Origin of the sequence: Pelagerythrobacter marinus, from assembly GCF_034375205.1 — a bacterium.
Taxonomy (GTDB): Bacteria; Pseudomonadota; Alphaproteobacteria; order Sphingomonadales; family Sphingomonadaceae; genus Pelagerythrobacter; species Pelagerythrobacter marinus.
The window spans coordinates 113,076-168,308 of record NZ_CP139719.1 but is presented as its reverse complement, the minus strand read 5'-3'; the positions used below and the strand labels follow the sequence as shown (position 1 = coordinate 168,308).

57 protein-coding genes (2 of these 57 running past the window's edge) are annotated in these 55,233 nt (G+C 66.3%); 24 read left to right on the top strand and 33 right to left on the bottom strand.

What is annotated here, in order from left to right:
- The 3 genes from polA to T8T98_RS00825 form a co-directional block, all read left to right on the top strand.
- On the top strand, positions 1-1,229 hold the 3' portion of the coding sequence (gene polA, locus T8T98_RS00835; protein WP_251104332.1) for a DNA polymerase I. 1,630 nt of this gene lie to the left of the window's left edge; 1,229 of the gene's 2,859 nt are visible here — the last part of the coding sequence; the start codon falls outside the window, past its left edge; it ends in the stop codon at positions 1,227-1,229.
- 8 nt (positions 1,230-1,237) lie between these two features.
- Positions 1,238-2,497 carry a sensor histidine kinase gene (locus T8T98_RS00830; protein WP_251104333.1) on the top strand — a complete coding sequence of 420 codons (1,260 nt, stop codon included), beginning with the start codon at positions 1,238-1,240 and terminating at the stop codon, positions 2,495-2,497.
- A 66-nt stretch (positions 2,498-2,563) separates the two neighbouring features.
- Entirely contained in the window at positions 2,564-3,655 is a 1,092-nt protein-coding gene (locus T8T98_RS00825) for a mechanosensitive ion channel family protein (protein WP_251104334.1), read from the top strand.
- A 78-nt stretch (positions 3,656-3,733) separates the two neighbouring features.
- On the opposite strand, the gene T8T98_RS00820 is transcribed toward T8T98_RS00825, so the two are convergent.
- Positions 3,734-6,040: a CDC48 family AAA ATPase gene (locus tag T8T98_RS00820; RefSeq protein WP_251104335.1), complete on the bottom strand. Its 2,307-nt coding sequence runs from the start codon at positions 6,038-6,040 to the stop codon at positions 3,734-3,736.
- Between the two features lie 414 nt (positions 6,041-6,454).
- On the opposite strand from T8T98_RS00820, the gene T8T98_RS00815 reads away from it, so the two are divergent.
- The 4 genes from T8T98_RS00815 (at position 6,455) to T8T98_RS00800 (ending at position 9,718) form a co-directional block, all read left to right on the top strand.
- Positions 6,455-7,177, top strand: coding sequence for a CoA transferase subunit A (locus T8T98_RS00815; RefSeq protein ID WP_160734417.1), 723 nt, complete (start codon positions 6,455-6,457; stop codon positions 7,175-7,177).
- Positions 7,178-7,275: 98 nt separating this feature from the next.
- The gene (locus T8T98_RS00810; RefSeq protein WP_251104336.1) at positions 7,276-7,920 is read left to right on the top strand and encodes a hypothetical protein; all 645 of its coding nucleotides are present in this window, start codon (positions 7,276-7,278) and stop codon (positions 7,918-7,920) included.
- Between the two features lie 3 nt (positions 7,921-7,923).
- The gene (locus tag T8T98_RS00805; protein WP_251104337.1) at positions 7,924-8,559 is read left to right on the top strand and encodes a CoA transferase subunit B; all 636 of its coding nucleotides are present in this window, start codon (positions 7,924-7,926) and stop codon (positions 8,557-8,559) included.
- Between the two features lie 4 nt (positions 8,560-8,563).
- Positions 8,564-9,718, top strand: a complete 1,155-nt coding sequence (locus T8T98_RS00800) for a CaiB/BaiF CoA transferase family protein (RefSeq protein WP_251104338.1) — start codon at positions 8,564-8,566, stop codon at positions 9,716-9,718.
- A 1-nt stretch (position 9,719) separates the two neighbouring features.
- Here T8T98_RS00800 and metK read toward each other — a convergent pair whose 3' ends face one another.
- From metK to hisS, 6 genes are all read right to left on the bottom strand, one after another.
- The gene (metK, locus tag T8T98_RS00795; RefSeq protein WP_251104339.1) at positions 9,720-10,928 is read right to left on the bottom strand and encodes a methionine adenosyltransferase; all 1,209 of its coding nucleotides are present in this window, start codon (positions 10,926-10,928) and stop codon (positions 9,720-9,722) included.
- A gap of 44 nt (positions 10,929-10,972) precedes the next feature.
- Positions 10,973-12,559 (bottom strand): apolipoprotein N-acyltransferase, encoded by a 1,587-nt coding sequence (gene lnt, locus T8T98_RS00790; RefSeq protein WP_251104340.1) that lies wholly within the window; start codon positions 12,557-12,559, stop codon positions 10,973-10,975.
- Between the two features lie 40 nt (positions 12,560-12,599).
- Positions 12,600-13,328, bottom strand: coding sequence for a DUF4167 domain-containing protein (locus T8T98_RS00785; RefSeq protein ID WP_251104341.1), 729 nt, complete (start codon positions 13,326-13,328; stop codon positions 12,600-12,602).
- A gap of 234 nt (positions 13,329-13,562) precedes the next feature.
- On the bottom strand, positions 13,563-14,405 hold the full coding sequence (gene prmC / locus T8T98_RS00780; RefSeq protein ID WP_251104342.1) for a peptide chain release factor N(5)-glutamine methyltransferase: 843 nt from the start codon (positions 14,403-14,405) through the stop codon (positions 13,563-13,565).
- Positions 14,398-15,468, bottom strand: coding sequence for a peptide chain release factor 1 (prfA, locus tag T8T98_RS00775; protein ID WP_251104343.1), 1,071 nt, complete (start codon positions 15,466-15,468; stop codon positions 14,398-14,400). Before prfA ends, prmC begins: the two co-directional genes overlap by 8 nt.
- A 139-nt stretch (positions 15,469-15,607) precedes the next feature.
- Entirely contained in the window at positions 15,608-16,873 is a 1,266-nt protein-coding gene (hisS, locus tag T8T98_RS00770) for a histidine--tRNA ligase (protein ID WP_251104344.1), read from the bottom strand.
- Between the two features lie 106 nt (positions 16,874-16,979).
- Here hisS and ppa point away from each other — a divergent pair, with 106 nt between their 5' ends.
- Positions 16,980-17,507, top strand: coding sequence for an inorganic diphosphatase (gene ppa, locus T8T98_RS00765; RefSeq protein ID WP_251104345.1), 528 nt, complete (start codon positions 16,980-16,982; stop codon positions 17,505-17,507).
- 42 nt (positions 17,508-17,549) lie between these two features.
- On the opposite strand, the gene T8T98_RS00760 is transcribed toward ppa, so the two are convergent.
- From T8T98_RS00760 to T8T98_RS00750, 3 genes are all read right to left on the bottom strand, one after another.
- Positions 17,550-18,974 carry a mechanosensitive ion channel family protein gene (locus T8T98_RS00760; RefSeq protein WP_251104346.1) on the bottom strand — a complete coding sequence of 475 codons (1,425 nt, stop codon included), beginning with the start codon at positions 18,972-18,974 and terminating at the stop codon, positions 17,550-17,552.
- Positions 18,971-20,314 (bottom strand): TldD/PmbA family protein, encoded by a 1,344-nt coding sequence (locus T8T98_RS00755; RefSeq protein ID WP_251104347.1) that lies wholly within the window; start codon positions 20,312-20,314, stop codon positions 18,971-18,973. The genes T8T98_RS00760 and T8T98_RS00755 overlap by 4 nt, the downstream gene beginning before the upstream one ends.
- Positions 20,315-20,381: 67 nt before the next feature.
- Positions 20,382-20,771, bottom strand: a complete 390-nt coding sequence (locus T8T98_RS00750; RefSeq protein WP_160734404.1) for a hypothetical protein — start codon at positions 20,769-20,771, stop codon at positions 20,382-20,384.
- 168 nt (positions 20,772-20,939) lie between these two features.
- Between T8T98_RS00750 and lptB the strand changes: the two genes are divergently transcribed.
- The 6 genes from lptB (at position 20,940) to T8T98_RS00720 (ending at position 27,148) form a co-directional block, all read left to right on the top strand.
- Positions 20,940-21,725 (top strand): LPS export ABC transporter ATP-binding protein, encoded by a 786-nt coding sequence (lptB, locus tag T8T98_RS00745; protein ID WP_160734403.1) that lies wholly within the window; start codon positions 20,940-20,942, stop codon positions 21,723-21,725.
- 75 nt (positions 21,726-21,800) lie between these two features.
- Entirely contained in the window at positions 21,801-23,249 is a 1,449-nt protein-coding gene (gene rpoN, locus T8T98_RS00740) for an RNA polymerase factor sigma-54 (protein ID WP_251104348.1), read from the top strand.
- 185 nt (positions 23,250-23,434) lie between these two features.
- Positions 23,435-24,130, top strand: coding sequence for a response regulator transcription factor CtrA (gene ctrA / locus T8T98_RS00735; RefSeq protein ID WP_160734401.1), 696 nt, complete (start codon positions 23,435-23,437; stop codon positions 24,128-24,130).
- A 133-nt stretch (positions 24,131-24,263) separates the two neighbouring features.
- Entirely contained in the window at positions 24,264-25,028 is a 765-nt protein-coding gene (locus tag T8T98_RS00730) for a sulfite exporter TauE/SafE family protein (protein ID WP_251104349.1), read from the top strand.
- Between the two features lie 61 nt (positions 25,029-25,089).
- Positions 25,090-25,791 (top strand): tRNA (guanine(46)-N(7))-methyltransferase TrmB, encoded by a 702-nt coding sequence (gene trmB, locus T8T98_RS00725; RefSeq protein ID WP_251104350.1) that lies wholly within the window; start codon positions 25,090-25,092, stop codon positions 25,789-25,791.
- 127 nt (positions 25,792-25,918) lie between these two features.
- Positions 25,919-27,148, top strand: coding sequence for a tyrosine-type recombinase/integrase (locus tag T8T98_RS00720; protein ID WP_066558389.1), 1,230 nt, complete (start codon positions 25,919-25,921; stop codon positions 27,146-27,148).
- Here T8T98_RS00720 and T8T98_RS00715 read toward each other — a convergent pair.
- Positions 27,126-27,296, bottom strand: coding sequence for a GDCCVxC domain-containing (seleno)protein (locus T8T98_RS00715; protein WP_322295909.1), 171 nt, complete (start codon positions 27,294-27,296; stop codon positions 27,126-27,128). The genes T8T98_RS00720 and T8T98_RS00715 overlap by 23 nt on opposite strands.
- A 56-nt stretch (positions 27,297-27,352) precedes the next feature.
- Complete coding sequence (locus T8T98_RS00710; protein ID WP_066558392.1) at positions 27,353-27,748, bottom strand: hypothetical protein; 396 nt, start codon at positions 27,746-27,748, stop codon at positions 27,353-27,355.
- A gap of 67 nt (positions 27,749-27,815) precedes the next feature.
- Here T8T98_RS00710 and T8T98_RS00705 point away from each other — a divergent pair, with 67 nt between their 5' ends.
- Positions 27,816-28,220, top strand: coding sequence for a MerR family transcriptional regulator (locus T8T98_RS00705; protein ID WP_066558394.1), 405 nt, complete (start codon positions 27,816-27,818; stop codon positions 28,218-28,220).
- On the opposite strand, the gene T8T98_RS00700 is transcribed toward T8T98_RS00705, so the two are convergent.
- Complete coding sequence (locus T8T98_RS00700; protein ID WP_322295771.1) at positions 28,217-29,557, bottom strand: dihydrolipoyl dehydrogenase family protein; 1,341 nt, start codon at positions 29,555-29,557, stop codon at positions 28,217-28,219. The genes T8T98_RS00705 and T8T98_RS00700 overlap by 4 nt on opposite strands.
- A gap of 204 nt (positions 29,558-29,761) precedes the next feature.
- On the opposite strand from T8T98_RS00700, the gene T8T98_RS00695 reads away from it, so the two are divergent.
- From T8T98_RS00695 to T8T98_RS00680, 4 genes are read left to right on the top strand one after another with little or no spacing between them, the layout of a single operon-like run.
- The gene (locus T8T98_RS00695) at positions 29,762-30,121 is read left to right on the top strand and encodes an ArsR/SmtB family transcription factor (RefSeq protein ID WP_251104351.1); all 360 of its coding nucleotides are present in this window, start codon (positions 29,762-29,764) and stop codon (positions 30,119-30,121) included.
- The gene (locus tag T8T98_RS00690; RefSeq protein WP_251104352.1) at positions 30,118-31,047 is read left to right on the top strand and encodes an MBL fold metallo-hydrolase; all 930 of its coding nucleotides are present in this window, start codon (positions 30,118-30,120) and stop codon (positions 31,045-31,047) included. The genes T8T98_RS00695 and T8T98_RS00690 overlap by 4 nt, the downstream gene beginning before the upstream one ends.
- Complete coding sequence (locus T8T98_RS00685; protein WP_066558405.1) at positions 31,047-31,493, top strand: YeeE/YedE family protein; 447 nt, start codon at positions 31,047-31,049, stop codon at positions 31,491-31,493. Before T8T98_RS00690 ends, T8T98_RS00685 begins: the two co-directional genes overlap by 1 nt.
- Complete coding sequence (locus T8T98_RS00680; RefSeq protein WP_119082086.1) at positions 31,490-31,909, top strand: DUF6691 family protein; 420 nt, start codon at positions 31,490-31,492, stop codon at positions 31,907-31,909. The genes T8T98_RS00685 and T8T98_RS00680 overlap by 4 nt, the downstream gene beginning before the upstream one ends.
- A 175-nt stretch (positions 31,910-32,084) precedes the next feature.
- Here the strand turns inward: T8T98_RS00680 and T8T98_RS00675 are convergent, their stop codons facing one another.
- From T8T98_RS00675 to T8T98_RS00650, 6 genes are all read right to left on the bottom strand, one after another.
- A complete protein-coding gene (locus tag T8T98_RS00675; RefSeq protein ID WP_251104353.1) occupies positions 32,085-32,624 on the bottom strand; it encodes a GntR family transcriptional regulator in 540 nt (179 codons plus the stop codon).
- A 50-nt stretch (positions 32,625-32,674) separates the two neighbouring features.
- The gene (locus T8T98_RS00670; protein WP_251104354.1) at positions 32,675-33,541 is read right to left on the bottom strand and encodes a phytanoyl-CoA dioxygenase family protein; all 867 of its coding nucleotides are present in this window, start codon (positions 33,539-33,541) and stop codon (positions 32,675-32,677) included.
- Positions 33,538-34,149 (bottom strand): acyl-homoserine-lactone synthase, encoded by a 612-nt coding sequence (locus T8T98_RS00665; RefSeq protein ID WP_251104355.1) that lies wholly within the window; start codon positions 34,147-34,149, stop codon positions 33,538-33,540. Before T8T98_RS00665 ends, T8T98_RS00670 begins: the two co-directional genes overlap by 4 nt.
- A 124-nt stretch (positions 34,150-34,273) precedes the next feature.
- The gene (locus T8T98_RS00660; RefSeq protein WP_251104356.1) at positions 34,274-35,026 is read right to left on the bottom strand and encodes a LuxR family transcriptional regulator; all 753 of its coding nucleotides are present in this window, start codon (positions 35,024-35,026) and stop codon (positions 34,274-34,276) included.
- A 244-nt stretch (positions 35,027-35,270) separates the two neighbouring features.
- Positions 35,271-35,786, bottom strand: coding sequence for a DNA -binding domain-containing protein (locus T8T98_RS00655; protein ID WP_251104357.1), 516 nt, complete (start codon positions 35,784-35,786; stop codon positions 35,271-35,273).
- On the bottom strand, positions 35,767-36,093 hold the full coding sequence (locus T8T98_RS00650; protein WP_228766219.1) for a transcriptional regulator domain-containing protein: 327 nt from the start codon (positions 36,091-36,093) through the stop codon (positions 35,767-35,769). The genes T8T98_RS00655 and T8T98_RS00650 overlap by 20 nt, the downstream gene beginning before the upstream one ends.
- Before the next feature lie 391 nt (positions 36,094-36,484).
- Here T8T98_RS00650 and T8T98_RS00645 point away from each other — a divergent pair, with 391 nt between their 5' ends.
- Genes T8T98_RS00645 through T8T98_RS00635 form a run of 3 tightly spaced genes read left to right on the top strand, consistent with a single transcriptional unit; the run spans position 36,485 to position 41,654 of the window.
- On the top strand, positions 36,485-37,069 hold the full coding sequence (locus T8T98_RS00645) for a sigma-70 family RNA polymerase sigma factor (protein ID WP_082836098.1): 585 nt from the start codon (positions 36,485-36,487) through the stop codon (positions 37,067-37,069).
- A gap of 47 nt (positions 37,070-37,116) precedes the next feature.
- A complete protein-coding gene (locus tag T8T98_RS00640) occupies positions 37,117-39,528 on the top strand; it encodes a TonB-dependent receptor plug domain-containing protein (protein ID WP_251104358.1) in 2,412 nt (803 codons plus the stop codon).
- Positions 39,528-41,654 (top strand): Atxe2 family lasso peptide isopeptidase, encoded by a 2,127-nt coding sequence (locus T8T98_RS00635; protein WP_251104359.1) that lies wholly within the window; start codon positions 39,528-39,530, stop codon positions 41,652-41,654. Before T8T98_RS00640 ends, T8T98_RS00635 begins: the two co-directional genes overlap by 1 nt.
- Here T8T98_RS00635 and T8T98_RS00630 read toward each other — a convergent pair.
- The 14 genes from T8T98_RS00630 to trbB form a co-directional block, all read right to left on the bottom strand.
- Entirely contained in the window at positions 41,651-43,243 is a 1,593-nt protein-coding gene (locus T8T98_RS00630; protein WP_251106011.1) for an asparagine synthase-related protein, read from the bottom strand. The two genes, T8T98_RS00635 and T8T98_RS00630, sit on opposite strands and share 4 nt — an antisense overlap.
- 140 nt (positions 43,244-43,383) lie before the next feature.
- A complete protein-coding gene (locus T8T98_RS00625) occupies positions 43,384-44,004 on the bottom strand; it encodes a lasso peptide biosynthesis B2 protein (RefSeq protein WP_066558430.1) in 621 nt (206 codons plus the stop codon).
- Between the two features lie 47 nt (positions 44,005-44,051).
- Complete coding sequence (locus T8T98_RS00620; RefSeq protein ID WP_160734390.1) at positions 44,052-44,189, bottom strand: hypothetical protein; 138 nt, start codon at positions 44,187-44,189, stop codon at positions 44,052-44,054.
- Between the two features lie 317 nt (positions 44,190-44,506).
- Entirely contained in the window at positions 44,507-44,743 is a 237-nt protein-coding gene (locus T8T98_RS00615) for a DUF2274 domain-containing protein (protein ID WP_066558432.1), read from the bottom strand.
- Complete coding sequence (locus T8T98_RS00610) at positions 44,740-45,912, bottom strand: TrbI/VirB10 family protein (RefSeq protein WP_251104360.1); 1,173 nt, start codon at positions 45,910-45,912, stop codon at positions 44,740-44,742. The genes T8T98_RS00615 and T8T98_RS00610 overlap by 4 nt, the downstream gene beginning before the upstream one ends.
- A complete protein-coding gene (gene trbG, locus T8T98_RS00605) occupies positions 45,909-46,907 on the bottom strand; it encodes a P-type conjugative transfer protein TrbG (RefSeq protein ID WP_251104361.1) in 999 nt (332 codons plus the stop codon). The genes T8T98_RS00610 and trbG overlap by 4 nt, the downstream gene beginning before the upstream one ends.
- Positions 46,907-47,587, bottom strand: a complete 681-nt coding sequence (gene trbF / locus T8T98_RS00600; RefSeq protein ID WP_251104362.1) for a conjugal transfer protein TrbF — start codon at positions 47,585-47,587, stop codon at positions 46,907-46,909. Before trbF ends, trbG begins: the two co-directional genes overlap by 1 nt.
- A gap of 6 nt (positions 47,588-47,593) precedes the next feature.
- Positions 47,594-48,916 (bottom strand): P-type conjugative transfer protein TrbL, encoded by a 1,323-nt coding sequence (trbL, locus tag T8T98_RS00595; RefSeq protein ID WP_066558442.1) that lies wholly within the window; start codon positions 48,914-48,916, stop codon positions 47,594-47,596.
- 1 nt (position 48,917) lies between these two features.
- Positions 48,918-49,253 (bottom strand): putative entry exclusion protein TrbK-alt, encoded by a 336-nt coding sequence (gene trbK-alt / locus T8T98_RS00590; RefSeq protein ID WP_066558444.1) that lies wholly within the window; start codon positions 49,251-49,253, stop codon positions 48,918-48,920.
- A 6-nt stretch (positions 49,254-49,259) separates the two neighbouring features.
- Positions 49,260-50,006: a P-type conjugative transfer protein TrbJ gene (gene trbJ, locus T8T98_RS00585; RefSeq protein ID WP_251104363.1), complete on the bottom strand. Its 747-nt coding sequence runs from the start codon at positions 50,004-50,006 to the stop codon at positions 49,260-49,262.
- Entirely contained in the window at positions 49,984-52,470 is a 2,487-nt protein-coding gene (gene trbE / locus T8T98_RS00580) for a conjugal transfer protein TrbE (RefSeq protein WP_251106012.1), read from the bottom strand. The genes trbJ and trbE overlap by 23 nt, the downstream gene beginning before the upstream one ends.
- Position 52,471: 1 nt before the next feature.
- Positions 52,472-52,747, bottom strand: a complete 276-nt coding sequence (locus tag T8T98_RS00575) for a VirB3 family type IV secretion system protein (protein WP_251104364.1) — start codon at positions 52,745-52,747, stop codon at positions 52,472-52,474.
- Positions 52,747-53,079: a TrbC/VirB2 family protein gene (locus T8T98_RS00570; RefSeq protein ID WP_407675058.1), complete on the bottom strand. Its 333-nt coding sequence runs from the start codon at positions 53,077-53,079 to the stop codon at positions 52,747-52,749. The genes T8T98_RS00575 and T8T98_RS00570 overlap by 1 nt, the downstream gene beginning before the upstream one ends.
- Entirely contained in the window at positions 53,076-54,056 is a 981-nt protein-coding gene (gene trbB, locus T8T98_RS00565; RefSeq protein WP_251104365.1) for a P-type conjugative transfer ATPase TrbB, read from the bottom strand. Before trbB ends, T8T98_RS00570 begins: the two co-directional genes overlap by 4 nt.
- Before the next feature lie 280 nt (positions 54,057-54,336).
- Here trbB and T8T98_RS00560 point away from each other — a divergent pair, with 280 nt between their 5' ends.
- The gene (locus T8T98_RS00560; RefSeq protein WP_251104366.1) at positions 54,337-54,792 is read left to right on the top strand and encodes a DUF6932 family protein; all 456 of its coding nucleotides are present in this window, start codon (positions 54,337-54,339) and stop codon (positions 54,790-54,792) included.
- Positions 54,789-55,233, top strand: the beginning of a protein-coding gene (locus T8T98_RS00555) for an XRE family transcriptional regulator (RefSeq protein ID WP_251104367.1). The gene runs 821 nt beyond the window's last position; only the first 445 of its 1,266 coding nucleotides appear in the window; its start codon is at positions 54,789-54,791; its stop codon lies beyond the right edge, outside the window. Before T8T98_RS00560 ends, T8T98_RS00555 begins: the two co-directional genes overlap by 4 nt.

Sequence of the window (55,233 nt, the reverse complement as noted above, 5' to 3'; positions counted from 1 at the left end):
GGACGCGCATCTACGAGCGCGTGGACCGGCCGCTGATCCCGGTCGTCGCGCAGATGGAGCGCCACGGCATCCGGGTGGACAAGGCGCGGCTGGGCAAGCTGTCGGAAGAGTTCGCGGCCGAAACCGGCCGGCTGGAGAGCGAGATCCACGCGATCGCAGGCGCCGAGTTCACCATCGGCAGCCCGCGCCAGCTGGGCGACGTGCTGTTCGACAAGATGGGGTACAAGGGCGGGCGCAAGGGCAAGAGCGGCCAGTATTCGACCGACCAGGCGATCCTGGAAAAGCTCTCCGCACAGGGCGCAGAGATTGCCGACAAAGTGCTGGAATGGCGCCAGCTGACCAAGCTCAAGAGCACCTATACCGATGCGCTGCAGGCGGCGATCAACCCCGACACGGGGCGCGTCCACACCAGTTACAGCCTCGTCGGCGCACAGACCGGGCGGCTGTCCTCGACCGATCCCAACCTGCAGAACATCCCGATTCGGACCGAGATCGGCCGCCAGATCCGCGATGCCTTCGTGGCCGAGGAGGGCAATGTCCTGCTGGCCGCCGACTATTCGCAGATCGAGCTGCGCCTGGCCGCGCACATGGCCGACGTGCCGGAGCTGAAGCAGGCCTTCGCCAATGGCGAGGACATCCACGCCCGCACCGCGAGCGAGATGTTCGGCGAGGTGACGCGCGATACCCGCGCGCGGGCCAAGACGATCAATTTCGCGATCCTCTACGGCATCAGCCGCTGGGGCCTGGGCGCGCGGCTGAAGGTCGAGCCGGACGAGGCCCAGGCCATGATCGACACCTACTTCCAGCGTTTCCCCGGCATCCAGCGCTATATCGTCGACGCGCTGGAACGCGTGCGCGAGCGCGGTTATTCGCAGACGCTGTTCGGCCGCAAGACGTGGTTTCCCCGGATCGCCTCGAAGAACCAGGGCGAACGCCAGGGGAGCGAGCGGGCCGCGATCAACGCGCCGATCCAGGGGACGAGCGCGGACATCATCAAGCGGGCGATGGCGCGGATGATGCCGGCCCTGGCCGACGCGGGCCTCGGCCACGTGCGGATGCTGCTGCAGGTCCACGACGAGCTGGTGTTCGAGCTGCCCGAGGGCGACGTCGCCGCCGCGAGGCCGGTGATCGAACGGGTCATGGCCGAGGCATCGCTCCCCGCGGTCACGCTCGACGTGCCGCTCGGGATCGAGATCGGGACCGGCACCAGCTGGGGCCAGGCACACTGACGCCGCGATTGCGCCTTCGCCGCCCCAGGACGGGCAACCTCGTGATCCTGGGCGTGATCGCGTTCACCCTGCTCGCGGGGCTGTTCCTCGTGTTCCAGACGATCGAGGCCGAGCGGGCCGAGCGCAGGCAGGTGCGCGAGACGAGCGAGATCCTGCTCGAACTGCGCAATGTCACCCGCGCCGCGCTGAACGCTGAAACGGGCCAGCGCGGCTATCTCCTCACGCTCGATCGCCGCTATCTCGAACCCTATCACGTCGGGCGCGAGCAGGTCCGCCCCGCGCTCGCCCGGCTGCGCGAGCTGCTCGGCGACGATGCCTCGCCGCGCCAGCAGGAGCTGCTGGACGAAATCGACACGCTCGCCGAGACCAAGTTCGCGGAAATGGAAGCGGTCGTCGCGCTGGTCGACCGGCGCCGCGTGATCGAGGCGCGACGCCAGCTGCTCGATGACGAGGGGGCCGAGGCAATGGCGCGCCTGCGCCGGGCCACGCGCGAGATGGAAGCGATCGAGAACCGGATCCTGGTCGCCGCCGCGACCGAGACCGCGCGGGCCGAGGGGCGGGTCCTGCCGCTGCTGGGCGGCATCCTGCTGGTTCTGCTGGTGACGCTGGCGCTCGGTTACCGCCTCGTCACCCGCGCCGCCCATGCCGAGGCGGAGGCGGAGCAGGCCGCGGCCCTCGGCGAAGCGCGCGACCGGGCCGACCTGCTCGCGCGCGAGTTGAACCACCGGGTCAAGAACCTCTTCGCGGTGATCCTCGCGATCGTGCGGATGAGCGGGAAGGACGCGCCCGAGGCACGGCCGGTGATCGAGCGCATATCGGACCGCATCCACGCCCTGCTGACCGCCCACGACGTGACCCAGGGCACGCTCGAACGTCCGGTCGCCTCGCTGCGGACGCTGGTGGAGACGACGCTCGCCCCCTACCGGTCGGAGAAGCTCCCGGCCGAGATCGAGGGGCCGGACATCGAGCTGCCGGCGCGGCAGGTCACGCCGCTGGGCCTCGTCCTGCACGAGCTGACGACCAATGCCGTCAAGTACGGCGCCTGGAGCCGGGGCGGCACGATCGCGATCGCCTGGCGCGTCGACGACGGGATGATCGCGATCAACTGGCGCGAACGCTGCGAATGCGATGGCAAACCGCCCGAGCGGACCGGGTTCGGCAGCCTGCTGATGACGAGCGCCGCGCGCCAGCTTCGCGGCGAGATCGACCGGCGCTTCGGCCCCGGAGGGGTCGAGGTGACGATTGCTTTCCCCCATGCCGCGGGCTGACGCCCTGCCGCGCCGCGCGCTTCGGCGCGCTTGCCACGGCCCGGCACAGGCCATAGGCCGTCGCTGATGCCCGACCGGATCGCCCTGCCCGACTGGACCGGTGGATGGACCATCGCCTGGGACGAAGTGGCGGCGGTGACGATCGCAGTCGTCCTCGCCATTGCCGCGGCCTTCCTCGTCCACCGGGTGATCTTCAACCTCCTGCGGCGCCTGGCGCAGGGATCGGACTCGCGGGCCGACGACCTCGTCTTCGAACGGATCGCCTCGCCGATACGCTGGTCGGTGGTGGCGATCGCGATTGCGGTCGTCGCCCAGACCCATGCCGATATCGCGCGAGTCTGGCAGTGGGTCGCGCCGTTCCTCGTCCCCGCGCTGGTCGGCTGGCTGGCGCTATCGCTCGTGCGCGCATTCGCCGCCGCCATGCAGATCCGCAGCGAGCTGTCGTCCGACCCGATCGCCGCGCGCAGCCGGCGCACCCGGGTCGCGATCCTTTCGCGCACGGCGGCGTTCCTGATCGTCCTGCTCACCGTGGCGATGATGCTGCTGGCCATCCCCGGCGTGCGCGACGTCGGCGTGACGCTGATGGCATCGGCCGGGCTTGCCGCGCTGGCCGTGGGCGCGGCGGCCCAGCCCGCGCTCAAGTCGCTGATCGCCGGGATGCAGATGGCCCTGACCGAACCGCTGCGGATCGGCGATCTCGTGGTAGTGGACGGCTTCACCGGGCGGGTGGAGGAAATCCGCATGAGCTTCATCATCGTGCGGACCTGGGACGAACGGCAGATCGTGGTGCCGACCAGCAGCTTCCTCGACACGAGTTTCGAAAACTGGTCGCGCGATTCGGAACGGCTCTCGGGGCCGGTCTTCCTGCACCTCGACCCCGCCAGCGAAGTGGCGCCGATCCGCGCGGAGTTCCTGCGCTATGTCGCCACGCGCGAGGACTGGGACGGGCGCACGGCCGAACTGCTGATGACCGAGGCGCACCCGGAAAGCATCGAGCTGCGGATCGCGGTCAGCGCGGCGACGATCGGCGACCTGTGGACCCTGCGCTGCGCGGTACGCGAGCACATGATGGAATGGCTGCGGGTCAACATGCCCGACGCGCTGATCCGCCACCGGCTGGGGGTAGAGGACGCCAACGCCCGCACGCAGCGGGGCTAGCGGAACACAGCAGCGCCAAGGCGCCCGGCCGGGGGCGGAGCGCGCCAGCGCGGAACGCCGGGCCCGCCCCGGGCCGCCTTAGCCGTGCTTGCGGTCGCGGGTCGGCTCCACCATGCCTTCGGAAATGAAGCCGATCGGCATCGCCTGCGCCGCGCGCTTCTTCAGCTCGCCGCGCATCTTGCGATATTCGGCCTCCATCTGCGGGGTCACGGTGGCACGCGAATCCTTCAGCGCCTCGTCGAAATCGGCGCCCGTCACGTCCTGCACTTCGCCGCCGACGCGGCGCAGGGCGTTGAGGCCCGCCCGCCGCACGACGTCTTCCAGGTCGGCGCCGGTGAACCGGTCGGTCTTGTCCGCGACCGTGCCCAGGTCCACGTCGCCGGCCAGCGGCATCCCGCCGGTGTGTATGCCCAGGATCTGCGCCCGCCCCTTCCGGTCCGGCGTGCCGACATAGACCAGCTCGTCGAACCGGCCGGGGCGCAGCAGCGCCGGATCGACCAGGGTCGGGCGATTGGTGGCCCCGATCACGATCACCGACTGGAGTTCTTCCAGCCCGTCCATTTCGGCCAGGATCGTGTTGACCACGCGCCCGGTCACCTGCGGTTCGCCCTGGCCGCTGCCGCGGGCCGGGACGAGGCTGTCGATCTCGTCGATGAAGACGACGCACGGGGCCACGGCGCGCGCGCGCTGGAACATGCGCGCGATCTGCTGCTCGCTCTCGCCGTACCACTTCGACAGGAGGTCGGAACTCTTCATCGAGATGAAGTTCGCCTCCGCCTCCTTCGCGACCGCCTTGGCCAGCAGGGTCTTGCCCGTGCCGGGCGGGCCATAAAGCAGGAAGCCCTTGGCCGGGCGAATGCCCAGGCGGCGGAACGCCTCGGGGTTCTTGAGCGGCAGCTCGATCCCTTCGCGCAGCATGTCGATCGCGTCGTCGACCCCGCCGATGTCGCCCCAGCCCACTTTCGGGACCTGGACCATGACTTCGCGCATGGCGCTGGGCTGCACACGCTTGAGCGCGGAGAGGAAATCCTCGCGCGTGACCGAGAGGTTGTCGAGCACCTCGGGCGGGATCGTCCGTTCGTCGAGGTCGAGCTTGGGCATGATGCGCCGGACGGCATCGATCGCCGCCTCGCGCGCGAGCGCGGCGATATCGGCGCCGACGAAACCGTGGGTCACCCGCGCCAGTTCGTCCGGGTCCACCCGGTCGCCCAGCGGCATCCCGCGGGTGTGGATGGACAGGATCTCGCGCCGCCCCTTCTCGTCGGGCACGCCGATCACGATCTCGCGGTCGAACCGGCCGGGCCGGCGCAGCGCCTCGTCCACCGCGTCGGGGCGATTGGTGGCGGCGATGACGACGAGGTTCGATCGCGCCTCCAGCCCGTCCATCAGGGTCAGCAATTGCGCGACCAGGCGCTTTTCCGCCTCGCCCGAGACTTGCGAGCGCTTGGGCGCGATCGAGTCGATCTCGTCGATGAAGACGATCGCCGGGGCATGCTTGGTCGCGTCCTCGAACACCTCGCGCAGGCGCTTCTCGCTCTCGCCGTAGCCGGAGCCCATGATTTCCGGCCCGTTGATGGTGAAGAACTGCGCGTCGCTCTCGTTCGCGACCGCCTGGGCGAGCCGCGTCTTGCCGGTTCCCGGCGGGCCGTGGAGCAGGACCCCCTTGGGCGGATCGACGCCCAGCCGGGTGAACAGCTCGGGATAGCGCAGCGGCAGCTCCACCATCTCGCGCAGCTGCTGGATCGTTTCGCCCATGCCGCCGACATCGTCGTAGTTCACGACCGCGCGGCCGGTGGGCGATTCCTCGTACTCGGCGCGCAGCTCCACCTCGGTGTTCTCGTCGATATGGACGATCCCCTTGGGCGCGGTGGAAACCACGGTGAGGCGCACCTGCGTCAGCGCATAGGCCGGGGCGTTGAACATGCGCTGCACTTCGGGCGGCATGTTCTGCACCGGCTGCTGGCCGGTCGTCGCCACGAGGTCGCCGGCCATCAGCGGCTTGCGGAAGAAATTGCGCTTGAGCGCCTGGGTCGGGCCCTGGAGCCGCATCTCCCGGCTGGCCGGGGCGAACACGACGCGCGTGGCCGGCCGCGACTTGGCGGCGGAAATACGCACGTGCTCGCCCGATCCGCACTCGGCATTGTTGCGCTGCAGGCCATCGAGCCGGACGACGTCGAGCGACTGGTCCTCGTCATAGGCGGCCATCGCGATCGCGGCGGTCGAACGCTTGCCCGCGATCTCGACCACGTCGCCTTCGGTAATGCCGAGCGCCTGGAACGCCGAGCGCGGCAACCGGGCAACGCCGCGCCCGCTTTCTTCCTGCCGTGCCGCCGCGACCTGGAGCCGGACCGCCTTATCTTCTACCGTCGCGTCGACTTCGGCCATCCGTCCACATCTCCCTGTGCCGTTTCACATGCGTGACGCTCCCTAGCTAGGGAGCCTTCGTCGCGAGTCAAACGCCCGAACCGCCGGCAAGTGCCGGGGCCTGCACGCGCAGCGCGGGCAAAGAAAAAGGCCCGGTCACGAGGACCGGGCCTGGAAAGTCTTGGGAGAGGATGCCTGAAAGGCACGCCCTATGTGCAGTGCAGCAAGGTTTTGTGCAAGTGCGAAAAGTTCATTGTATATTGCATAAAAAGCAACCTGGCCTGTCGCACGGTTGAAAGAATGACACTTTTGCGGGCGACCCGTCCGGCTCGCCGCACCGCGATGCTGCACCGCAGCATGGCCCGGACGCAGCCGCCCGAGGGGTGACAGGTCCGCGCTTCGCGCCTAGAGGCGAAGGGCGCTTAAGGAGGTCCGATGCAGAAGCTCTATCCCGATGCCGCCGCCGCCCTCGACGGGCTGCTCGAGGACGACATGCTGATCGCCGCGGGGGGCTTCGGCCTGTGCGGCATTCCCGAACGCCTGCTCGACGCGATCCGCGACAGCGGGGTCAAGGGCCTGACCTTCTGCAGCAACAATGCCGGCATCGACAACGAAGGCATCGGCAAGCTGCTGCGCACGCACCAGGTGAAGAAGATGATCTCGTCCTACGTGGGCGAGAACAAGGAGTTCGAGCGCCAGTTTCTATCCGGCGAGCTGGAGGTGGAATTCTGCCCCCAGGGGACCCTGGCCGAGCGTATGCGTGCCGGCGGCGCCGGCATTCCCGGGTTCTACACGAAGACCGGCGTCGGCACCCAGGTGGCCGAAGGCAAGGAAGTGAAGACCTTCGACGGGGAGGACTATATCCTCGAGCGCGGGATCTTCGCCGATCTTGCGATCGTGAAAGCGTGGAAGGCGGACGAAACCGGCAACCTGGTGTTCCGCAAGACCGCGCGCAATTTCAACCTGCCGGCGGCGACCTGCGGCAAGGTCTGCGTCGTCGAAGTGGAAGAAATCGTGCCCACCGGCAGTCTCGATCCCGACTGCATCCACCTGCCCGGCGTCTATGTCCAGCGGATGATCGTCGGCGCACCCTACGACAAGAAGATCGAGTTCCGCACGACCCGGGAAAGGACCGGGCCCGAACACGAGGCCGCGTGAGCGCGCGGCGGCACCATGCCGCGTGCGCGGCATCGGCGCTTGCCCTCACCCTCGGCGGGTGCGTTGCCGCCGCGATTCCGCTTGCCGCCAGCAGCGCGATGATCGGCGGGCCCGAGCGGCAGGCCCGGGCCGGCGCGCGAACCGTCGTGCCGGCCGACCGCGCGGCCGCTGCAACGGCGCCGGCCACGCCCTATCGCGGCTTTCTCAGCTATGCGCTGGCCGAATCCGCCCGCCATCCGACCGACGAGCGCCGGCGCTCCGCCGTCCTGGCCGATCCCGGATCGCTGCAGCCGGCAACCACCGATTGCGCGATCCTGCCGCCCGCGGTGCTGATCGATCTCGACCCCGCCGGCGAAGCCGCGCAGGTCGACGCGATCGCGCCCGATCCGGCCCTCGCCGACGGGCTGGCCGACTTGCGCGCACAGGATACCGCCGTGTTCTGGATCAGCCGCCTCTCCGCCGCCGAGGCCGGCACGCTGCGCCGGCACCTCGTGGAAACGGGGCTCGACCCGGCGGGCCGCGACATCTTGCTGCTCATGCGCCGGGCCGGCGACCGCAAGCAGCTGCGCCGCGAGGAGCTGGCGCGCAGCCACTGCCTGCTCGCCATCGCCGGTGACAAGCGGGCCGATTTCGACGAGCTCTATTCCTACCTGAGGGACCCTGCCGCGGCCTCGGCACTCGAAGTGCTGATCGACCGGGGCTGGTTCCTCGTCCCGACACCTCCAGAGACCAAGGAAGATTGACCGATGCCCTGGGACCGCAACCAGATGGCCGCCCGCGCGGCGCAGGAACTGCAAGACGGATTTTACGTGAACCTGGGGATCGGCATCCCGACGCTGGTCGCCAACCACATCCCCGAAGGGATGCATGTCACGCTGCAGAGCGAAAACGGCATGCTGGGCATCGGCCCCTTCCCCTACGAGGACGAAGTCGACGCCGACCTGATCAATGCCGGCAAGCAGACGATCAGCGAACTGCCGCACAGCGCCTATTTCGACAGCGCCGCCAGCTTCGCGATGATCCGCGGCGGGCATATCGACCTGACTGTGTTGGGCGCGATGGAAGTGGCGGAGAACGGCGACATCGCCAACTGGATGATCCCCGGCAAGATGATCAAGGGCATGGGCGGCGCGATGGACCTCGTCGCCGGGGTGAAGAAGATCATCGTGGTTATGGAACACACCGCCAAGAACGGCAGCCCCAAGTTCATTCCCGAATGCACGTTGCCGCTGACCGGCACCAACGTGGTGGACATGATCGTGACCGACCTCGCCGTGTTCCAGCGGCCGGACCACGACAGCCCGTTCCGCCTTGTCGAGCTGGCCCCGGGCGTGAGCGCGGACGAAGTCGCCGCGAAGACCACCGCGCATTACGTCGCCTGAGCCGGTGGGCGGCCGGGCCACCCCGCTTGCCGGCCTGCGCGTGGTCGAACTCGCCCGCGTCCTGGCCGGGCCGTTCGCCGGGCAGACCCTGGCCGATCTCGGCGCCGACGTGATCAAGGTCGAGAGCCCCGAAGGCGACGGCACGCGCCAGTGGGGCCCGCCGTGGATCGAGCGCGGGGGTGAACGCGCCGCAGCCTATTACCATGCCTGCAACCGCGGCAAGCGATCGGTCGTCGCCGACTTCGCCGACCCCGCCGACCAGGCGATGGTTGCCGGGCTGTGCGACGGCGCGGACGTGGTGATAGAGAACTTCAAGGCTGGCACACTCGCGCGCTTCGGCCTCGACTACGCCGCGCTCGCCGCGCGCAACCCGCGCCTCGTCTATTGCTCGATCACCGGCTTCGGGCTCGACGGCCCGCGCCGAGACGAACCGGGTTACGACTTCGTGATCCAGGGCATGAGCGGGCTGATGGGGCTGACCGGCGAGCCGGGGGGCGCGCCGATGAAGGCGGGGGTCTCAATCTCCGACCTCGCCTGCGGCCTCTATTCGACGATCGCGATCCAGGCCGCGCTGCTGATGCGCGAGCGCACCGGCACCGGGCAGCACATCGACATGGCCCTGCTCGACTGTTCGGTATCGCTCCTCGCCAACCAGGCCATGAGCTATTTCGCGAGCGGCGCGAACCCGCCGCGGATGGGCAATTCGCACGCCCAGGTCGTGCCCTACGGCGTCTATCGCGCGGCCGACGGCGAGGTGGTCCTTGCCCCGGCGAACGACCGGCTGTTCGGCGTGCTGATGCGCGCCCTCGCCCGCGACGACCTGGCCGACGACCCGCGCCTGGCGGACAACGCCGGCCGGATCGCGCATCGCGAATGGCTGGAAGCCGAGATCGCGCGCGAGATCGCCCGCTGGGCGCGCGACGACCTGCTCGCCGCCTGCCGCGAAAGCGGCGTGCCGGCCGGGCCGATCAACGATTGCGCGGCCGTGTTCGCCGATCCGCAGGTCGCGGCGCGCGGAATGCGGATAGACCCCGATGGCGTTCCCGGCCTGCGCAGCCCGTTCCGGTTCTCCGATGCCGGGCTGGCACTCGACCGTCCATCGCCCCGCCACGGCGAGCATGGGCGGCAGCGCGGAACCGCGCCGCGGTGGCGCGACTAGGTCAGGCGAGCGCCGCCTTCAGGTCGTCCACCAGGTCGGTGCGTTCCCACGGGAAATGATCGCCTTGCGCCGCCCGGCCGAAATGGCCGTAGGCCGCGCTCTGGCGATAGATCGGCTTGTTCAGCCCCAGGTGGGTGCGGATGCCGCGCGGGGTCAGGCCGCCGAGCTTGTCGATACCGCGGATCGCGTCCTCGATCCGGGCATCGTCCACGCTGCCCGTGCCGTGGGTATCGACATAGAGCGACAGCGGCTCCGAAACGCCGATGGCGTAGGAAAGCTGGATCGTGCAGCGGCGCGCGATCCCGGCAGCGACGATGTTCTTGGCCAGGTAGCGGCTGATATAGGCGGCCGAACGATCGACCTTGGTCGGGTCCTTGCCGCTGAACGCGCCCCCGCCGTGGGGCGCCGCGCCGCCATAGGTATCGACGATGATCTTGCGCCCGGTAAGGCCGGCGTCGCCGTCGGGGCCGCCGATCACGAAAGTCCCGGTCGGGTTGATGTGCCAGCGCGTTTCGTCGGACAGGAAGCCGTCGGGCAGGATCTCGCCCACGACGCGCTTCACGTAATCCTTCAGCTCGGCTTCCTTCGCGCCTTCGTCGTAGCCGGGGGCGTGCTGGGTCGAAACGACGATCGCGGTCGCTGCCACCGGCTTCCCGTCGCGATAGCGCAAGGTCACCTGGCTCTTCGCATCGGGCTCGAGGAAGGGGGCCGCGCCGCTCTTGCGGTCGGCCGCCAGCCGCTGGAGGATCTTGTGGCTGTAATCGATCGTGGCCGGCATCAGGTCGGGCGTCTCGTCGCAGGCGAAGCCGAACATGATGCCCTGGTCGCCCGCGCCCTCGTCCTTGTTGCCGCTGGCGTCCACGCCCTGCGCGATATGCGCGCTCTGGCCGTGGAGGTGGTTCTCGAACGTCAGCGTCTGCCAGTGGAAGCCGTCCTGCTCGTATCCGATCTCGCGCACGGTCTCGCGCACGACGCGCTCGATCTCCTCCAGCGCGCCATCGACCCAGGCCCCGTCCTCGTACACGCCCTTGCAGCGCAGTTCGCCCGCCAGGACGACGCGCTGCGTCGTGGTCAGCGTTTCGCAGGCAACGCGCGCCTCGGGGTCCTTCGACAGCAGGAGGTCCACCACGGCGTCGGAAATCTGGTCCGAGACCTTGTCGGGATGCCCCTCGGAAACGCTCTCGGACGTGAAGAGAAAGGTGCTGCGCATGTGGATTCCCGATATAAAGGAAGCTTTATGTCTGAAAGGCGGTCCTAGCCCGCCCGCCACCGCGTGACAACCAGCGATCCGGCGATCAGTGCCAGGGCCCAGGCCATCGCCAGCCAGTTGCCGAAGAGCGCGAACGGCGTAGGCGGCTGCGCCGGCGGAACGCGCCCGTCGAGCCGCCCGGCCACGCGCATGCCGAGGTGGTCGCGCACGACCCCGCGCGCATCGATCACCGCGCTGATCCCGGTCGTCGTCGCGCGCAGAACCGGCAGCCCTTCCTCGATCGCGCGCATTCGCGCCTGGGCTAGGTGCTGGGGCGGCCCCCACGCCCCGAACCAGCCGTCGTTCGACGGGTTGAAGATGTAATCGGGGCGGTCGCCGCGATCGACCACCTGCCCGGAAAAGACGATCTCGTAGCAGATCTGCGCCCCGGCGCGGCCCCAGCGGCCGAGATCGAGCGTGCGCGGCCCGGGGCCGGGAATGAAGTCCAGCGTCCCGGCGACCAGCCGCGTGAGGCCGAGCGGCGAGAGCCAGCTGCGCAGCGGAAGATATTCGCCGAAGGGCACGAGGTGCGCCTTGGCATAGCGTTCGCCCAGCGTCCCGTCGGCCATGACCGGGGTGATCGCGTTATAGGCCCCGGTCGCCCGTTCGCGGCCGTCCACGTCCTCGATCTCCAGGTCCACCGCGCCGGTCAGCAGCAGCGATCCCTCGCCGATCGTCCGGCCGATCCGCCAGCGGGCATAGCCCGGGTTCCCGGCCGCGGTCATCTGGTCGTAATAGCGCTGCGGATAGCCGTCGCGCAGGTAATCGGGCACGCCCGATTCGGGCCACAGCACCAGTCGCGGCCCTTCGGCCCCGCGCGGGAGCGAGAGCCGCGCCAGCCGGGCGAACTGCTCTTCGAACTTGGCCGGATTGTCGAGGTCTTCCTGCCGTATGTCGGGCTGGACCAGCGTGAAGCGCAGCGTGCCTTCCTCCCGCGCGGGGGCGGGCCAGTACATGCCGGCCGCGAGCAGGCCGGTCGCCAGCGCGAAAGCGGCCGGCCGCCTTTCGCGAAGGAGAACCAGCAGCAGGGCCGCGACGACGACCGCCAGGCCGGAAAGGGCATATGTCCCCAGCCAGGGGAGGAGCGCGGCGAGCCCGGGCCGGTCGAACGGGCCGAGGAAGACCAGCCCGAACGGGTCCCAGGCATAGCCGGTGAAGACCCAGCTTCGCAGCCACTCGGTCAGCGCCCAGGCCCCGCCGGCAAGGCAGGCCACCGCGCCCGGCCCCATGTCCCGCGCCGGCAGGCGGACCAGGAGAGCGGCCAGAGCCGGGTAGAGCGCAAGGTAGAGCGACAGGAGCGGCACCGCGAGCCAGCCGAGCCAGGCCGGCATTTCGGCCTGGTAGGTGAAGGCAGTCGCGATCCAGTTGTTGGCGAGGGTGAAATGGGCCAGCCCGAACAGCCAGCCGCGCACGAAGGCGCTCTTGCGGTCGGGCGCGTGGCGCACGAGGGCGATGAAGCCGCCCATGGCCAGCAAGGCGACCGGCCAGAGGTGGAGCGGGGGAAACCCGGTTGCCGAAAGGGCGCCGCACAGGAGCGCCGCGAGGCGGGGGCGGGCGAGCAGCCAGTCGCCGATCCGGCCGATCCGGTTCATCGTCCTGTGCCGCCCCGGCTAGCCAGCTCCTGCCCCGGTATCAGCCGACCGCCTGGACGGTTTCGCTGTCCTCGGCCGGTTCGGCCTTCTTGCGGCTGCGGGTGGCGCGCTTCTTCTTGGGCGGCGCGGCCTCACTGGCATCGCCGGCCTCGCCGATCGCGGGGGGCAGCGCCGAAGCGTCGATCTCGCCCCTGTTGTCGGGAGCATTGTCGGGAGCGTTGTCGCCAGGCGTCTCGCCCCGGGCCTTGCGCGGCTTGCGCGGTTGGCGCGGTTCGCCGCGGGCCGGGCGCTTGAACGGGTTTTCCGCCGGCTCGTAGCCCGAATCGTCGCTCGATTCGGCATTGCCGTCGCGATCGTTCGCATCGTCGCGATCAGCGGAACCGCCGCGATCGGCCGAACCGTCGCGGCCGTTGCCGTCGTCGCGGCGATTGCGGGTGTTGCGCGACTGGCGGCGGCGCGGGCTTTCGCCCTCGTCGTCGTCGCCATCGTCGTCGTCCTGGTCGCGATCGTCCTGGCGCTTGCTGCGCTGTTCTTCCTGGCGCGCCTTGTTGTCGGCGATGACGCGGAAATAGTGATCGGCGAACTGCAGGTAGTATTCGGCCTGCACCCGGTCGCCGTTGTGCTGCGCGTCCTGGGCCAGCTTCTTGTACTTGTCGAGCAGCTGGGGCGCGTTGCCGCGAGCCCGACTGTCGATCCTGTTAGCCTGGTTGCCGCCGCCCTGCTGGCGATTGCCGCGTCCGCGACGGCGATTACTGCGGTGATTGTTCAAGGAATGCTCTTCCTCATTCGGGACCGCCCAGCCGGCACCATTGCCCGTGCGGTCGCATGACCCCTCGCCGCGTCCGCTTCGTTGCGGATCGCGGATGTTCCATCTGCACCTGTGCGCGGGCCCAACGCCCGGCCGGTTTGCAAATGTCGGAACCAGGCCCTTCCGGGTGGCGAGCGCGTCGCGATCCGGTGGCCTGTCTCAAGAGTTAGCTATCGCGAGGGTCTTTGCCAACCCCTAACGCAAAATCAATGCGCGCGGCCGCCCGCCGAGGTCGCGCCGCAACGTGCAGGAAAACCCGGCGTCGGCGGCGATCGCGGCGACCGCGGCTTCCTGCGTCGCGCCGATTTCGAGCACGGCGATCCCGCCGGGCGCGAGCAGGCCTGGAAGGCAGGGGACGAGCCCGCGGTAATCGTCCAGCCCGTCGGGCCCGGCATAGAGCGCGCCGGCAGGTTCGAACGCGCCGACGTCGGGCGCAAGATCCGCCCCGCTTTCGACATAGGGCGGATTGGCCACGACGCGATCGAACCGGCCGAGCTCGCCTGCCCAGCCGGGCGCGTGCCAGTCCGCCTCCGCCAGGCGCGCGCGCCCGTCCAGCCCCAGCGCCCGGGCATTGGCCGCGGCGACGGCAAGCGCGGCGGGGGCGCGGTCGATACCGATGCCCTGCCAGCCCGGCCGCTCGGCCAGGAAAGCGAGCAGGAGCGCGCCCGAGCCGACCCCGCAGTCGAGCACGCGCCCGTCCTCGCCCGCCCCCTCCAGCGCGGCGGCAAGCGTCGTCTCGCTGTCGTCGCGCGGGATCAGGACGTCGGGCGTGACCTGCAGGGCGAGGCCGTGGAACTCCTGCCGGCCGAGGATATAGGCCACCGGCTCGTGCCCGGCGCGCCGTTCGACCAGCGCGGCGAAGGCGGGCGGCGCATCGCGCTGCATGTGCCGCAGGAGGAGGTCGGAGCGCGACACGCCCAGCGCGTGGGCCATCAGCAGCTCGGCATCGAGCCGCGCGGTATCGGACACCGGCGAAAGCCGCTCTGCCGCCGCGCGCAGGGCAGCGGCGACCGCGACCCCGGGCACGCCGTCAGCCATCCATCGCCGAGAGACGCTTGGCCTCGTCTTCGGCGATCAGGGCATCGACAAGCTCGCCCAGCCCCGGGCCGGCCAGCACTTCGTCGAGCTTGTGCAGCGTCAGCCCGATGCGGTGATCGGTGACGCGCCCCTGCGGGAAGTTGTAGGTCCTGATCCGCTCCGACCGGTCGCCGCTGCCGACCATGGCCTTGCGCGCCTCCGCCTCCGCGCCCTGCGCTTCCGCCCGCTTCAGGTCGTAGAGCCGGGTGCGCAGGACCTGCATGGCCTTGGCCCGGTTCTTGTGCTGGCTGCGCTCGTCCTGCTGGATCACGACCAGGCCGGTCGGCAGGTGGGTCAGGCGCACCGCGCTGTCGGTCGTGTTCACGTGCTGCCCGCCGGCACCGCTGGCGCGGTAGATGTCGATCTTCAGATCCTTGTCGTCGATTTCGACATCGACTTCGCTCGGTTCGGGCAGGACGGCGACCGTCGCGGCCGAGGTGTGGATGCGCCCGCCGCTCTCGGTCACCGGCACGCGCTGGACCCGGTGGACGCCGCTTTCGAACTTCAGCCTGGCGAAAACGCCAGTGCCGCTGACATGGGCGACCACTTCCTTGAAGCCGCCGATGTCCGACGCGTTCATGCTGATCGTTTCCACCCGCCAGCCGTTCTCCGCAGCGAAGCGCTCGTACATGCGGAACAGGTCGGCGGCGAACAGCGCGGCCTCGTCCCCGCCGGTGCCCGCGCGAATTTCCAGCATTGCGGGCCGTGCATCGGCGGCATCGCGCGGCAGCATCGCGATCGCCAGCTGGCGCTCGGCCTCGGGCAGCCGCTCGCGCAGGCGGGCGATTTCCTCCTCCGCCAGCGCCTTCATCTCGGGATCGCTATCGTCGAGCGTTTCCAGGTCCGCCAGCTCGGCCCGCATCGCGCGCACCTCCTGCGCCGCGCGGGCGACCGGCTCCAGCTCGGCATAGTCGCGGCTGGCGGCGACGAAAGCCTCGCCCTCCAGCGTACCCGACGCCAGCCGCGCCTCGAGCTCGGCGAAACGGTGCGCGATCTGGTCCAGGCGTTCGGCGGGGATGGTCATTTTGCCACCCCATTCTCCCGAAGCCCGTCATGCTGAACTCGTTTCAGCATCCATCGCGCTCCACCAATCGATGGGGCGAGAGAAGAAATGGACCCTGAAACGAGTTCAGGGTGACGAATTGCAGGGACTGCGGGGATAGTCATTTCTCGAGGTTTTCGAGAATATCGCGGACACGGTCATATTCCTCGACACCCGGCGCCGACTTGAGATTGAAGACGGTTTCGCCGTCCTTCGCGGAAATGCTGAGCAGTACCTTCGCGTTGATCTTTGCGGCCTTGTCATAGCGCTTGCGCGGAGAGCCGGTCGCTACGATCTCGGCAGAGAGGCCGGCAGTCCTGATCGCGGTACTGGCTGCAATGCCGGTGTTGAGCAGCGCATCGGTCTCGACGGCAATGCTGACGTCGGCAATCTCCGGTTGCTTCTCCCCCACCAGCATCGCCAGCCGCTCGATCCCTGCGGCCCAGCCGACCGCGGGCGTGGCCGCGCCGCCGAGCGATTCCATCAGCCCGTCGTAACGCCCGCCGCCCAGCACCGTGCTCTGGGCGCCGAGCGCGGCGGCCGCGGCGGAGCCTTCGTCGGGGACGAATTCGAACGCGGTGTGCCGGTAATAGTCGAGCCCGCGCACGAGGCTTTCGGCGCGGCGCCATTTCACGCCCGCGGCATCGAGCCCATCGGTGACCTGGCCGAAGAAAGCCTGCGCCTCGTCCGACAGGAAGCTGTCGATCTTCGGCGCATCGACCACGAAGCGGCGATCGCGCGGATCCTTGCTGTCGAGGATGCGCAGCGGGTTCTTTTCCAGCCGTTCCTGCGAATCTTCCGACAGTTCGCCTTTCACGGCACGGAAATGCTCGACCAGCGCGGCGCGCCAGGCCTCCCGGCTATCGGCATCGCCCAGCGTGTTGAGCTGCAGCGTGACACCCTCGATCCCCAGCTCGCGCAGCAGCTGGTCGGCCATGGCCAGCAATTCCACGTCGGCCTGCGGTTCGGCCGCGCCGATGATTTCCGCGTCGATCTGGTGGAACTGGCGGTACCGGCCCTTCTGCGGGCGCTCGTAGCGGAACAGCGGCCCGTGCGTCGCGACCTTGAGCGGGGCGTGCTGTTTCCAGCCGTTGGTGATCCAGGCGCGCGCGATCCCGGCGGTGAACTCCGGCCTCAGGGTCAGCGATTCCCCGCCGCGGTCCTCGAACGAATACATTTCCTTCGAGACGATATCGGTCGTCTCGCCGATCGATCGGGCGAAGACCTCGGTCTTCTCGAACACCGGCATTTCCACCCGGCGGAAGCGGTAGAGCCGGCGCACGCGCTCGAAGGTTTCGACGACGTGCGCGAAGCTTTCCGCATCGGGGCCGAAAATGTCCTGCGTTCCGCGGATCGCCTGGGGGGTCTTGCCGGATGTCTTCGCCATGGCGCGCGCTTAGGCGAGAGCGTGGCTTGCCGCAATATCGCCGGCCCGCTAGAGGCCCCGGCGCGAAGTCCTTTGGGAGAGGGGCCGACCGCAACAGAGAGACAATATGCGCATCGACAAGGTTCCCGTGGGCGACAGCCCGCCCGACAGCCTCAACGTCATCATCGAAGTGCCGACCGGCGGCGAACCGGTGAAGTATGAATTCGACAAGGAATCGGGCGCCCTGTTCGTCGACCGGATCCTGCACACGCCGATGCGCTACCCGGCGAACTACGGCTTCGTGCCCCACACGCTGAGCCCCGATGGCGACCCGCTCGACGCGCTGGTCATCTCGCGCAGCCCGTTCATCCCCGGGTGCATCGTGCGCGCCCGCCCGATCGGGGTCCTCAACCTGGAGGACGAGCACGGCGGCGACGAGAAACTGATCTGCGTCCCGATCGACACCACGTTCCCCTATTACTCCGACGTCGCCGAAACCAAGGACCTGCCCTCGATCATCTTCCAGCAGATCGAGCACTTCTTCACCCACTACAAGGACCTGGAGAAGGAAAAGTGGGTCCGCATCGGCCAGTGGGGCGACGCGGCCGAGGCCAAGCGGATCGTGCTCGAATCGATCGAGCGGGCCAGGGGCTGACGGCAGGCGCGGCCGCCGCCGGTCGGCGGCCGTTCGCCGGGCCTATTCCACCGGCCGGCTGGGATCGAGCAGGTCGCGCGTTTCGCCCTGCGCGCGCTCGGCCTCGACCATCCGTTCGATCTCCGCATCGGGGCGCACGTCCGCCGCGTCGTCCCCCTCCGGCCCGCTGTCCGGCGGCGGAGCGGGTTCCGGCGGTTGGCGTGCCGGCCGTTCGCGGCCCGCATCGCCTTGCGGCCCGGCGACATTTTCGAACGGCAGTGGCATCGTGCGCTGGTCGAAGCGCAGGCGATAGATCGGCTCGGGCAGCGCGAAGCCGCCTTCCTCCAGCGCCCGCTTGACCGCCGCGATCGCGCGGCTGCGTGCCTTGACCCAGTCGCTCTCGCGCTGGTCGATCCAGCCGAAGAACCGCAGGACGATGTTCGAATCGCCCACTTCCATCACCGCCGCGTCGGGCGGCGGGTCGGCGAGGACGAACGGCAGCTGCGCCAGCGTCTCGCGCCCGACGCGCCGGCCCGCGTCGGGATCGTCGTCGGCGTCGATCCCCAGGTCGAATTCGAACCGCCGCTGCGGGTTGCGGGTGTAGTTCAGGATCACCGCCTTGAAGACGGTGGAATTGGGGATCCGCAGGTGGTTCCCCTCCAGCGTCATCAGCACGGTGGCCCGGCTGGTCAGGCGCACGACGCGCCCTTCCTTGTCGTCGATCAGGACGTGGTCGTTGGCCCGGAACGGCTGGCGCAGGCTGAGCATCAGCGAGGCGACGTAGTTCTCGATCGTGTCGCGCATGGCGAAGCCGAGCGCGATCCCGACCACCCCCGCGCCACCCAGCACCGCCCCCATCAGCGCCCCCGCACCCAGCAGGTCGAGCGCGACCACGAGGCCGATCAGAATGAAGGCGAACCGGATCGCGCTCGCGACCAGGTCGGCCAGGAAGACATTGGGCAGGAGCCGGCGCCAGAGCGCGCCGAACCCCGCGATCAGATGGCCGACGAAGGCGATCGCAATCGCCAGGACGAGCGCGACGCCGATCAGCGGCAGCATCGCGACGAGGCCGGCGAACCCGGCCGAAAGGCTTTCCAGCGAACCGAGGTTGCGATCGATCGAGACGTCGCGGACGATCGCGTTTTCCACCGTGGCGACGCCGGCGACGCGGCTGGCGATGCGTTCGGCGCGCTCGCCGTCCCCGGCGGCAGGGACCGTTCCGGCCAGCGTCACGACCCCTTCGCTGACCGCGACCTCGACTTGCGACAGGGCCTCTATCTCGCCGAAGATCGCGCGGATCCGCCCCGCAATCCGCGCGTCCGCGCCCGCATCCTGGTGATCGGCGATCGCCGCTTCGGCGGCCGGGGCGGGCGTGGCCGGGGCCCCTTCGGGCAGGGCCGGAACGGCAAGCGCCGGCGCGGCGAGCAGGACCAGGAAAGCCGCCGCCAGGCGGGTAAGGGCGTGCCGGACCGGGCGCGCCCGCGTCATGCGCCGGCCACCGTCATCCCGTCGACCCGCAAGGTGGGGACATTGATCGCGCGGTGCATCTCGAGGTCGTTCGCCGCATGCATCCGGGCATACATGGCGAGGAGATTGCCCGCCACGGTGAATTCCGCCACCGGCCCGGCGATCTCGCCGCCGACGATGCGAAAACCGCTGGCGCCCCGGCTGTAGTCGCCGGTGACCGCGTTCACGCCCTGGCCGGCCAGCTCGGTCACCAGCACGCCTTCCCCGATATCGGCCATCAGCTCGGCGCGGCCGACCGGGCCCGCCGGGACGTGCAGGTTGCTCGCCGAGACGCCCGGTGCGCCCGCCCCGCGCGAGGCATGGCCGGTCGGGGCGAGGCCCAGCTTGCTGGCGCTCGCGACATTGAGCAGCCAGTCGCCCGGCACGCCGCGATCGACCAGCTTGCGCGGCACGCACGACAGCCCCTCCCCGTCGAACGGGCGCGAGCGCAGGCCGCGCGGCCGGTGCGGGTCCTCCAGCACATCGATCGCGGCCGGGAAAACGGCGCTGCCTTCGCGCCCGAGCAGGAAGCTCGACCGGCTGGCGATCGCCGGGCCCGCCATGGCGCCGACAAGGTGCCCGATCAGCGAGGCACCGACCCGCGGGTCGAACAGCACGGGCATGCGGCCGCCGCGCGGCACCTCGGGATGGAGACGCGCGACCGTGCGTTCGCCCGCGAGGCGGCCGATCTCCTCCGGCGGGGGCAGGTCTTCCAGGTGGCGGGCGCTGCGCTGCGCGTAATCGCGCTGCATCCCGGCGCCGCTGCCCCCGATCGCGACCGCGCTGACCGAGTGATGGGTGGCGCCATAAGCGCGCGCGAAACCGTGGCTGGTCACCAGCGCGAAAAGCGAACGGCCGCAGGAGGCCGACGCCCCTTCGCTGTTCGTCACCCCTTCGACCGCGCGCGCGGCATCCTCGGCCGCCTCGGCGCGCCGGCGCAAGTCGTCCGGGCCGGGCCTTGCCGGGTCCTCGAGATCGAGCGGCGGGGCCTCGCCCCGGTCGAGCCGGTCCCCGGGGGCGAGGCCGGCATGGGGATCGTCGGGCGCGACCCGCGCCATGGCCACGGCGCGGGCGGCCAGGTCGTCCAGCGCGCCGGGCGTGAAATCGCTCGTTTCGATCGAGGCCGACCGGCGGCCGACGAAAACGCGCAAGGCAATCCCTTCGCCTTCGGAACGCTCGACCTCCTCCAGCTTGCCCAGCCGCACGCCGACGGCCTCCGATGACTGGGCGCGCGCGGCGGCGTCGGCGGCATCGGCCCCGTGGCGGCGCGCGGCCTCGATCAGGCTGGCACAGCGATCGAGCGCGGTGGCCCCGTCGATCATCGATTGGTTCCGGGCGTTGTCATGCGCCCCAGCTAGAGTCGGCGCGCGCCGCCCGCAAGGCGAGCGGTCAGCCGACGAGCAGCGCGATCCCGCGGAACAGCGCGGTAAGGGCGAGCGGCAGAAGGATCGCGAGTGCCCAGAGCATCGCCTGGTCGCGGCGATAGGCCGCTGCGAGCGCCGGGTCGGCCGCCTGCTCGTCCGACAGGTCGCGCCAGCGCTTCTCGAACCAGCGGCAGGCCGGGATGATGCCGGCCACCAGCGCCACCAGCGCGAGGTAGGGCAGGATCGAGGAGCCGATCGCCTTCATCGCGTGAACGGTGACGAATATCTGCAGGGCGGTGTAGAACAGGAGAGCATAGGCGACATTGTCGCTCATCCCCTTGCGCCAGTCGCGCGCCCTCTCGGGCGCATGATCGCGCTCGCCCCCGCCGCCGATATCGTGAAGCGCCCTTGCCATAGCGCCCTCTCCTCCGTTTTCCCCCATCCGAATCGGAGTATTTCAGACGCAAGACACGAAGACAAGCGCGATAACCGGGGCGGCGGCCCCGCGCGCCATGCACGAATCCTGCCAGATCGCCGCACCGGGGGGTTTCCTGAGGGCGCAGCAATGCTACATGATCGCGCGATGGACACTGCCGAGCCCGCTGCCGACCACGCGCAGAGCGTGACCGCAACCGCCCCCATGCCGCACGGCGGGCTGGAAGTCGTCTCGATCGCCAAGAGCTACGACAAGCGCAGCGTGCTGACCGACATCTCGCTGACGGTGGACAAGGGCGAGGTCCTGGGCCTGCTCGGCCCCAACGGCGCGGGCAAGACGACCTGTTTCTATTCGATCATGGGCCTGGTGAAGCCCGATGCCGGCCGCATCCTGATGGACGGCGAAGACGTCACCAACCTGCCGATGTACCGCCGCGCGATCCTGGGCCTCGGCTACCTGCCCCAGGAAACGAGCATCTTTCGCGGGATGACGGTGGAGCAGAACATCAACTGCGTGCTCGAAATGGTCGAGCCCGACGCGCAGACCCGCGCGGCGGAACTGGAACGGCTGCTGGACGAATTCGGCCTCACCCGCCTGCGCGACAGCGCCGCCATGGCGCTGTCGGGCGGGGAACGCCGCCGGTGCGAGATCGCCCGCGCATTGGCCGCCAAGCCCTCGATCATGCTCCTCGACGAGCCTTTCGCCGGGATCGACCCGCTTTCGATCAGCGATATCCGCGACCTCGTGATCGACCTGAAGCAGCGCGGGATCGGCGTGCTGATCACCGACCACAACGTGCGCGAGACGCTCGACATCGTCGATCGCGCCTGCATCATCTACGGTGGCCAGGTCCTGTTCGCCGGCACGCCGCAGGATCTCGTCGCGGACGAGAACGTGCGCCGCCTCTACCTGGGCGAAGGGTTCACGCTGTGACCGGCGCGGCCGCGGCCCGCCTGCGCCATGCAAGGGCCGCGGCCCCGGCCCCGCACGACCGCGCATAGGCCGGCCATGGCGCTGGCCCCCCGCCTCGATCTGCGGCAGACGCAGTCGCTGGTCATGACGCCGCAGCTCCAGCAGGCGATCAAGCTGCTGGCGCTGTCGAACCTCGAGATCGAGACTTTCATCGGCGACGCGCTGGAGGCCAACCCGCTGCTGGAAGCGGGCGAGGTCGCGCGGGAAGACGGCGAGACGGCCCCCGCGGGCGAAAGCGAACCCGCCGCCGACAGCGCCGCGGGCGACGAGAGCGCGCTCGACATCGATCCCGGCGCGCTCGACCGCGACCGCGATACCGGCGACGGCGAATGGGGCGCGGCGCACGGGGCGACGCCGGCCGGCGAGTTGCCCTCGATCGACGAGCGCGGCGGCGACGGCCCGACCCTGGCCGAACATCTCGCCGAACAGGTCGGGGCCGCGGCCGGCGACAGCCGCGAGGCCTTCGTCGCGCGGCACCTCGTCGGCCTGCTCGACGAGGCCGGCTACCTCGCCACGGACCTGCACGAGGTGGCGGCCGAACTGGGCATTCCCGTGGCCGAGGCGGAGCGCGCCCTGGCCGTCGTGCAATCGCTCGATCCCACCGGGGTCGGCGCGCGGAGCCTCGGCGAATGCCTCGCCCTCCAGGCGCGCGAGGCGGACCGCTACGATCCGTGCATGGCCCGGCTGATCGACAACCTCGACCTGGTCGCGCGCGGCGAGTTCGCCCGCCTCAAACGGATGTGCGAAGTCGACGACGAGGACTTCGCCGACATGCTGGCCGAACTGCGCGGCTACGATCCCAAGCCCGGCTGCCGGTTCGGCGGCGCGGGCGAGGCCGCGATCGTGCCCGATATCCTGGTCACCGCCGCGCGCGACGGCGGGTGGGATATCGCGCTGAACGAGGAGACCCTGCCGCGCCTGGTCGTCAACCGCGCCTATTATCTCGAGCTGCGCCGCGGCTGCGCGGGGAAGGAGGCGCAGTCCTGGCTGGGCGAGAAGCTGGCCGATGCCAACTGGCTGATCCGCGCGCTCGACCAGCGGCAGAAGACGATCCTCAAGACCGCGGCCGAAATCGTGAAGAAGCAGGAAGGGTTCTTCCGCGCTGGCGTATCCGAGCTGCGCCCGCTGACCCTGCGCGACGTGGCCGAGGCGATCGACATGCACGAAAGCACGGTCAGCCGGGTGACGAGCAACAAGTACCTGAACTGCGACCGGGGCACGTTCGAACTGAAATACTTCTTCACCAGCGGCGTCGGCAGCGCCGATGGCGAAGGTGCCAGTTCGCAGGCGGTCAAGGCGCGGATAAAGGCGCTGATCGACGCGGAGGACGCGAAGAAGATCCTGTCGGACGACACGCTGGTCGCCCTGCTGAAGGGCGAAGGGTTCGACATCGCCCGCCGCACGGTGGCCAAGTATCGCGAGGCGATGGGCATTGGCAGCTCGGTCCAGCGCCGGCGGCAGAAACGGCTGGCGGCCGGCGGCTAGCGCACGGCGATCGCGCGATTCGGCCTGTCAGCAACCACGCACGACTCGCCGTATTTCCTGCGTTTATAGGTTATTAACCTTTTCCGTTCACACCTTGTGTGGTTAATGTCAGGCTTGTTTATCGAACACGGGGCAGCGCGGCCGCGTTTCGAGTGACCGGGCCGAAGGGGCAAAGGGGGATTCCCATGCGCGTACTGTTGATCGAGGACGAGCCGACCACGGCGAAGGCCATCGAGCTCATGCTTACGACCGAGGGTTTCAACGTCTATTCGACCGACCTGGGCGAAGAGGGGCTCGATCTCGGCAAGCTCTACGACTACGACATCATCCTGCTCGACCTCAACCTGCCCGACATGCACGGTTACGACGTGCTGAAGAAGCTGCGCGTCGCCAAGGTCCAGACCCCGGTCCTGATTCTTTCGGGCATTGCCGAGATGGACAGCAAGATCCGCAGCTTCGGCTTCGGGGCCGACGACTACGTGACCAAGCCGTTCCATCGCGAGGAACTGGTCGCGCGCATTCACGCGGTCGTGCGCCGTTCGAAGGGCCACAGCCAGTCGATCATCCGCACCGGCAAGCTGGCCGTGAACCTCGACGCCAAGACGGTCGAGGTCGATGGCGCGCGGGTCCACCTGACCGGCAAGGAATACGCGATGCTGGAGCTGCTCAGCCTGCGCAAGGGCACGACGCTGACCAAGGAAATGTTCCTCAACCACCTCTACGGCGGCATGGACGAGCCCGAGCTGAAGATCATCGACGTCTTCATCTGCAAGCTGCGCAAGAAGCTGAGCCATGCCTGCGGGGGCGAGAACTACATCGAAACGGTGTGGGGCCGCGGCTACGTGCTGCGCGACCCGGAAAGCCAGGCCGAAGCGGCCTGAACCCGCACGCGGGCTGTCGCGCGCCCGCTGCGCTGACGCGCTTTTCTATCAGCCGGCGTAGGATTTCGGCTGTCGCCAGCCAGTCCGATCGCGCGTAGCTGCCCCGGCGATTGGCCGGGACGAATAGCGCGCGATGGACATCTTCGGAATCGAGCTGGCCGGGATCGTCCCGTTCATCGCGATCGGGTTCGCCGCGCAACTGGTCGACGGCGCGCTGGGCATGGCCTTCGGGGTCATCACCAATACCCTGCTGGTCGGCGTCCTCGGGCTGCCGCCCGCGCAAGCCTCGCAGCGGGTCCACGTGGTCGAATGCTTCACCACCGCGACCAGCGGCATCAGCCACCTGTTGAGCGGCAATATCGACCGCGCGCTGTTCCTGCGCCTGCTGATCCCCGGCATGGCCGGCGGCATAACCGGCGCCTACCTGCTCACCGCGATCGATGCCTCGATCGTCGAGCCGGTCGTCCTCGCCTACCTCGCAGTCATGGGCCTCTACCTCCTCGCGCGCGGGCTGCTCTACCCCCCGCGGCTGCGCGAGGCGAAGCACGTCGCGCCGCTCGGCCTCGTCGGCGGGTTCCTCGACGCGGCGGGCGGCGGCGGATGGGGGCCGGTCGTCACCTCCAACCTGCTCGTCCAGGGGGCGGAGCCGCGCAAGGTCGTGGGCACCGTGAACGCGGTCGAGTTCTTCCTGGCGCTGACCATCTCGGCCACGTTCGTGTTCCAGATCGGCATTGCCGACCTTGCGGGGGCGACGCTGGGCCTGCTGATCGGCGGGATCGCGGCCGCCCCGCTCGGCGCCGTCGCGGCGCGCCGGTTCAGCCCCCGGCTGATGCTCGTCCTGGTCGGCACGGCGCTCAGCGCCACCAGCGCCTACGGCATCTGGGCCGCGCTCGCCTGAGGCCCTGGCGCGCCGCGCGCCCGGCTTGAGGCGGCAGGGGATTCCTGTATTCGGCCCGGTCATGAGCGCGAACAAGCCCGGCGATCCCACCACCCTCAACCGCCTCTACGGCCGCAGCCAGGGCAAGCCCCTGCGCAAGGGCCAGGCCGAGCTGGTCGAAAGGCTCCTGCCCCAGATCGCGGTCCCGGCCGAAGGGCCGGTGACGGCGGAGCGACTGTTCGGCCACGACCGCCCGCTCCACTTCGAGATCGGCTTCGGCGGGGGCGAGCACCTGGCCTACCGGGCCGATCTCCTGCCCGATCACGGCTTCATCGGGGCCGAGCCGTTCGTCAACGGCGTGGCCCAGGCGCTGGTCCACGTGCGCGACGGCGCGCTGGGCAATGTCCGCCTGCACCTGGGCGACGCGCTGGAAGTCCTGCGCCGCGTGCCCGACGGCGCGCTGACGATGCTCTACCTGCTGCATCCCGATCCCTGGCCCAAGGCGCGCCATGCGAAGCGGCGGATGATGAACGACGGGCCGGTGGAAATGTTCGCGGCCAAGCTCAAGCCGGGGGGCGAACTGCGCTTCGGCACCGACCACCCGGTCTACCTGCGCCATGCCCTCTCGGTCATGCGCCGCCACACCGACAGCTTCGAATGGCAGGTCGAAGGGCGGCAAAGCTGGGAGAACCGCCCCGGCGGCTGGTGCGAGACCCGCTACGAGGCAAAGGCGCGCGAGGTCTACGGCCACGAAGTCTGGTACTTTAGATTTAGACGACGCTAAAGTGCGAAATCCTTGTAAAACAATGTACTTAGCTGAATCCTCCTACGCTGGCATTGCCTCCATTTCGCTCCTTTTTCCGCTTGCGTGATTACCCGGTGATTGCCAGAAGAAGGACACGAGGTTCCGGATGGCAACAGGAAAAATCACGAAAAAATCGATAGATGCGCTCGAGGCTAGCAGCTCGAGCCAATTCGTTTGGGACACTGATCTCAAAGGTTTTGGCGCCAAGATTACGCCTTCAGGAAATATCTCTTACGTCCTTCAATTCAGGATGGGCGGGCGCGAGACAATCGCACGGCGTTATACGATCGGCGCACATGGGTCTCCGTGGACACCTACGACGGCCCGCTCGGAAGCCGAACGCCTTCTCCTGCTCGTCGGCCAAGGCGTCGATCCAGTGGAGGCTGAAAAGCAGAGGCGCCGTGAGGCCGTCGATCTCGCCTTCGACAATTACGCGCGGCATTTCACCCATTCCTGCAAAGGCGAGGGATGGAGACGTCTGGTCGAACGAGTGGTCAGGCTTCATCTTGAGCCGGTTCTACGCAAGAAGCCGCTGCCTTCGATCACCAGGGCAGATATCGTATCCGTTCTCGACCAGATGCCGGAAGAGCAGGTCGCCAATCGCCGGAACGTATTTGCAGTGATGCGCCGTCTGTTCCGCTGGGCTATCAGTCGCGGCGATCTCGATCGCAGTCCGATTGAGGGCATGGAGACGCCGCCGCCGGTAAGGCCGCGGGATCGCTGGCTTTCTGACAAGGAGCTGCGCATGATCTGGTATGCCACGCCCGAATGCCATCCCTGTTTCGGGCCGATTGTCCGCTTATTGATTTTGACCGGACAGCGCCGCGAAGAGGTTTGCGGGATGCACTGGCAGGAGCTCGACAGAGCAGAAAGACTATGGACCCTGCCCGGCCGGCGCACGAAAAACAGAGAGTTCAACACCATTCCATTGAACGAACTCGCCATGATCGAGCTCGATCGGTTGGCAGGTGGAGGGAAATGGCCGCGCAAGGGCAGAGTGTTTGCGACTGCAAGTGGAGCGGGCTTCACCGGCTACCATAAAGGCAAGATGAAGCTGGATAGCGCCATCGAGGAAGCCGAAGGCGAACCTTTGCCTCCCTGGCGCCTTCATGACTTGCGGCGGACGCTCGCAACGAATTTCCAGCGCTTAGGTGTAAGGTTCGAGGTTACCGAGGCGGTATTGAACCATGTAAGCGGTTCACGTGCGGGCGTGGCGGGAGTTTACCAGCGCCACGATTGGAAAGACGAAAAACGCAATGCCCTTAATGACTGGAACAAGCATCTCGTGTGTGTCTTGCGTGATGCGACCACCACTACTGCGGTAGACAGCAGGTAGCACCGTCACCATCTTCCCACGCTTCCTGAATCGGGGGGCATGGGGCATCGCCATAAGAGCAGAATACACAACAGTCTCCTGCCAATGGCTGCAGTCTTTTCCGGCAATGCTGGCATTCATAAATGAACCAGCATGCGTTGGTCGGCATGGTTTCGGTGGTGGCCGCTTGGCAATGGGGGCACGTGATCGTCGAAACAATCTGCATCAGGCTCCTCCAAGCGCACGCATCAGCGGTTGTTCAATAAAGCCCCATAGCGCAGACAGGACGATCATCGCGGTGGCAATCAGCAATGTCAGTCGCGCAGCGCTGCTGCGAGCAGGTTTCTCACAGCCATCAGCACTGCAGATGCGCAGTTGGCGCACGTGAAGGAACCACCCAAAGGCCACGATTAGGAAGGCTGCGATTGTGAGCGGCAAGTGGTAGGGAACAAACCATGCGAGCCCGCCAGCACCGAGCCCGACAGCAACGAGGACCAACGGCAGGACGCAGCAGGCAGCCGCAGAGAGAAGCGCCCCTGCACTCGCCAGCATTCCAACGCCAGCAACCCCGCGATCGCTTACGCTTTTCGCCTCACCGTATTGGACAGCCTGCTCGGTCATCTTTGCCTCCGCTCGATTCGAACTGTATGTACGTCCTGTAGTAGATATAGGTTCAAGGAGATTCGGCGTGGGCCGCCTGTCGATAGGTGAATTGGCGCGCAAGACGGGCGTCCATATCGAGACGATCCGGTATTTCGAGAAGATCGGAATGCTCGGTGCGCCGGATCGTACAGCAGGCGGACACCGGGTTTTCGACGATGGGCACCTCCGCACGCTCAAATTCATCAAGCGGGCGCGCGAGCTAGGCTTTGCGCCGAAGGAGGTGCGGACACTTCTGGACCTGGGCGGTCCTGCCGAAGCATGCTGCGACGAAGTGCGCGAGATTGCAATTCATCACCTCGAAGAAGTACGGCGCAAGATCGACGATCTCACTCGCCTGGAACGGCATCTTACCGCTACCGTCGAGCAGTGTTCGGGCGGTCATGTGCCCGACTGTGCAGTCATCGACATGCTGGAGACCGCTCGGCCCTAGACCATGTATCCGATGTCAGACGCGCCGGTTGGATAGGCGAACATTGTAGTCTTCAGATCGTCCGCGGTGAGCCCATGGCGGATCGCCAGTCCGAAAATATTGATGGCCTGGTCTGCGCCGGGTCCGACGAGGTGCGCGCCCAGTATTGTCCCTGTCTCCTCTTCGATTAGTGTCTTGTGCCCGTAGACAGGTTCGGCGACCCGCCTGGCGGTGAACCACTGAGAGGTCCGCTCGCACTTTGTCCGGAATCTCAGCCCCGCCTCATTCGCCTCTGCCTCGGTGAGGCCAACGCGGGCGATAGGCGGAAGAGTGAAGGCCACGCTCGGCGCCCCTTTGTAATCGGGTTCGCGGTGATTGCCTTCGACTAGATTGGCCGCGACAACTTTTGCATCATGGCTGGAAACGGGGGTGAGTGGCGGCCCGTTCGAGGCAGCATCTCCGGCAGCGTAGACGGCCGGATTGCTTACGCTCTGCAGAAATTTGTTCAGCTTCGGCTTTCCATGTTCGGCTGCGATCCCGGCCTTTTCGAGATCGAGCCGCTCGATGGCGGGAGCCCGTCCTGCCGCATGAACGACAAGATCGGCGACGACTTCGATCGGGCCGCCCTTGCCATTCGCATGAACCACATATTTTCCGCCCGATCTTCGAATGGCATCGACCGCCGTATCGGTAATCACTCGCACACCGATCCGGTCGAACGCATCCATGAGCCAGTTCACAAGTTCGGGTTCGAACTGCGTCAACATGCGCGGTCCCCGCTGAAGGATCGTGACCTCGGCTCCCGCACGGGCAGCGATATGGGAAAACTCGGCAGCGATATATCCGCCCCCGACCAGAACGATGCGCTTCGGCAGCGAAGGCAGTTCGAGAAAGCCCTCATTGTCGATCAGGTGCTCTTCGCCTGGGATGGCTAGAGGTATCGGTCTGGCTCCCGACGCGATCAGGATTTTGCGGTATTCGATTTCATAGTCGCCTACGGAGAGCTGATTTGGCCCGGTGAATTTTGCCGTACCATGCAAGGTCACGATGCCGGCCTCTTCATACCGCCGCTCGTGCTTTTCAGGCACAGGGTCGGTAAAGCTGCGTTTGAACCGGATAAGGTCGGGCCAATCGATGCGCAGATCCCCCTTCACCCCGTGACCTGTCATGCGCTGTTTCGCGTCGATCACTTCTGCATCGGCCACCAGCATTTTCTTGGGATCGCAGCCGCGTAGCGCGCAGGTGCCGCCGAATGGCTTCTCGTCGACAACCGCGACTTTCCAACCCGCCTTCGCAACGCGCAGGGCGCAAACCATGGCTGCCGTCCCCGTACCGATTACCATCAAATCGTAGTTCATATCGATTCTCCTGCCCGGTCAATGAAGCTGGAGTGACTACGGGTTCCAACGCCGCCATCGAAAATCGTGTCGCACGAAGCGCCCCCGTGAACACAGATGGTCGGTTGCAGAAAATGACTTCCCTACCGAAGCGAGGCGAATACCCCCTCCCCCTTGAAAATACATTAGATTATTCTAAATTAGTGAATACTAACGGAGCAAATCATGAGCCACGATGGGTCTCCGGATACGGATTTCACGCGGCAGGCCGGCGAGGCCAGCCGCCTGCTGAAATTGATAGCCAACGAGTCGCGCCTGCTCGTTCTTTGCTTCCTTGCCGAGGCTGGCGAGCTGTCCGTCGGCGATCTGGCGCAGCGCGTCGGGCTGAGCCAGTCCGCCCTGTCGCAGCACCTCGCAAAATTGCGCGAAGACGATCTCGTCGCGACCCGCAAGGATGCCCAATCGGTGTTCTACCGTGTGTGCGACCCGAATGCGCAGCGGGTTCTCGAATTGCTGCACGACATCTTTTGCCCCGAGCTTGGCCAATCCCCCCAGCCGAGCGGCGACGCCGGAGAAACACTATGAGCGACGACACGAATATCGAAAAGGCCATCGAACAGGTGAACGATGTGCTTGCGGGCGATCTGCGAGCACCGCACGTCAAGGCTTTCTTCCACGAGCCGACCTTTACCGCGACCTATGTGGTCAGCGACGATCAGACCAAGCGCGCGGCCATTATCGACAGCGTCTGGGATTTCGATCAGCCTTCGGGCCGCACCAGCCTGGAAGCGGCGGACGAAATTATCGACTATGCGCGCGATGCAGGTCTGACCGTCGACTGGGTCCTGGAAACTCACGCCCATGCCGATCACCTTTCCGCCGCGCCCTATCTGCAGGAAAAGCTGGGCGGCGAACTGGCCATCGGCCGCGAAATTGTGACCGTGCAGGGCGTGTTCGGCAAGGTGTTCAACGAAGGCACCGATTTCGAGCGTGACGGATCGCAATTCGACCGGCTGATGGAAGATGGCGACGCGTTGATGATTGGCGATATTCCGCTGATCGCTCTTCACGTGCCCGGCCATACCCCAGCGGACATGGCCTATATCATCGGCGATGCGGCCTTTATCGGCGATACGATGTTCATGCCCGATTATGGCTCCGCCCGGGCCGATTTTCCGGGCGGCAATGCGCGCAAGCTGTACCGCTCGGTCCGCCGGCTGATGCGCCTGCCGGACAGGACGCGGGTGTTCCTGTGCCATGATTACAAGGCGCCCAATCGCACGGAATTCGTATGGGAGACCACCATGCTCGCGCAGCGCACAGCCAATGTGCATCTTCACGAAGATGTGGATGAGGACCAGTTCGTCGAGATGCGCACCCAGCGCGATGCGACATTGGAAATGCCGCGCCTGATCCTGCCCGCCATCCAGGTGAATATGCGCGGCGGCCATCTGCCGCCGCCCGAAAGCGACGGCACGTCTTACCTCAAGATGCCGGTCAACAAGCTGTGATGCTTCCCGGATTTCCCGATGCCGCCCCGCTCGCCGGATTGCTTGGTGGAGTGCTGATCGGCCTGGCCGCCGCGCTGATGTTGCTGGGTGCAGGACGAATTGCCGGCGTGTCCGGCATCGCCGCGCGCGCCTTCGGTATCAGCGGCGACGGTATGCCCCGGTCCGGTGCGTGGGCGTTTGTTGTAGGCCTGCCACTCGGCGCCTTGCTGGTTGCCTGGACTACCGGCGGTATCGAGGCCAGCTTTGCCGGGTACCTTCCACTTGTGGCGGCGGGCCTCCTGGTCGGCATCGGCACGCGCATCGGCAGCGGCTGCACCAGCGGCCACGGCGTATGCGGTGTCAGCCGGCTTTCGCAGCGCTCGATCGTCGCCACGGCAACCTTCATGGCAGCTGGTATCGCAACCGTCGCCATCATGAATGCATTGGGGCTGGAAGTGCTGTCATGACCCGCTCGTGGCTAGTGGCTCTCCTGTCAGGCAGCCTGTTCGGTGCCGGGCTGGCACTGGGCGGCATGGTCGACCCAGCGCGTGTGCGCGGCTTTCTCGACATATTCGGGGACTGGGACCCCACCCTCGCGTTTGTGATGGGCGGCGCGGTTATCGTGATGGCGATCGCCTGGCGGATTCAGGCGCGCATGGCGCAGCCTTTGATTGGCACGACATTCGCTCTTCCCGACCGGACCGACCTGACCCCCCGCCTGATCGGCGGCGCGGCGCTGTTCGGCACCGGTTGGGGGATTGCAGGCCTGTGTCCCGGGCCGGGCTTTGCAGCGCTCGTCATCGAGCCTGCAAAGGCAGCAGTCTTCGTGATGGCTATGCTGGCCGGAATGCTGATCTTTCGCTCGATGGAATCCCAGTCATAAAGCGCTGCAGGAGTAGTCGAAGCTATGGCCGAGCCCAGCCTGCTTGCGCGCTATCTTCCCATTCTCGGATGGGGACGAACCTACAATGGCTCGGTTCTGACGAACGACCTCGTGGCGGCGGTGCATTCGGTTCGATGGGCGCGTTGAAAGCGGAACAGAATTGAGTTTCGGAAAACTATCCCGACAGGCGACTGACCAATTTCGGAACCCGCTCCTCGCATCTGCGATGGTAACGCCGCAAGGCGCGCAGCCGTTCGCTACGCGAGCCTCGCAGACTCGCCTCGATTTCAGCGAGGATTTCTGCAGCGTCGGGCAATACGTCGGGTTCATGGATCCGAACCCGGTGCAGCCGATCACTGATCCGATCGATCAGGACCGCCAGGCACCGGTTGCCCGACCCGGCTGCAAGTACCAAAAACACCGCTGCCATGCGGCCAGCATAATCGTCAGGCCAGTCTTCGAGATCGCGCGCGTTCGGGATTCGCCAAACTTCGTCGCTCGCTGTTTCAAGCAAAACCGCATTTACGCGGAGGACATCCCGCAAACCCTGTTCGGTCAGAACCGGCACCCGAAAGCCGTCGCCAGGGGTGAGGTCGACCAGCCCCTCGCCAACCAGCTGGTTCAGGCTGTCCCTCACCGGTGTCATGCTGACGCCGGAATCGTCGGCAAGCCGCATTGCCTCGAGCTTGGCCCCATTGGCCCAGGTTCCCTCCATCAGCGCACGCTTGAGGCGTTGATAGGTCGGCTCAAGGACGTGGGCAGGGCTCACTTTTCGCCGCGCTGCGCCTCGGCAAATTCGCGCACCGCCGCTTTCTGGTCGTCGCGAAGCGCATCGGTCGCCCGCGGAAACTCGGCAATATCGTCGCGCAGCAAGATTGATGGGCACTGGCCTTCGTAATTGCCAAGATTGGGCCGGTGCTGACAATAGCCCGCAAGCTCGGCAAGTTCTGCAGGAAATTCCCGCGCGACTTCTGGCGGATAGGCGAGCCAAAGATTCTCGTAGGGCTTGAGCCAGCCAAGACTGTAACCGATCACCACCGCACGGCGCACGTGCCTGGTCAGATTAGGTCCCGCTCCGTGCACCGTCGATCCGAGAAAGCAAATGGCATCGCCAGGCTGACATTCGGCCGCGATTGGCGTGCCGAGCTGGTCTAGCGACTCAATTTTCTGCCTGTGGGTGCCGGGATATATTCGCGTCGCGCCGTTGGACGCCGTAAATTCGGTCAGGGGCCACATGACATTGAGCAGATATTCATGCGTGCCCTTCTCCCCTGCCCACATGTCGTGGTCGCAATGCGGGAACTGCTCGATCTCGCCGGGATGGACTGCAATCGCCTGCGCGACATTTAGCTGGATGCGTTCGCAGGCTTTGCCCAGAATTTCACGGGCAAGCGCGAGGATGAGCGGTTGAAGGACCAGGTCTCCCGCCCAGCGCGAGCGGCGCAGCAAACTCCCAAACCGCTTCGTCTTGTAGCCATAGAACTCGCCATCACCGAAAGGCGTCTTTGCGTAGGTCTGCTGGAGGTCCGTATCGAGCGCTGCGAGGATTGCACTCGGCAGAGCGTTGGGGATGATGCAATAGCCCTGCTTTCTGATCTGGTCGAGCCAGGGCGAATGCGGTGCCCCAGTCATGCCGCGATCTCCAGCTCGTAGTCGGCCACACGATAGGATCCCTGGCGGTAGACACCACCGCACGCGAGATCAGCAGGCGTGCCCGCATCGATATCGATCTGAAGCGCGATAAGGTTTTCACCGCCGATTCGGCTGCCGGGGCCGAGTGCTCGGCATCGCCAGCCAAATTTCGCAATCTGGCGGAACCAGCTCGGCGTAGCGACCGCGGTATACGCGGCTATCCCGGCGATCAGCGCGTGATCCGCGAGGGCGGTTACAAGTTCGTCCCGCGCGGCCCGGCGTTCCAGACGCGAGAGTGTCGGCTCGATGCAGAAGCGGGTGATCTCGCGAAAGTCCTCGCGCACCGGGACGGGGCCATCGCAAAGAGACGGAAACAGCTCGCCGAGAATATGCGCCCTGTCCGTCTTCAGCAGCCGCGCAGATGCGCGGTGACTGCCCTTGTCATCAGTGAGAATGACATAGGACGCTTCGCTCGTATCGAACTGGTCGATTTCGTAGGCTCCTTCGAGCACGGGGACATCCCATTTGAGGAGATCGACGAAGACCCGCTTACGGGCCGCGAACATGGTCCGGAGCACCGGATCGGCGGGACTGGTATCGTTCTGCATTGTTGCTGCCTGTGATTGAAAAGACAGGTAGCAACTGATCGATCTGGTTCCGCTTCGACATACCAAGAACAGGGGATGTAAGCTTCCGCGGGATTGCAAAGCGTCCCAACTGCATGGGCAGAATTCAGCCCGTGTCTCGCCACCGGATAATGTCGGCAAATCCGATCAGCCCATCGAAAAGAGCTGCGACCACGAGCGACTGCTTGCAATGAACCTGATAGCGTTCGCGGGCCATTTTGAGATGCTGGATGACGGTTTCGGTGCCGATACCCAGTATGATCGCGGTCTCGGCGGCGGTCTTGCCGCGCGCGGTCCACAATAGACACTCGCGCTGGCGATCGCTGAGCACGGGAACGGTTTCCGTCCTACGAGAGGGACCAAGGGCAAGGGCGCAACTGAGCGCGAGCGTGCCGACGATCTCGGCAAGGGCCAGGCGACAACGGGGCAGATCCCTGTCCGGACACACGGCAAAGGTGCACGTTCCGCGCGCGAGTCCGGGCAGGTGTCGTGGCACTGTATAGCCGTCGCCGATTCCACATTCCTTCCCGACGGCGAGCATCTGCCGGTCCCCGCGGGTAAGCGGAATCATCTCCTCCAGCATATCCCATGCAAAGCCGATAAAGCTCTTGTCGCAAGCGCGCCGGACGGGATCCTGGCCCGCCAGATCAAACGCCACATAGACCTTTGCCCACTCATCGGGATAATCGTGCAGAAGCAAGCCCGGCGCCTCGCGCGATCCCGAGCGCAATTCGAGACTAAGGGCAAAATGGTCGAAACCGAGGCGCCGCGATACCTCGGCAAGAGCCCCACTCAGTTCGGTGTCCGATTGTACATTTATGAGTTCAGTAGCGAACTCCTCTGCGAAGTAGGCATACATAGTCCGGCCTGTTCGACCGACGAGGGTGCAATCCAACACACCGCCGCTCGATCGCCTGCTGTATGCCTCACCCAATGGTTCCATGCCATCGGCACCGGCAGTTGCTGTTGCGCGCCCCCCTGAAGGTTCGGTTTGTGGCGATACCGAACACAAGACCCGGCACCGCAGAAAACGATAGCTTAAACAGTAAGATTGGAAAGTAGCGGGAATGCCCACGCCCTTCGAAAGGGCCTCCGGTCGATTGCTAATCGCGGCCCTCATCGCTTCCGTCGCAGCGCTCAGTGCGCGAGGCCAGCCGCGTGGAGCCGCTCAGGAGATCACGATAGCCCGTCGTTGTCATGCGCCGCGCTTCGGCGACAAGACGCTGGGTCTGGCGCCGGTCGGAAGATGACTTCCATTCAATCGCGCGATCGTAATCCCGACCGGGAAAGGTCAGATCGCGCGCGATCTGCCGAACCGTTGCGGGTTCACCTGAAGCTGGGTCGAGCCTGTCGAGAATTGCGAGCAGGAGAACCAGCCGATGTCTGAGATAGGGTGAGGGTGTCAGCGCAGCGCGAGCTGCAATGGCCTGCCGACTGCGCGGATGCTCATGAAGCGCGCTGAGCGCCGCCAGTCGAACGGACATCGAGCGATCGGCCGGGACGATATAGCCATCGCGAGCGGCCGGCGGGGTCACCACGAGACGGTGGCGCGCGTGTTTTCCCGCCAGCACCAGGTGCCGATCTGCGCCGGCTTCCGCTTCAACCAGCAGCGATCGCATGTGAAACGCGGACGCGAGCTCCGTCCGACACACGGCTGAAGATGCGACCACAACGACGCTCGGATTGTCTTCGGGGCGCCATAATGCCGGACAGACATCGGCTCCGGATGCGGGATCCACGAGGAAATTCGAGGCCCCATGAACGCGCGCTTCGCCGGCCGGCGAGAGCTTGCGTTTTGCCGTCACCCGCACGGCGGAAGCGGGCGAATTGGGCACGATAGTCCGGATTGCGCCGCAGGAATTCCTGCGCGAAGTCCGAAAAATCGAAACCGTCGAAGCGCCTTTGCCATTCGGGGATGCGGACCATGGAGCCCCTCCTTTCGATGGTCCTGCTACCGCAACGGTTTTGCGCCCGGCATTCTCCTATCCGGCCAGCCGCCTCCCCAGAAATGGTGATGCGGGCACGACGTTTGAAGAAGGTCGGACGCGCAGAGCTTGCCTGCGGACACCTCCGGTATGGAGTAGTTGCGCCTTGCATGATCAATCGCGTTTGGGCACGATTGGTTGGCGCGCACCGAATTGCTGGCAACGGACGCGTGGACAGTTCCGCCAGACATCATGCACGCCGGTCCGGCCAAGGCCCGGCGGCCGATCCGGTCAAGGGACGTCGCGGCGTCCCGAACGGCGGCAAAGACCTGGACTCCGCATCCGGCTCATGCTGACGAGCCGACGAGTGCGGTCGCCTGCTCCCGCTGAGCATGACCGATTTCGCTGCCGGATCCCGGCACCACGCTACACAATCGCTTTCCTCGCCCTCGTCACCGCAAACCACGCGGGCATCGCTTCCGCGCAGCCGCCTGCTCGAAGCTCTCTACAGGGATGAGCGTGCCGGAGTGCTGGCTTACCTGAAGCGCAAGGTCGGTCACGAGCACGCCAGCGATCTTGCGCAGGAGGTCTTCCTGCGTGCCGCTGGGAGCGCGCAACTGAATGAACTGCGCAATCCGGGCGGTTTCCTGCATTGTATCGCGAGGAACCTGGCAATCGACTTCGCCCGGAGGAGTCGGTGCCGGATCGTAACCCTGTCGCTCACCGAGAATGGCGATGGCACCAGTCTACCTTGCCAGGAAGACCGGTTACACGCGGCGGAGACCAAACAGCTTCTCGAGGAAGCGCTGGCCGAACTCCCGGCGAAGACCGCCCGGGTGTTCGCGATGAGCCGCTTCGAGAAGAAATCCTACAGGGAAATTCATCTCGAACTCGGTGTCGGGTTGTCGACGGTCGAATACCACATGACGAGAGCTCTCGCTCACCTGCGGCGCGAGCTGGCCGCCGAGGACGTCTGAGTCCCGGTCAATTTAATTTCATGTGCAACTAGGGTGCCAGCCCACCCATGCGTCAACCCCTGCAACGGCGAAGCCAGAACGGCATGTCGCGATTGAACAGGGAGATCAGGATGATGCTGAAATCAAGAGGGCTGCCAGCCCTCCTCGCGGGGACGGCTCTCGTCGTATTTGCCACACCGCTTCGTGCACAGGCGGGCGAACAGCCCGGCCCCGCGCCCGACGACGCGGAAGCCTCGCAAGGCGAGAACGAAGGAAACACCATAGTCGTCACGGGTACCCGCATTCGCGGCGCGCGGGTGGTCGGCGAGGTTATTTCGCTCGATGGAGAGGCCATCGTGGAAGCAGGGCAAATCGATCTCGGGGAAGCGATCCGCTCGCTGCCACAGAATTTCTCAGGGGGGCAAAACCCGGGGATCGGCTTCGGTGCGGGCACCGCGAACAGCAATGTCAACTCGGCGTCGAGCGCCAATTTGCGGGGCCTTGGCCCCGACGCCACGCTGACCCTCCTCAATGGTCACCGCCTGCCATACGATTCGGCGCTCCAGGGTGTCGATATCTCCGCCATACCCCTGCCTGCGGTGGACCGGATCGAAATCGTACCGGACGGCGCATCGGCTATCTACGGCTCAGACGCCGTGGGAGGGGTCGTCAATGTCGTTCTGCGGCGAGACTTCGAAGGCATCACCACATCGGGGCAGATTGGAGCAAGCACGGATGGGGGCTACTTCCGCCAGCAGGCGGACATCGTCGGAGGCACGCGCTGGAGCAGTGGCGGTTTCCTGCTCGCCTACGACTTTTCCAACAACTCCAGGATCGCGGCGCGCCAGCGCTCCTATGCGGCATCGCTCGATCCCGAGACCTCGCTGTATCCTTCGCAGCGTCGCCACGCGGCAATCTTTTCCGGGCACCAGATGGTCGCGTCCGGTGTGACCGCACGCCTCGATGCGCTCTATTCCACACGTAGCTCAAGAATCGTCAGCGGCACGCCGGCGGCGCGGTTCGTGTCCGAGCCGGATGTCGAATCGATCACTTTCGCCCCTTCGCTCGAGATCGAGCTCGGCTCGGGCTGGATGGCGACGGCGCTTGGCGTGTTCGGGCGCGATCGAACGCATTTCCAGACAAATTCCACGCAAAATGGCGCGGAAACGGTCACGACAGGCTGCTTCTGCAACGCCATCGCTTCCGGAGAGATCGGTGCCGAGGGTCCGTTGTTCACGCTTCCCGGCGGGGCTGCAAGGCTCGCGGTCGGTGCGGGGTTTCGCGACAATCGTCTCGATTTCTCGCGAGAGATCAATGCCAGTCCCTCGGCGGCCTTCGATATCACCCGGCGCAGCCGGTTCGCTTATGGCGAACTCTACCTGCCTGTCGTTTCGGGTAGAAACGGCATTGCCGGCATCGAACGGCTCAGTCTCTCGGCCGCGCTGCGCTATGAGGACTACCCGAACCTCGACCAGCTCGCCACGCCGCGCCTCGGTGCGATCTACTCGCCTGTCGCCGGGCTGACCTTCCGGGGAAGCTGGTCGCGATCCTTCAAGGCGCCGACGCTGTTTCAGCAGTTTACGCCCTATCAGGCATTCCTGCTCCCTGCTGCCGCGTTTGGCGCGGGTTCCGGTCCGGACACCGTCCTTTTCATCAGCGGCGGCAATCCGGATATCCAGTCCGAGCGTGCACGCAGCTGGACCGCCGGGATCGAGCTTGAGCTTGCCGGTGTCCCCGGCCTGCTCGTTTCGGCAACATGGTACGATATTCGCTACAGCGACAGGGTCGTGCAGCCGATTGCCGGATCGATTGCCGCTGCCTTCCGCGATCCTGGTTTCGCCAGCCTGATCGATTTCTCGCCGCAGGCCGATCTGCTGGCAGGACTCATCTCCGGAGCCCAGCTGGGCCTGCAGAACTTTTCCGGCTCGCCCTACGATGCGGCCAATGTGGTCGCCCTGGTCGACAATCGTAACATCAACGTAGCGGTCCAGCAGATCGAAGGCATCGATGCGCGCATCTCCTGGACCCGCAGGCTGCGCGGCGACGATTCCATGTCGTTCGAGATCGCCGGCAGCTGGCTCGACAGCGCCCAGCAGCTGACCGCCGAGCTCCCCGAGGTGCAGCTTTCGGGAACAGTGTTCAATCCCCCGCGCGTCCGCGCACGCGGAACCGTCCGCTACGACACGGGCGCGTTCAAGGCGAATGCCGCGCTCAACTATACCGGAGCCTTGAGCGACCGGCGATTTGCCGAAGAAAGCCGGATTGCCCCGAGCGCAACTCTCGATCTCGGACTCAGCTACGAGATTATCGAAGGCGCGGGCAGGGATCCGGGCCTGGAGGTTTCGCTTACCGTCCAGAACGTCTTCGATAACGAGCCCGAGGTCATCGCCATTACCGGGCCCAACGACACACCGTATGATTCGACCAATTATTCGCCAATCGGCCGCTTCATCGCCTTCGGGATCAGGAGGCACTGGTGATGAGTTTCCTGGCTGCTGCCCTGTCCTTCTCGATCATCCCCACCGCCGAACTGCCCCGGTCGCCTCAAGACCCCTGCGCAGCTTTCGACGGCGCTTCGTCGCATGTCGAGGAGCGCACCATGACGGCAGTGGACCTGGTGCAACTGGCCGATATCGGGCGGTCGGATCCCGACGAAACGCCAAGCGCCTTCGGGGTGTCTCCCGACATGACGCAGATCGCCTTTGTCGTTCGGCGCGGCAATGCCGAGACCAACAGCTATTGCCAGCGGCTGGTGGTCATGCCGCTCGACAGGAGCCAGGCACCGCGGGAGCTCGATCGGGGCGGTGAATACCTGCGTGACGATTTTCGGCTGCGCGAATTTCCGTCGGTCACCGCGGGCTGGGTCAAGGTCAACACGCCGCGCTGGTCGCCAGATGGACGCGCGATCGCCTATCTCAAACGGATCGAAGGGTCGAACCAGGTCTGGCTGGCGGACAGCGCGGGAGGAACGGACACGCGGCAAGTCACCACCCTCCCCGACGATGTCGACGGTTTCGCCTGGCTCGGCGGCGGCGAAGCGCTCGTTGTCGCCACGAGGCCCGGAATAAGACGGGCGGCGCTGGGAATCGCACAGCAGGCGCGCCGGGGCTTCCTCTACGACGAGAGCATTTCGCCGCAATTCACGTCCCGCCCGATCCCGCGGGAAGCAATCGCGACGGAATACACCACCATCGATCTCGCGACAGGGGAATCCCGAAGCTCCACGCCAGAAGAGATAGCCGTGCTGTCTCCGGAAGGACCGCAAGGCCTCCCCGAGCGGGCGCGTGGCTACGCCGCCGGTCCCGAAGGATGGGCCGCATGGCTCGAGCCCAAGTTTCCCGACCGCTATATCTCTCCGACACGGCTGGTGCTGTCCGATCCGACGGACACCCGGATCAGCTGCGCTGCAAAGCTGTGCGAAGGCATCATGCGGATGTGGTGGTCGCCTTCCGAACGCGCGCTCTTCGCCGTCCAGAAGACAGGCTGGGGGCAGAGCAGCATGGGAATCCTGCGCTGGGATATCGGTGCCAGTGTACCGCGCCGCCTGATGGTCAGCGACGACATGCTGATCGGATGCGCTCTGGCCGCAGACGAGATCATCTGCGCGCGCGAAGGAGCGACAACCCCGCGACGGCTGGTGGGGATCGGCCTCGACAATGGCGAGGCGCGACTGATTCACGATCCCAATCCCCTGGTTTCCTCTCTCGACCTTGGTTCGGTCCAGCGTTTCCGGTTCAGCAATGCCTATGGTGTGGAAAGCTATGCCGATCTCGTGCTGCCTCCCGATCATCGGCCGGGTCAACGCCATCCGCTGGTCGTCGTCCAATATATAAGCCACGGGTTCCTGCGCGGAGGCTCGGGGGACGAAGTCCCCATACAGCCACTGGCTGCTCGCGGTTTTGCCGTTCTGAGTTTCGCCAAGCCCGACCTCGTCCCCGCTGTCGCACAAGCGCAAACCGCGACCGAACTGCTGAGCGCCAACAGGGTCGACTGGCTCGACCGGCGCAATGTCCAGTCCTCGCTCGATATCGCGCTCGATCACGCGATCGGGACCGGCACTGTCGATGCCGGTCGCATAGGCCTCACCGGCTGGAGCGATGGGGTCTCGTCGGCCCAGTTCGCCTTGATCAATTCGCCTCGATACAAGGTCGCCAGCCTCGGATCGTGCTGCGAGGACATGTACAGCTACGTGCTGTCCGCCGGGCCCGCCTACAGTGCGTTCACCCGGAGCATCGGCTACCGGTTCCTCGAGGACGGCGCGGAGGAATTCTGGCGCCCGATGTCGCTGATCCTCAACGTGGACCGCGTCGATGTCCCGATCCTCATCCAGAATGCCGACAGCGAATATGAGGGCGGTCTGGATGTGGTCGAGGTCTACCGCCACAAGGGCAAGCCGATCGAGCTTCACGTGTTCGAGGATGAGACGCACTACAAATGGCAGCCTGCCCATCGCAGTGCGGTCTACGAACGGACCACCGAATGGTTCGAGTTCTGGCTCATGAAGCGAAGAAACTGTGCCTCCGAGCGCGACCGGCAATACGACCGGTGGCTGACGATGGAAGGCGCTCCAACACGGGCCGAGTTGACCTGCTCGCCCGGTTCCTAATCCTGCCACGCCCGAGCCCAGTGTTCGGCTTCGGCAAGGTCGAGCAACCGGTAGATAATCGAATCTCCGGTGTAAGCGTCGATCCCCAGGGCCTGTTCGACGGCCGGCAGGTCGAGCAGGCCCTGGCGTGCGAGAAGGCCGTCCATCAGGGAGTGCCTGACAGCCTGCCGGTTCCGATCGAAAATCGCGCGGATATAGCTATCGGGGCCGGCCTTGGCTGTGCGCGTGAGGATCGAGGGTGGCAATGCATCTGCAAAAGCGCGCCGCGCCACAGAGCGATTCAATCCGCCCTCGCACCATAACCAGGTCGGAATAGCGAGGCACAATTCCATGAGCGGCTGGCTCATCAAGGGTGAAAAGCGCGACATGGGCGATATCAGTCCGTGCAGATGGTTCTGGCATCGCATGATCAGCGCCAGGTGATCATGCTTGCCGCCGTGCGGCCCGACGGGAACCCTGGTCCAGGGCGCTACCGGTTCGGCACTTTCGAAGTCCGGCGCGGGACGTGACAGCAGACGCGCGTCAGCAGACCACGGCGGGAAACCAGCCGACCTCGTCATCCTGCGCCAGATCGCTGTCGCCATTTCGGGAACATCGCAGCCGGTTACGCGACAGCTGTCCAGGAATGTCGAGGCCCAGCCCGAAAGTGTGAATTCGGCTCGCAGTCGATCGGCAATCGGTGCTGCCGAGTGTAGATAGCAGAACAGATTGTCACCGCCGTTGCCGTCCATGATCGTAACCGCACCGAGATCATCGGCAGCCTTGGCAAACAACCGATCGACGCCGTTGAGAAAGGACTTGCGCGAAGGGCGAGGCAAGGCGCCCGAGGCACTTTCGAGAGGGTCGAATAGCGCGGGGTCGTAGATGCCTTCCGCGAGAGGGACATCGAGGTGTTCGGCCAGACGCCGGACGGCTGGTCGCTCGTCGCCGCTGGGATCGGCGGTGGCGGCCGTGACGCATGAAAACGCCGCACCGCCACAATGGAGTGCGCCGCAGATGAACGAGGAATCGACGCCCCCCGATGCGGCCACGGTGACTGGCCCCAGCGATCTTTCCCAGGCGCCTATCACGGCAATCGCCGTCTCGCGCAGCTGGTTGGCCGCATCGCCGAACGAGGGATGGGGGACGACAGGCATGAAGGCATCGGGTCGCCAGAGGAGCTTTTCCGATATCGAGCGTCCGAAGATGGTGGTCAGGCTGCCGGGCGGTACCTCTCGCACGCCTTCCAGACAGGTGGCGCGCGAGCGCAGCTCGGGTCGGCAAAGAAACGCATGGACGTCCTTCCAGTCGACCCGCAGGTGCACATGCGTGCATCGTTCGAGAACCCGAACGTTAGAGGATATCACCACGTGGTTCGCGGTAGTGACCGAATACACCGGCAGCAGTCCTGAAGGATCGACGAGAACGGATGCCCTGCGCTCGTCAGGGTCAGTCAATACAGCGATGTAGGCACCCCAACACCGATCGAGCAGACGACGAGCCATGCTCTGTGCGTCTTCGTCCACCTCCCGGTCGAACACGATCGAACGGCAGGCCGCCCCGTCGGGACGGGAAAAAAGCGTACCGATCACGATCCCCCGGGAGCCCATGTCGGTCACTGGCATGCCGCCGCCAAGCCAAACCCGCGGCTCATCTGCGCGAAGCGTCCCGAGATCGGAATGCAGCCGTGGGCGAGCGGAAAGTAGCGCACTGTCGGTGAGCGGAACTGCGAGTGCGAATCCGGGGCTGCTCACAGCACCAGCAGCGGGGTATAGCGCTGCACCTCCTCGACGCTGTCGTTGAGCACCACGTCGTCCGCCTGCGCCCAGCAATGGGCCGCAAACGGCGCGAGCTTTACGGCGATGACGACGTTCACAGGGGCGCCACGGGCCGCGAGCCGAACGGCCAGCGCAATGGATCGCGGCAGGCACCGGTTCGCGGCAGTGCGCAAAATGCGGGCATGTTCGAAGGAGCGGACGATACGATCCGCAATCGCAGAATCGCTGCGGGGGCGACCCCGGCGCGCAAGAAGCTGCCGGGTCTCGCTGAGAACGGAATGGAAGCCCGAAGTCGCAATTCTCCGTTCGACACGCCGCTGCGTCCAGAGCGAGTGGGCAATCTCGGACAGGCTGAATGCGCCGAACTCGATAGCCTGCGATGTCCGGGTCGGCGGTGCCCAGTTCAAAGGCCGCGGGAAATCCGGCGGCTGGCGCCAGCGCTCGCGTCCGCTTCGTGCGACCATGTCGAGAAATGTATGGTTCTGGTCTCGGCCAAGACGAAAATACCGGTCCGCGGCCAGGTCGAGGAAGATCAGCTGTCCATCGATCTCACGCCACGCCAAAGCGTCGCGATCAGGGTCCGGATGTACCATGACGGCGGGTGGCGCGCGCACCGCGCAGGCGCGCGCGCCCGATCGGCTCAGTCGTCGGCCATTCCCATCGCATAACGGGAGGGACCGGTGCTCAGATCGACATCGAAGATTGCATTGCCCTTGGTTTCGACGGACGCCTGTCCGAGTTCCACCACCGGCTCTTCGATTGCTTGTGGTTCTTTCATTGATCTTCTCCTTGTCAAAATCGCGACTCCAAATGCCGCCAACCAAGACTGGTTCGACAAAGACGATCATTCCAATTTATAATGTAATTATAATCGGCACCCGGCCCAAAGGGTGCGACCGGGCAATGGAAGCACTCGTTGGCAAGTACCTCGATACCTTTGGCTTGCGGCTTGGACATGCGTATCGATGCCCGGTCGCAGGGAATTTGAGTTCCCGGCCTAAATATATGACGGAAACACCGCCGAAGCAAAGAACTTGTTCGCAAGACCTTTACGCGCAGTATCGAGAAATAGGCAATTCATTGCTGGCGGACCTTCTATTCTTTCTCGCGCCCAGCAGCGCGGCGCCGGGCCTTCGCGAATTCACGATCGCTGGCGATGAAGCGTTCGAGCATCGGCCCGATCAGCGCGGCTGGTTGCGGCGCGTCCTTGACCGCTCCGCCATTAAGGATGGTGCCGTAATCGACCAGCTGGCGATGCAGGCGTGCAGGGATCTCGACCGACAGCCGGACCGGCTTTTCATCGGTGATATCGGACATCTTCAAACGGGTCATGACCCACTCTCCAGCACAATGTCGCGCGTAACCAGCACGCGCACCGGGTAGCCGGGCCGGATGGTGAGCGTCGGGCGAACATCGAGCTCGCGGGAAACGACCTGCTCACCAGCCCGGCCGATGCTGTCCTGGCTGCCGCGGCGCAGCGCGCGGACCAGTTCGCTGTCCCCACCTGCCCCGAGTTCGCCGCCGATGCCGAGTATCGTCGAGACCAGCGCGGCTTTCAGCACCCCGCCCCAGTGGTAATCCACCCGGTCTTCGAGCCCCGCATATCCGGCGGGATCGGCGGCAGGCTGGCGCTCGAGCACGATCGAACGACCATCGGGGAGGATCAGGCGGTTCCAGGCCAGCAGCACGCGGCGATGGCCAAAGCCGACATCGGACTGGTAATCACCGATCAACCGCGCGCCCTGCCCGATCAGCAAGCGTTGTCCCGTCACGCTGTCATAGACGTTCTGGGTCACCTGCGCGGTCACCAGCCCGGGCTGGTCGGACCGGATCCCGGTAATGAGCGCCGCGGGAATGATCGAACCCGATTGCAGGACGGCTGCAGTCGGCGCCGCCTCAAGTTGCTGCATCGAAGCCGTCCTGCGTTCGGCCGGCCGGTCGAGGAATGCGCGCGCGGCCGGTGGCGCGTCAGCACCGATACCCGGGGCTGACCCGAGCCCGCTAGCGACATCCGTTTGCACGAGACTGGCGGGCTGAGTCCCGCCGCCAAAGAACAGGCGGCTGGCTCTCGCAGCTTCGCTCTCCTGCGCGATGCGCTGACGCGCGGCCTCCCGCGCGGCGATCGCTGGCGATTGCGAAGCCGGCCGAGCGCCCACGGGCGGAAGCGCGGCGACAGCGCCGCGATCCTGCGCATCGAGAATCGGCTTGCCGAGGTCGCCGGGCAAGGGCGGCCCGAGCCTGGGCACCTGCGTATAGTCCCGGGGCGCCGACGCGAGGCCGTCCGCGACAGCAGTGCTTTCGGTATTCACCAATTCCTCGCCCTGCTCGTGCGACGCCGGCCGGAGCGCGAACAGCAAGGCGCCGCCGACCAGGGCCAGACCGGCGGCGCTGGTGATGCCAATGGCCTTGCGCGACAACCGGACCACGCGCGGCCCTTCCCCGCGCAGTCTCACGATCGACTCCGCATTGTCCGGTTGGCGGTCGAGAGGCTCCTCGCTCATGACGACCCGCGCGCACGGTTGGTGATCCTGACGCGCACCTGCCCGCGGCCGGCGCCCAGGCGCAGTTCGGCCTTGTCGAACAGGCGATCGACGATGATGTAGCGGCCCGATACCCGGTAGTTGGCGAGCTCGGCCCCGTCGTCTTCGCCGATAATGAAGAAAGGTGGCATCTCGCCCTGCGCGATGTCGGGCGGAAACTCGATCAGCGTGCGCCGTCCGTCGTCGAAGACGCGGACCGGTCGCCAGTCCGGACGGTCGCCGGACAAGCGATAGGCGAAATTCAGGTCTTGGAGCGCAAATCCTTCGGCGACCGGAGCGGTCCGTGTGGCTTCGGTTTCCGCCTTGCGCAGCGCGATCAACTCGTCTTGCGGATAGATCCAGCTGACCGAGGCCATGTAGATGCGCGGGTTGGCGCGCAACTCGACATGATAGGTGCGCCGGTCGGTATTGATCACGAGATTGGTCGCGATATCGGGCCGGGTCGGCTTGACGAGAATATGCACCCTGGCAGTCGCACCGCTACCGCTGATCGTGTCGCCAATCATCCAGCGCACCGTATCGCCTGCGGCAACCGGCCCGGGTCCGACCAGTGTCTCACCCTCCTGCAAAGCGATGTCGGTCACCTGCCCCGGCTTGGTGTAGACCTGGAACAGGGCGCCTTCGTTATAGGCATAACGCTGGATGGCATTCTGGAATCCGGCATTGTCGGGCTGGACCCGGGCGGAATCGTTCGCCGCTCCAACCTGCTCCTGAGGATCGGGGGCGGGATCGGAGGCAGGGGAGCGGCGCGCGGCAGCGGGGGAGGACTGCCGCGAAAAAAGGAGGCGTGCGCCAGCGACACGATGGCCTGCGTTCGGCGGTAATCGAACGATGGCGCTCAACGCCGCCGCAGCGGCCTGCGACTGGGGGGCAGGCGTCGCCGACGCGGGCGCGGCGGCTGCAAGCGAGAGAACGCCGACGAGGCTGGAACGAATGAAGGTTTGCGGGCGGGACATCAGCCGAGCTCCTTTGACCAGTTGATAGAGGTGACGAAAATTCCCAGCGGATTGCGCGTCAGCGCATCTGGATCGCGCGGTGGCTGGACCGCGATCCCCAGGATCGCGGTCCAGCGGCTCGTCTCGGCAAGCGCGCCGTCGCGGTAGCGCCGCTCGACCCAGGCGACGCGGAAACTCTTCGGCGAAGCGCGGATCACGCTGGTGACCTCGATCGCCACCTGTTCGTGGCCGACCACAGCGAACGGATCGTTGGCGCGCGCATACTCGTTGAGCGCGAGCGCGCCGCGATCGCTCGCAAAGTCGTAGGCCCGCAGCCAGTTCTCGCGCACGACGATCGCGTCGTCGGGAATGGACCGGACGTTCTCGATGAAGCGCGCGAGATGGAAGGCGATATGGGTATCGCCGGGCGTAAAGCCGGCGTCGGCGGGGGCAACGCTGCGCGCTTCGCCCAGCTTGTCGACCTCGACGACCCAGGGGACGATCGTTCCGCGCGCATTCTGCCACATGAGACCGCCGGTCAGGATGGCCGAGAGACCAAGTGCCCCGAAGAACGCGAAGCGCCAGCTTTTCGCCTGGACGCGCGCCGAACCGATGCGGTCATCCCAGACCTGCGCCGCGCGCTGGTATGGCGTCTCGGGCTGCGGGGTCTTGCCGTACCGGATCGAAGGGCGTTTGAACATTTGCCGTCAGTCCTTTTCTCGTGTGTCGATCGAGGCGCCTGCGCCATGGCCGTCGCCGGCGCGCACGGTGTGCGCGGCGAGCGATGCGGAGTGGCCGAGGCTCTGGCGCTGCTTCATGGATCTGGCCCAGGATGGCGGGCCGTCGCTGCTCGCTGCCTGTCCGCTATCGGACGGCGGGGAACCTGGGGCAGGCACGATACGCCCTCCCATGTGACCGACCGCCGAACGCGCACCCTCCCGGAAATTGCCTCGGGCACTGTCGGTTGCGGCGCGCAGCGGAGACATCGCCGCGCCGCCCGCGGCGCGCCCGACACCGGCCATACCGCCCGCCACAGCTGCTCCGCCGCTCCTGCCCGCCGAACCCGTGGCATAGGCCATGGTCGCACCGCCGGCGGCGCGCGAGGTGCCGCGCGCGACCGAAGAGGCGGCGCTGGCAACCGCACCGCCGGCCAGTTTGGCCCCGGCGACGCCGCCAACCGCCGCACCACCTGCGAGAAGGGCAGTCCCGGCTGCCGCGCCGGCACCCAGTTGCGGCCCGCCCGCGACGATCCCGTTGGCGATGCCGGGGCCGAAGATGCCGAGGCCGAGCAGCGTCAGGCTGGCGAGCACGATGGCCAGGACATCCTCGATCGTCGGCTCGCCCGGAATGGCGCCGGTGAACTCGGCGAAGAGGGTCGAGCCGATGCCGATGATCACGGCGAGCACCAGCACCTTGATCCCCGAGGAGACCACATTGCCGAGCACGCGCTCGGCCATGAAGGCTGTCTTGCCGAACAGGCCGAAAGGAATGAGCACGAAACCCGCAAGCGTCGTCAGCTTGAACTCGATCAGGGTGACGAACAGCTGGATCGCGAGAATGAAAAAGGCGATGATGACCACCGCCCATGCGACGAGCAGGATGACGATCTGCAGGAAGTTCTCGAAGAAGCTCACATAGCCGAGCAGGTCTTCCATGGATTCGAGCAGTGGCCAGGCGGCATCGATGCCGACCTGCGCGACCCGGCCCGGCTGCAGGAGGTCGGCAGCCCCGAGCCCGGAGCCGCTGGCCTTGAGGCCGAGCCCGGCAAAGCTGTTGAAGACGATGTTCGCGAGCGCGCTCCAGTTGCCGATGATGTAGGCGAAGATGCCGACAAAGAGCGTTTTCTTGACGAGGCGGGCGATGATGTCGTCCTGCTCGCCCCAGCTCCAGAACAGGGCAGCCAGCGTCACATCGATCACGATCAGCGTGGTCGCGATGAACGCGACCTCGCCCGAAAGCAGCCCGAAGCCGCTGTCGATGTACCGCGAAAATACCGCCAGGAAGCGATCGACAACGCCGGTCCCGCCCATGTCAGCGCTCCTCGCGCGTTGGCGACGAGCGAAGGACCGGATCGGACAAAGCCGACTCCTTATTCAGCCCGGAATAGGCATCGGGATGCTCGACGCCGAAGAATCGTCGCCGCTTCTCGGCCCAGGCCGCCCGGCAATCGGGCGAAGACAGCGCGAGCTCTCCCATATCCGAACACGCTCCGAGACGGGCGGGCAGCGGATCGCCATCGGGCACCCGGACGGTAGCGGCCGGCTCGACGCGTGGCCCGGGCTCCTCGCGCAACTGCACGAGCGTCATGGCGAGCGCGAGGCCGACAAAAACGGCCGCACCAATCCGCGCGATGAGCTTTCCGTCCATGACGGATCAGTCCGATCCGCCGGGCACGTAGCGGGGCCGATCGGCGAGAAAACGCCGGAGTTGTTCGTGCGCCTGGCGCTTGGCCGCCGCGCGGTCGGCCGCGTGGAGCGCCTGCGCGCGGCTCGAGGCCGCCAGCGTTGCCGTCAGATCGGCGAGCTGGCGCGCTTGCAGCGCGAGCAGCTGATTGCCGGCCTGGGCCGCCCGCAGCGCCCCTGTGGCGGACTGGCTCGCGCCGACAAGGCTGCCAATCGCCGCGCGCGAGCCTTCGATGTTGGCGACCGCGCCCGCCTGGACTTTCAGCGCGTCCTCGAAGCCGGCAATGCTGTTCTGCCAGCGTGCTTCGGCGCCTTCGACCATGGCCTGCTGCGAGGCGCCGAGCGGAACGTTCCGGTACTGGGCCGCGAAGGCCGTCTCGATCTCGCGCACATCGTAGGCGATGCGTTGGGCCTGGCTCAGCAGTTGCTGTGTCTGCCGGATCTGGTCCTGCAAGGGCTGGAGGATGCTCGTCGGCAGGCGCTCGAGGTTCTTCGCCTGGTTGATGAGCGAAGCTGCCTGATTCTGCAGCATGCGGATCTGGTTGTTGATCTGCTCGAGCGTCCGCGCCGCGGTCAGCACGTTCTGGGCGTAGTTGGACGGATCGTAGACGATCCCGCCGAACTGCGCCTGGGCCGGCGTCGATATGACCGCCACGCCACCGGCGGCGGCGAGCGCCGTACTCGCGGCAAGGACCCTAAGATATCTCGACAGTGTCATGGTAAGTCTCCTTCGGGTTGTCGGGTTGCAAGGTTCGCGAGTGGTCGCCTCCGAGCAGCTCGGCCGCCCAGTCGAGTCCGCGATACCGCAGCCAGGCGGCGGCAAAACCGGCGCGGTCAGCGCTTTGGGCAATGCGGGCGATGGCGAGCTGGTCGCTCTTCGAGGACGCTCCGGCAAAGGCGAGCGCGACCTCGCCCAGGCCCAGTTCGAACAGGCGGTTGCCGCGTGCGGACTGGCAGTAATAGTCGCGCTTGGGCGTTGCCCGGCTGAGGATCTCGATCTGGCGGTCGTTCAATCCGAAGCGCCGGTAGATGCTCAGGATTTGCGGCTCGATCGCGCGCTCGTTGGGCAGGAAGATGCGGGTCGGACAGCTTTCGATGATCGCCGGCGCGATCGCCGAGCTCTCGATATCGGCGAGGCTCTGGGTCGCGAAGACGACGCTCGCGTTCTTCTTGCGCAGGGTCTTGAGCCATTCGCGCAGCTGTCCGGCGAAGCCGGGACTGTCGAGCACCAGCCAGCCCTCGTCGATGATGATCAGCGTCGGCGACCCGTCGAGCCGTCCCTCGATGCGGTGGAAGAGATAGGAGAGCACCGCTGGCGCAGCGGCCGAGCCGGTCAGACCTTCGGTCTCGAAGGCCTGGAAGCGCGCATCGCCGAGCCGTTCGCATTCGGCATCGAGCAGCCGCCCGAACGGTCCGTCGATGCAGTAGGGCGCAAGCGCCTGCTTGAGCGGCTGCGACTGCAGCAGCACGGCAAGACCGGTCAGCGTGCGCTCGGCGACCGGCGCGGTGCCAAGCGACGTCAGCGCCGACCAGAGATGCTCCTTGATGGCGGGATCGACCGACACGCCTTCGGAGGCAAGGATCGCCTGGAGCCATCCTGCTGCCCAGCCAAGCTCCGCGGGCTCGTCGATGCGGACCAGCGGCTGGAGCGCTACGCCGTCGTCGCTGTCGCTGTCTTGGGAAAGGCTGGAGCCCAGATCCCGCCAGTCGCCGCCGCAGGCGAGCGCTGCGGCGCGGATCGAGCCGCCGAAATCGAACGCGAAGGTCTGTGCATCCGTGTAGCGGCGGAACTGCATCGCCATGAAGGCGAGCAGCACAGATTTGCCTGCACCTGTCGGTCCGACGACCAGGCTGTGGCCGACATCGCCGACATGGAGCGCGAAACGGAACGGAGTGGTGCCCTCGGTCCTCGCGTAGAACAGCGGCGGCGCCTCGAAGTGATCGTCGCGCTCCGGCCCTGCCCAGATGGCGGACAGCGGGTTCATGTGCGCCAGATTGAGCGTCGAGAGCGGCGGCTGCCGGACGTTCGCGTAGACGTGTCCGGGAAGCGAGCCGAGCCATGCCTCGATCGCGTTCATGCCTTCGGTGACACAGGTGAAGTCGCGGCCCTGGACGACCTTCTCGACCAGGCGCAGCTTTTCGGCGGCGAGCCCCGCGTCCTCGTCCCAGACCGTGATCGTCGCGGTGACGAGCGCCATGCCGACATGATCGGCACCCAGTTCCTGCAAGGCCGTATCGGCATCCTCGGCCTTGTTGGCCGCATCGCTGTCGACCAGCACCGAGGCCTCGTTGGTCATCACTTCCTTGAGGATGGCGGCCACCGACTTGCGCTTGGCGAACCACTGGCGGCGGATCTTGCCGAGCAAGCGTGTCGCATCGGTCTTGTCGAGCATGATCGCGCGGGTCGACCAGCGATAGGCAAACCCTTGCGCGTTCAATTCATCGAGCAAGCCGGGAAAGGTGGCGCTCGGGAAGCCGACCACGGTCACGGTGCGCAGGTGCGCCTTGCCAAGACGCGGCTCGAGACCGCCGGCGAGCGGCTCGTCGGCGAGCAGCGCATCGAGATGCATCGGGGTGTCTGGGACGCGCACCCCCCGCCTGCGCGTAGAGATGCAGCTGTGCAGATAGGTCAGCGTCTCGCCGTCATCGAGCCATGCGATCTCGGGGAAGAACCCTTCGAACAGCCGGAGCAGGCGGTCGGTGCGATCGGCAAATCCATCGCGCAATTCGCGCGGATTCACGCCCTTCTCCCCCTTGCCTTCGTAGAGCCAGTTTTCGGCGCGCGCGCCATCTTCGGCAGGCGGGAGCCACACGAAGGTGAGGAAATAGCGGCTTTCGAAATGCGCGCCTTGCTCGGCAAACTGCGCCGCGCGCTCGCGCTCGACGAGGGCGGATGCCGGATCGGGAAAATCGCAGACCGGATAGCCCAGCGCTGGACGGCGCACCGCTTCGACGAAAATGGCCCAGCCCGAACCCAGTCGGCGCAGCGCGCTGTTGAGACGCGCGGTCGTTGCCACAAGCTCGGCAGGAGTTGCACTGTCGAGGTCCGGGCCCCGAAAGCGTGCCGTGCGCTGGAAACTGCCGTCCTTGTTGAGGACGATGCCCGGCGCGACGAGCGCTGCCCAGGGCAGGAAGTCGCTGAGCCGGTCGGCCTTGTTCCGGTATTCGCGAAGCGAGAACATCTCAGACCTCGAAATATGCGGGAAAGCGCAGATGCCGGCGCGCGACATCGACGAACTGCGGATCGCGCCGCGCGGCCCAGACCGCGATCACGTGCCCGGCAGCGAAGACGGCAACGCCCGCCACCCACAGCTGCAAGCCGAGCCCGATCGCGCCTGCCAGCGTCGCATTGGCGATGGCGAGCCCGCGCGGCGCCCCGCCAAGCAGGATATGCTCGGTCAGGGCCCGGTGGACGGGAACGCTAAAGCCGTGCGGCAGGGCGGATGCGCCATTTTCCATCAGACCAGCGCTCCGCCGCCGAACGAAAAGAACGACAGGAAGAAGGACGAGGCGGCAAAGGCGATCGACAGACCGAAGACGATCTGGATCAGCCGCCGGAAGCCGCCCGAGGTATCGCCGAAGGCGAGCGCCAGGCCGGTCGCGATGATGATGATCACCGCGACAATCTTGGCGACCGGCCCCTGGATCGATTCCAGGATCGCCTGGAGCGGCGCCTCCCACGGCATCGACGAGCCGGCGGCGTGCGCGGGAGCCGCGACCGCCAATGCGGCAACGCCGCAGACAATAAAGGCAGGCAGGCGCGAACGCGCCCGCAACAAAGCATCGGTCACAGACAGTCTCCTTGGGTTGGGCAAAGGGGCGCGAGCACGTAGTCGCCCCGCGCATCGAGCGGGCGGACCTTGGCCAGCTCGGCGAGGCGTCGGCCCGTTCCGTCGCGAACCAGCACCGCGATCACCTCGATGGTCTCTGCGATCAGCGCACGCGGCACGGTAACCACGCTCTCCTGGATCAGCTGCTCGAGCCGCCGCAGCGTGCCGAGCGCGGTTCCGGCGTGGATCGTGCCGATCCCGCCGGGATGACCGGTGCCCCAGGCTTTCAGCAGATCGAGCGCTTCCGCGCCGCGGACCTCGCCGATGGGAATGCGATCGGGCCGCAGCCGCAGCGCCGAACGGACGAGATCGGACAGCGAAGCCACGCCATCCTTGGTCCGCAGCGACACGAGATTGGGGGCGGCGCATTGCAGCTCGCGCGTGTCCTCGATCAGGACCACGCGGTCGGTCGATGATGCGACCTCGGCAAGCAGGGCATTGGTGAGCGTCGTCTTGCCGGTCGATGTGCCGCCGGCGACGAGGATATTCCTGCGCGCGGCAACCGCGGCAGCAAGTGCTTCGGCTTGCCAGGGAGCCATGATGCCCGCCGCGACATAGTCGTCGAGCGTGAACACGGCGACGGCAGGCTTGCGAATGGCAAAGCTCGGCGCCGAGACCACCGGCGGCAGCAATCCCTCGAAGCGTTCGCCGCCTTCGGGCAATTCGGCGGACACGCGCGGCGCTCCGCCGTGCACTTCGGCCCCCACATGGTGCGCCACCAGCCGGACGATCCGCTCGCCATCGGCGGCGCTCATCGTCCGTTCGGTCGCTCCCAGTCCCACACCCAGCCGATCGATCCAGAGACGTCCGTCGGGGTTTAGCATGACCTCGACCACCGACGGGTCTTCAAGCCAGGATGCGATCTCGCCGCCCAGAGCGGTGCGCAGCATGCGCGCACCGCGCGACGATGCTTCGGATCGGATCGGAACTACGCTCATGCCCTGCCTCGGAACACCGCGACCGACGGTCGGTCGCGTTCTGAGGCGCATCAAGAAGACAGGATTTTACCGCGGAGCAACAGGAACCGGCATGCGTCGAACGATAGCGCAGAAAAGGGAGGTCGCGCGTTGCGCGCGGCGCTGGGTAATCTCATCGTGAGCCGGAAAGGGCGTGGTGTCAGCTGGGAAACACGTCATTTTTACACATCCCCCACGATGACCTAAAATAGACTCGACAATTCCTCAACACAACTATATTGTTGTGTCTATGATACCGGACTTGATCGATCTGGGTCCATCCTGCCCATGGGCAGTGTTGCCACCCGGCACGCACGATACGACACTTGCTGAGGTTGAGGCGCGTTTCGCAACAACACCGCATCGCAAGTGGTTGTTCGATGGCTTCGCCCGGATGACAGAGGCACTCGCCAAGGCTGGCTGCCGCTACGTCTATCTCGACGGAAGCTTCGTCACCGCGAAGCCGCACCCCGGCGACTACGATGGCTGCTGGGACCACATCGGCGTCGACCCAGGCAAGCTCGATCCGGTCCTTCTCGATTTCGACAACAAGAGAGCCGCGCAGAAAGCAAAATACCTCGGCGAGATGTTCATTGCCGGCATGCCCAACGGACCTGGCGCTCCATTCCTCGACTTCTTTCAAGTCGAAAAGTCTTCCGGCCAGCTTAAGGGCATTCTGCGCATTCCGCTCGCGCCGCCGAAAGGAGCGACGCCATGATCACCAATGAAAAACAGTACAGGTCAACCAAGGCTTCGATCGAGAAACTGTCGGGATCCTTGGCCAAGCTCGAAGCTCCTGCCAGCAATTTCCCCGAAGTGTTCGCCAAGGCGCAACGATCTGCCCTTCGCAACCAGATCGACGAACTTGAGCAAGACGTGCGCTTTTACGAAGATCTGCGCGCGGGAAAGATTTCGGAGTTCTCGGCCGAAAGCCTGCACGATCTGCCCGACATTCTGATTCAAGCGCGCATCGCGCGCGGCATGAGCCAGAAGGACCTTGGCGATTTCCTGGGCGTCGCGGAGCAGCAGATTCAGCGCTACGAAGCAGATCGCTATCGCGCAGCGAGCCTCGATCGCTTGACCGAGGTCGCGGACGCATTGGGCGTACGCATCGTTGAACGGGCGCAGCTGGTTGGCAGCTCGAATCTCGATAGTGTTG

Excerpts from the sequence above, each read along its gene's own strand:
- T8T98_RS00825 (WP_251104334.1), top strand. The coding sequence starts at position 2,564 with ATGCCCGACCGGATCGCCCTGCCCGACTGGACCGGTGGATGGACCATC.
- T8T98_RS00820 (WP_251104335.1), bottom strand. The coding sequence starts at position 6,040 with ATGGCCGAAGTCGACGCGACGGTAGAAGATAAGGCGGTCCGGCTCCAG.
- T8T98_RS00815 (WP_160734417.1), top strand. The coding sequence starts at position 6,455 with ATGCAGAAGCTCTATCCCGATGCCGCCGCCGCCCTCGACGGGCTGCTC.
- T8T98_RS00810 (WP_251104336.1), top strand. The coding sequence starts at position 7,276 with ATGATCGGCGGGCCCGAGCGGCAGGCCCGGGCCGGCGCGCGAACCGTC.
- T8T98_RS00805 (WP_251104337.1), top strand. The coding sequence starts at position 7,924 with ATGCCCTGGGACCGCAACCAGATGGCCGCCCGCGCGGCGCAGGAACTG.
- metK (WP_251104339.1), bottom strand. The coding sequence starts at position 10,928 with ATGCGCAGCACCTTTCTCTTCACGTCCGAGAGCGTTTCCGAGGGGCAT.
- lnt (WP_251104340.1), bottom strand. The coding sequence starts at position 12,559 with ATGAACCGGATCGGCCGGATCGGCGACTGGCTGCTCGCCCGCCCCCGC.
- prmC (WP_251104342.1), bottom strand. The coding sequence starts at position 14,405 with ATGGCTGACGGCGTGCCCGGGGTCGCGGTCGCCGCTGCCCTGCGCGCG.
- prfA (WP_251104343.1), bottom strand. The coding sequence starts at position 15,468 with ATGACCATCCCCGCCGAACGCCTGGACCAGATCGCGCACCGTTTCGCC.
- hisS (WP_251104344.1), bottom strand. The coding sequence starts at position 16,873 with ATGGCGAAGACATCCGGCAAGACCCCCCAGGCGATCCGCGGAACGCAG.
- ppa (WP_251104345.1), top strand. The coding sequence starts at position 16,980 with ATGCGCATCGACAAGGTTCCCGTGGGCGACAGCCCGCCCGACAGCCTC.
- T8T98_RS00760 (WP_251104346.1), bottom strand. The coding sequence starts at position 18,974 with ATGACGCGGGCGCGCCCGGTCCGGCACGCCCTTACCCGCCTGGCGGCG.
- T8T98_RS00755 (WP_251104347.1), bottom strand. The coding sequence starts at position 20,314 with ATGATCGACGGGGCCACCGCGCTCGATCGCTGTGCCAGCCTGATCGAG.
- T8T98_RS00750 (WP_160734404.1), bottom strand. The coding sequence starts at position 20,771 with ATGGCAAGGGCGCTTCACGATATCGGCGGCGGGGGCGAGCGCGATCAT.
- lptB (WP_160734403.1), top strand. The coding sequence starts at position 20,940 with ATGGACACTGCCGAGCCCGCTGCCGACCACGCGCAGAGCGTGACCGCA.
- rpoN (WP_251104348.1), top strand. The coding sequence starts at position 21,801 with ATGGCGCTGGCCCCCCGCCTCGATCTGCGGCAGACGCAGTCGCTGGTC.
- ctrA (WP_160734401.1), top strand. The coding sequence starts at position 23,435 with ATGCGCGTACTGTTGATCGAGGACGAGCCGACCACGGCGAAGGCCATC.
- T8T98_RS00730 (WP_251104349.1), top strand. The coding sequence starts at position 24,264 with ATGGACATCTTCGGAATCGAGCTGGCCGGGATCGTCCCGTTCATCGCG.
- trmB (WP_251104350.1), top strand. The coding sequence starts at position 25,090 with ATGAGCGCGAACAAGCCCGGCGATCCCACCACCCTCAACCGCCTCTAC.
- T8T98_RS00720 (WP_066558389.1), top strand. The coding sequence starts at position 25,919 with ATGGCAACAGGAAAAATCACGAAAAAATCGATAGATGCGCTCGAGGCT.
- T8T98_RS00715 (WP_322295909.1), bottom strand. The coding sequence starts at position 27,296 with ATGCCGACCAACGCATGCTGGTTCATTTATGAATGCCAGCATTGCCGG.
- T8T98_RS00710 (WP_066558392.1), bottom strand. The coding sequence starts at position 27,748 with ATGACCGAGCAGGCTGTCCAATACGGTGAGGCGAAAAGCGTAAGCGAT.
- T8T98_RS00700 (WP_322295771.1), bottom strand. The coding sequence starts at position 29,557 with ATGAACTACGATTTGATGGTAATCGGTACGGGGACGGCAGCCATGGTT.
- T8T98_RS00695 (WP_251104351.1), top strand. The coding sequence starts at position 29,762 with ATGAGCCACGATGGGTCTCCGGATACGGATTTCACGCGGCAGGCCGGC.
- T8T98_RS00690 (WP_251104352.1), top strand. The coding sequence starts at position 30,118 with ATGAGCGACGACACGAATATCGAAAAGGCCATCGAACAGGTGAACGAT.
- T8T98_RS00685 (WP_066558405.1), top strand. The coding sequence starts at position 31,047 with ATGCTTCCCGGATTTCCCGATGCCGCCCCGCTCGCCGGATTGCTTGGT.
- T8T98_RS00680 (WP_119082086.1), top strand. The coding sequence starts at position 31,490 with ATGACCCGCTCGTGGCTAGTGGCTCTCCTGTCAGGCAGCCTGTTCGGT.
- T8T98_RS00675 (WP_251104353.1), bottom strand. The coding sequence starts at position 32,624 with ATGGAGGGAACCTGGGCCAATGGGGCCAAGCTCGAGGCAATGCGGCTT.
- T8T98_RS00670 (WP_251104354.1), bottom strand. The coding sequence starts at position 33,541 with ATGACTGGGGCACCGCATTCGCCCTGGCTCGACCAGATCAGAAAGCAG.
- T8T98_RS00665 (WP_251104355.1), bottom strand. The coding sequence starts at position 34,149 with ATGCAGAACGATACCAGTCCCGCCGATCCGGTGCTCCGGACCATGTTC.
- T8T98_RS00660 (WP_251104356.1), bottom strand. The coding sequence starts at position 35,026 with ATGTATGCCTACTTCGCAGAGGAGTTCGCTACTGAACTCATAAATGTA.
- T8T98_RS00655 (WP_251104357.1), bottom strand. The coding sequence starts at position 35,786 with ATGCGATCGCTGCTGGTTGAAGCGGAAGCCGGCGCAGATCGGCACCTG.
- T8T98_RS00650 (WP_228766219.1), bottom strand. The coding sequence starts at position 36,093 with ATGGTCCGCATCCCCGAATGGCAAAGGCGCTTCGACGGTTTCGATTTT.
- T8T98_RS00645 (WP_082836098.1), top strand. The coding sequence starts at position 36,485 with ATGACCGATTTCGCTGCCGGATCCCGGCACCACGCTACACAATCGCTT.
- T8T98_RS00640 (WP_251104358.1), top strand. The coding sequence starts at position 37,117 with ATGCGTCAACCCCTGCAACGGCGAAGCCAGAACGGCATGTCGCGATTG.
- T8T98_RS00635 (WP_251104359.1), top strand. The coding sequence starts at position 39,528 with ATGAGTTTCCTGGCTGCTGCCCTGTCCTTCTCGATCATCCCCACCGCC.
- T8T98_RS00630 (WP_251106011.1), bottom strand. The coding sequence starts at position 43,243 with ATGGGCTCCCGGGGGATCGTGATCGGTACGCTTTTTTCCCGTCCCGAC.
- T8T98_RS00625 (WP_066558430.1), bottom strand. The coding sequence starts at position 44,004 with ATGGTACATCCGGACCCTGATCGCGACGCTTTGGCGTGGCGTGAGATC.
- T8T98_RS00620 (WP_160734390.1), bottom strand. The coding sequence starts at position 44,189 with ATGAAAGAACCACAAGCAATCGAAGAGCCGGTGGTGGAACTCGGACAG.
- T8T98_RS00615 (WP_066558432.1), bottom strand. The coding sequence starts at position 44,743 with ATGACCCGTTTGAAGATGTCCGATATCACCGATGAAAAGCCGGTCCGG.
- T8T98_RS00610 (WP_251104360.1), bottom strand. The coding sequence starts at position 45,912 with ATGAGCGAGGAGCCTCTCGACCGCCAACCGGACAATGCGGAGTCGATC.
- trbG (WP_251104361.1), bottom strand. The coding sequence starts at position 46,907 with ATGTCCCGCCCGCAAACCTTCATTCGTTCCAGCCTCGTCGGCGTTCTC.
- trbF (WP_251104362.1), bottom strand. The coding sequence starts at position 47,587 with ATGTTCAAACGCCCTTCGATCCGGTACGGCAAGACCCCGCAGCCCGAG.
- trbL (WP_066558442.1), bottom strand. The coding sequence starts at position 48,916 with ATGGGCGGGACCGGCGTTGTCGATCGCTTCCTGGCGGTATTTTCGCGG.
- trbK-alt (WP_066558444.1), bottom strand. The coding sequence starts at position 49,253 with ATGGACGGAAAGCTCATCGCGCGGATTGGTGCGGCCGTTTTTGTCGGC.
- trbJ (WP_251104363.1), bottom strand. The coding sequence starts at position 50,006 with ATGACACTGTCGAGATATCTTAGGGTCCTTGCCGCGAGTACGGCGCTC.
- trbE (WP_251106012.1), bottom strand. The coding sequence starts at position 52,470 with ATGTTCTCGCTTCGCGAATACCGGAACAAGGCCGACCGGCTCAGCGAC.
- T8T98_RS00575 (WP_251104364.1), bottom strand. The coding sequence starts at position 52,747 with ATGGAAAATGGCGCATCCGCCCTGCCGCACGGCTTTAGCGTTCCCGTC.
- trbB (WP_251104365.1), bottom strand. The coding sequence starts at position 54,056 with ATGAGCGTAGTTCCGATCCGATCCGAAGCATCGTCGCGCGGTGCGCGC.